The sequence below is a fragment of the Desulfotomaculum copahuensis genome (assembly GCF_001655685.1).
Classification (GTDB): domain Bacteria; phylum Bacillota; class Desulfotomaculia; order Desulfotomaculales; family Desulfovirgulaceae; genus Desulfotomaculum_G; species Desulfotomaculum_G copahuensis.
The window spans coordinates 1-47922 of sequence record NZ_LYVF01000198.1 but is presented as its reverse complement, the minus strand read 5'-3'; the positions used below and the strand labels follow the sequence as shown (position 1 = coordinate 47922).

The following is a 47922-nucleotide window of genomic DNA, read 5'->3' as shown; positions in this document are numbered from 1 at the left end:
CAAATGGGTCCACCCCACGGACTGCCGCTCTTGATTTTTGTCCGTCCCTTCCGCTGGTACGGGAAGGCCGTTCGTTTTCCGGCCGGCGTCCGCTTTGGCAAATGGTTTTCTACGCATTTTTGACCACCTTGTTTTTTTGACATCACTCATTAAAACATATTCGATGTGCCATAAAATGGTTACAAAACGCACTCAATGCCGTATTATGGCCCGTGCCGCATCATCCGGCGGCCGGGCCGTGTTTTTGCGCCTTGAAACAACCGGCGCTCTTGTAACCATTTTTTACAATCCGAATATGATAAAAAAGCAAGCAAAATAAAAAGTGAGGGGGGTTAAAATGCCTCAGCAGGATGGCGTCCGGAAAACAAGGGATGATGTGCAAACCGAAGGGGGAAAGAAAGTGCAGGGTGGATTTGCATTTGACGGCGGGTTTTTCTTCATCTTCATCATCCTGATTCTTTTCTTCTTCATGATGCCCTGCGGATTCAACGCGGCCAAGTAAAGCACGGCATTACAATAATTAGAAGGAGGAATAATCATGCAAGCTGACGGTTTCTTTGATGGTCCGTTCATTCTTTTCCTGGTGCTTATCCTGCTCGTCTTCGGCATGGGTTTCTGGAACTAAATAACACAGGCCGGGCGGCGCCGCGCGAGTTCTTTGCGCGGCGCCGTTTTGCGCGCCCTTTTACACCGGATTGCGGCGGCCGGCCGCCTCCTCCGGCCGTGCGGCCTCATTGATAAACAGGCGTCCGTCGGTGCCCAGTACGGCCAGGAAGACGGATCCGGTATCCAGTCCGGATTCCGCCAGGCGTTCCCGCAGCCATTTTTCGTCCAGGCCGGCCAGGCGCAGGTTGTCCTTGAGCACCTGTCCGTCCATCACCAGCACGGTGGGCAGTCCTTCATAGCCGGTGGACAGCCCGAGATCTTCCGGGGTGACCGGCCTTTTTTGTGATTTCGGAATAATGCTCAGCCGGCCGGAAGTTTCCAGTACGCCGAATTCCACGTCGCCGATGTTCACCACGCCCTTTTCCCGCAGCTGGGCGAGCAGATCATTTAAATTGTAGCGGGCGTGGCGCAGTTCACGCTTGATAATGTGACCGTTGCGGATCACCACCTGGGGCTGGCCGTCCAGTATCCGCCGCAGGCAGGGGCTGTAAAGGGCGGCGTAGCTGAGCAGCACCTCCAGCACGGCCAGGGTGAGCAGGGGAATGACGCCTTCCCAGATCGGCATGGCGGTGGACTCCATCGGGATGGCGGCCAGTTCGGCAATGATGATGGCCACCACAAAATCAAAAGGGGACAGCTGGCCGATTTCCCGCTTGCCCATCAGGCGCACGACGATTAATACAATCAGGTAAATCAAGACGGTACGATAAATAACGGCAAACATGGACAACACGCTCCTGAACAGGTAGTTTCACCGGGAAAAAGGCCGGCTTATGCAGTCAAGACGAAGGAAATTTTTTGTTTGCCGCGGCCGGCGACGGCAGGACAGGTTTGTTCCGGGGGAGAATAAACTTTATTGATCCGTCCGGACCGGTGCGGGCCGGCTTCGCGCCCGGCCGGGCGGCAAAGCGGAAACTGAAGCGGGAAGAATAACCGGGGGTGTATTATGTCTGAACAGTACATTGTGCCGGAGCAGCGGGCGGGCCGGGAGAATCAATCCGGAGGCGGGCGGTTTTACCGGACCATGCTCTTTGTGCCCGGGGACGATATACACAAGTGCAACAAAGCCTTTAATGCCGGGGCGGATGCGGTGATCCTGGATCTGGAGGATGCAGTGGCGCCGGAGCGCAAGGCCGCGGCGAGGGAAACGGTGCGGGAGTTGTTGCAAAATCCGCCGCCCCTGCCGGTCTTTGTCCGGATCAATGCGGCCGGCACGCCTTATATTCTGGCCGACATGCGGGCGGTGGCGGGATTGCCGGTGCGCGGCCTGATGCTGGCCAAGGCCGAATCAGCTGAGGAGGTGCGCCGGGTGGACTGGCTGGCAGCATTGTTTGAAGCGGAGGCCGGCCGCCCGAACGGCGCACTGAAGCTGATCCCGTTCGTGGAAAGCGCCGCGGGCATCCTGCGGGCCGGGGAAATTGCCGCCGCCTGTCCGCGGGTGGCCTGTCTGGCCTTTGGCGGCAACGACTATACCATGGATACCGGCGTGGATTATTCCCGTACGGGGGAAGAGCTGTATTTCGCCCGCAGCAAACTGGCGGCCGCTTCGGCGGCGGCCGGCATCCTGCCGCCTCTGGACACGGTCAATCCGGATTTCCGGGACGTTCCGGCTTTGGTGGAGGACGCGCAGCGGGCCAGGAGGCTGGGATTTCAGGGTAAAATGGTCATTCATCCGGCCCAGGTGGCGCCGGTAAATGAAGTATTTTCTCCTTCCGCGGAGGAACTGGCCCGGGCCGGGAGGATAGTAGCGGCATTTGACGCCGCCCGGGAGCAGGGCCGCGGGGTGATCCAGGTGGACGGACGGATGGTGGAACTGCCCATTGTGCGGCGGGCCCGGCGGATTATTTCCCTGGCCGGCGGCGGGGGGGAAGAATAATCAGCATCCCAATCCCGGTTTTTCCCCGGGCAGGATTTTTTGTGTGGGCGTCGAAATGTCTTGAGGTCCCGGTTAATGTTTTATCAAGCGCCGTCCCGGCGACGGTAGCCTGCGAAACGGGAATACGGGAGGTGGTGCGTAAGAGTTGACAGGCGCCTTTAATCTTTAGATAATTGAAGGAGGTAGACAGTTTTGCGTAAATGGCCCGTTCTGATCGTGGCTCTGGTATTTGGTTTGATGGTTGCCGGCTGCGGCAACTCCGGCGGCGGCAAGACGGCCGGCAACACCGCCGGCGGCGGAGCCGGCACGGCACAAGAAATTAAAGTGGCTGCCGACACCACTTTCCCTCCCTTTGAGATGGAAGAGAACGGCAAAGTGACGGGATTTGACATCGAGCTGATCAATGCCATTGCAGCCAAGGAAAATCTCAAGGTGAACATGCAGACCATGGATTTTCAGGGTTTGATACCCGCCCTGCAGACCGGCACCATTGATGTGGCGGTGGCCGGGATTACCATCACCCCCAAGCGGGCGGAAATGGTCAATTTTTCCAAGCCTTACTATCATTCCGGCCTGTCCATCCTGGTCAAGAAGGACAGCACCATTAAAGGCCTGGCGGATTTGAAAGGCAAGACCGTGGCCGTCAAACTGGGCACGACCGCCGATTTGATGATGTCCAAGGATAAGAGCGTGAAGGTGAAGCGGTTCAACAACATTGATGACGCCTACAACGAACTGCAAAACGGCGGTGCGCAGGCGGTCATCTTTGACAATCCGGTCAACCAGAATTACATCAACACCGGGCATAACAACGTGAAAGTGGTGGGCGGCCTGCTCACCGGCGAGGATTACGGCATTGCGGTAAGCAAAAAGGATCCGGAGTTGCTCAAAAAGATCAATGATGGCCTGGACAAGCTGATCGCCAGCGGCGAGTACAAGCAACTGTACACAAAATATTTTAAATCGGACGAAAGCGGGTTAATTAAAAAATAACTTTCTTTCGAGCGCAGCCACGGCTGCGCTCGTTTGAGGATAGCAACGGCACGCGGGAAATGAGGCGAAAAGATGAGCTTTTATGCTATTGTGTCGGCGGCCATGCCCCAGTTGTTATACGGGGCCAGGTTGACCATTTTGTTTTCCATTGCCGCCATTATTATGGCCACCATACTGGGGCTGATTTTTGCCCTGTTCAAATTGTCCCCGTTCAGTGTTCTGCGGAAAATTGGCGAGGTTTATGTGCATATATTCCGCGGACTGCCCCTTTTGGTGGAAATCTTTTATATTTATTTTGCCCTGCCCATGGTTTTGCCCATGCACAAATGGTTCGATCCCTATTTTGCACCGGTGGCCGGCGCCATTGCCCTGGCCTTGAACGAAGGTGCCTACATCACGGAAATCGTCCGGGCCGGCATTTTATCCGTCGACCGGGGCCAGACCGAAGCCGCGCTCAGCATCGGCATGAACGGTTTTCAAACCATGCGTTTTATTGTTTTGCCCCAGGCCTTCAAACGCATGATTCCCCCCCTGGTCAACCAGTTTATTCAAACGATCAAGGACACCTCTTTGTTGTCGGCCATTTCTTTGAGCGAATTGACCCGGCAGGGACAGATTGTTATATCCACCACCTTCGCTTCCCTGCAGATTTGGACGGCGGTGGCCGTGATTTATCTGGCCGTCATTCTCAGCCTGACCGCCCTTTCGAGCTATATGGAAAGAAGGTTTCAGATTGATCAGCGTTAAAAACATATCCAAACATTTTGGCCGCCATCAAGTCTTGAAAGATATCTCGCTGGAGATAGCCCCCCGGGAAGTGGTGGTAATCATCGGCCCGTCCGGCTCGGGGAAAAGCACCTTTTTGCGCTGTCTCAACGGGTTGGAAGTTGTTACGGAGGGCCGGATTGTGATTAACGGGGTTGAAATCACTCACAGCAAAACCAACCTGAGCTTGGTGCGCAAGGAAGTGGGCATGGTTTTTCAGCGCTTCAACCTTTTTCAACACCTGTCGGTTATGGAGAATATCACCATTGGTCCGCGCCAGGTGCTCAAAATGAGCAAGGTGGAAGCGGAGCAGCGGGCGCAGGCCCTCCTGGAGAAGGTCGGTTTGAAGGAAAAGGCGTACTCCTATCCCGACCAGCTTTCCGGCGGGCAGCAGCAACGGGTGGCCATCGCCCGGGCACTGGCCATGAATCCGATTGTAATGTTGTTTGACGAACCAACCTCGGCGCTGGATCCGGAGATGGTGGGGGAAGTGCTGGCGGTGATGAAGGATCTGGCCCGGGAAGGCATGACCATGGCCGTGGTCACTCATGAGATGGGCTTTGCGCGGGAAGTGGGCGACCGGGTGCTGTTTATGGACGAGGGCTGCATCCTGGAAGAGGGGGCACCCGGCCAGTTGTTCAACAACCCGCGGGAGGAAAGGACCCGTTTGTTCCTGAGTAAAATCCTGTAGTCTTTCTTTTGCAAACAAAGCGCCTTTCTCCCGGCGCCGGCGTCCGGTCGCCGGTATGGTGCGGTGCGGTGCCGGAACGGTCCGTGAAAAGAAAGAGCAGGAAAGTTAATGTTGCCGGTCGAACAAAACAGAAAGGCCATTTATTCCTTTCAATCACCGGATGCAGATAGGGGGAAAATTATGTCCGTTGTTGATCTGGGAGCGGGGATCCAGCAAATTGATGTTTATTACCAGGGCTTGCCGGAACGCATGGCTTTATATCTGGTCCGGGGTGAAAAGACAGCGCTGGTGGAAACCGGACCGGCGCCCGGTACCAGTCATATATTAAAGGCACTGCCGGAGTTGGGGCTGGCCCCGGAACAGGTGGATTACATTATTTTAACGCACATTCACCTGGATCATGCCGGCGGCGCCGGGGTGCTGACCGAACACCTGCCGCGGGCCAAAGTGCTCGTCCACCCCCGGGGCTTGCGTCATCTGGCCGACCCCGTCCGCCTGGTGTCCGGGGCCAGGGCAGTTTACGGCGAACGTTTCGATGCCCTGCTCGGTGAGGTGCGGCCGGTGCCCGCCGATCGCCTTTATGCGTTGTCCGACGGGGAAACCCTGGATCTGGGCGGCGGGCGGGTTTTCACCTTTTATCACACGCCCGGTCACGCCCGCCATCACATGATCGTTCATGATCCGTTCAGCGGCGGCATTTTTGCCGGTGACGCCCTGGGATTGCGCCTGCCGGACTTGAGCCGGGCCACCGGTTATGATTTTGTCCTGCCGTCCACCACGCCGTCGGAATTCGATCCCCTGGCGGCGGAAGCAACCTTTGACCGGGCCAGCCGTTTAAACGCCCGCTACATCTTCTTCGCCCATTTCGGCCGGGCCGGCAACGTGCCGGCGATTCTGGCCCGCAACCGGGATCTGGTGACGGCGCAAACGATCATCGGCCGGCGTGTGCTTGCTTCCGGCGGCTCGGTGCGCAATTTGGAGGAAAGTTTGTCCGAGCTGTTTTTGCCCGAACTGCTGCTTCACGGCATTGACCGGGAACATCCCCTGTTCCGGGGTTTGGCCGCTGAGCTGAAGTTAAATGCGCTTGGGATTGTTCACTACCTGCAGCGGGAGGGCAAGAATTGAACGCCTGAAATTTGAACAGTGGAAAACGTTATTGACAGTCTGGTTGCACAGGGATAAAATAAAAAAGGTTGTATGAATATTAGCTTGTTTCACCGTCCGGCGGTGCTGCCGGCCGGTTGAAACGGGTCGGGGAAGATCCGGGAAGCCGTTTGAAATACGGCTGTAGCGGGTCTTTTATTTGTTTGTGTGCAAGATATTGGACAAAAAAATTTTCGTTGTCCGGTTGGCGGAAAAAGGTTTTTGACAATTGGACAGCGAATAATTAAACACATGTTTCAGGCAATTTTCAGAAAACGGAGGGGGTGGAAATGAATAAGAGGTACATATTTTTTAGTTGAACAAGCAATCAAAAGAAGATCGAAGGAGGAGGAAGGCTTGAAAAAGTTCCGTGTAGCAATAATCTTGATCAGCGTACTGCTGGTCGCCGCTCTGGCGGCCGGGTGCGGCAGCAAGCCGTCCGGCCAGTCCGGTGCCGGCGGTAACGCCGCCTCCGGCGGGGACACCATCAAGATCGGCTTTATGGGCGCGCTGACCGGCAGCGAGGCCAGTTACGGCATTGAAACATTGAAGGGCATGAATATGGCGGCCGGTGATCTGAACAAGGCTGGCGGCGTGCTGGGCAAAAAGATTGAGATTGTACAGTCCGATCACGGCAGCCAGCTCAGTCAGGCGGCGGCCGTGGTACAGAAGATGATCAGCCAGAACCACGTGGTGGCCATTGTCGGCGACCCCACCACCGGCAAGACCAAACTGGCCGCCCCCATCTGCCAGCAGAATAAAGTGGTCATGCTGTCCGCCGGCGCCGTCGGTCCGGGCGTGGTGGAAATCGGCGACTACATTTTCCGGGACACCCTGCTGGACTCGGTGGCCGCCCCGGCGGTAACCAAATATCTGGTTAACGATCTGGGCTGGAAGAAGGTGGCGTTGGTCACCTCCACCAACAACGACTACAGTGTCGGTCTGACCAAGATCTTTGAAAAGGCGCTGGCTGACAACAAGGCCACAATTGTGGACCGTGAAAGCATCCAGGATGGCGACAAGGACTTCAGCGCCCAGGTGACTAAAATCAAACAGTCTAATCCGGACGGGATTATTTTTACCGGTTATTACACCGAAGGCGGTCTGTTTATGAAAGAAGTGCGCCGGCAGGGCATGAATTTAAAAATGGCCGGCGGTGACGGCATGCTTTCCCCCGTACTTTGGAAACTGGGCGGTCAGGCGGTGGAAGGCAGCATGGTTTACACCGGTTTTGCCGCCGACCCGGCCAACGCGGCGCCGCAAACCAAGGAATTCATCAAGAAATACCAGGCGGCCAATGACAACAAACTGCCCGACATGTTCTCGGCCCAGGGATACGATGCGGTGATGCTGCTGGCCAGGGCCATGAAGGATGCCAACAGTATCGATCCCTCCAAATTCAAGGATACTCTGGCCCAGACCAAGGACTACAAGGGCGTTTCCGGCAACATCACTTTCCTGCCCAACCGTGAGCCGGTGAAGAGTCCGGTTTACCTGCTGGAAGTGAAGAACCAGCAGTTTGCGATCAAGAAAGTGATTCCGACCGCGGCGCCCACCGAGTAAAGCGGATAACAGACCGGCCGGCGTTGACGGCCGGCCGGTCCGGTCCCAATATTTCCGGACGGAGGAAGACAATGTGTTAATTCAGCAAATCATTAACGGCCTGACCCTGGGAGCTACATACGCCCTGATCGCCCTCGGCTACACCATGGTTTACGGTATCATTCAGCTGATCAACTTCGCCCACGGCGACATTTTTATGATCGGTGCCTTTATCGGAGTGGCCGCGGCTTCTATTTTCTTCCACAACTTTTTTCTCATCCTGATAGCGGCCATGCTGGCCTGCACCGTGCTCGGGGTGACCATCGAACGGGTGGCCTACCGCCCGCTGCGCCGGGCCAACCGCTTGAACGCCTTGATTTCCACCATCGGCGTATCCATTTTTCTGGAAACATTTATGACTGTTTTCAAGGGTCCCCAGCCGATCGGATTTCCGCACGTATTGAATAACGCCACCTATAGATTGGGGCATACGGAGTTTTCCAGCATTCAGATCATTATTTTGCTGGTTTCCATATTATTGATGGTCGGCCTGCAGGGGATTGTCAGGTACACCAAAACTGGCAAGGCCATGCGTGCCGCGTCGGAAGATTACGATACGGCCAGTTTGATGGGTATCAACATCAACCGGGTGATTTCCTTTACGTTTGCCATCGGTTCCGCGCTGGCGGCCGCCGGCGGCGTGCTGGTGGGTATTTATTTCAATTCCGTGGATCCCTATATGGGCGTGATGGTCGGCCTGAAGGCGTTTGTCGCCGCCGTGCTGGGCGGCATCGGCAATATTCCCGGGGCCATGCTGGGCGGAATGATCCTCGGTTTGGCCGAGGTGTTCGGGGTGGCGGCCGGTTTTTCATCCTATAAGGACGCCATTGCTTTTACGCTTTTAATTGTCATTTTACTGGTCAGGCCGACCGGCTTGCTGGGACGACCGCTGCAGAGGAAGGTGTAACAGACTATGGAAAACTGGCTGGCCGGGCTGATCAATCCTTATTACGAGCAAGTGCTCATGATGGTCGGTATTTATATCATTGCCGCCCTGGGGTTGAACCTGATCACCGGGATGTGCGGGCAACTCTCTTTCGGACACGCGGCGTTTTTAAGCATCGGCGCCTATACGGCGGCAATCATGACCAGGAACCTGCACCTGCCGTTCATCCCCTGCGTTTTCGCCGGCGGTCTGATGGCCGCGCTGTTCGGCGCCCTGCTGGGTCTGCCGGTGCTCAAGTTGACCGGGGATTATTTGGGTATTGCAACGCTTGGTTTTGGTGAAATAGTGCGCGTGGTTTTCACAAACCTGAAAATTACCGGGGGCGCCATCGGTCTGGCGGCCATCCCCCGCGATACAAATCTGATAAATGTGCTTGTATTCGTAGTGTTAACCGTCTGGGCCATGTCCTACCTGCATAATTCCCGCTTCGGACGGGCACTCGCGGCTATCCGGGAGGATGAGATTGCGGCGGAGAGCATGGGCATCAACGCCATGTTCTACAAGGTGCAGGCTTTTGCCCTGGGCTGTTTCTTCGCCGGGATGAGCGGCGCTTTTTACGCCCACCTGTTGCAGTACCTGAATCCCAGTGATTTTGGCTTCGCCCGTTCTTTTGACATTTTGAATTTTGTGGTGCTGGGCGGCCTGGGCAGCATTCCCGGCGCCATCGTCGGCACGGCGGTGCTTACCCTGGCCCCGGAATTTCTACGTTTCGTGGCCCAGTACCGGATGATGATTTACGGCGCCCTGCTGGTGCTGATGATGATCTTCCGGCCCAACGGTCTGCTGGGTGGGGTCGATTTTCGCCGCTTGCTACGCCGGCGCAGGCAAAAAGCGGCCGTTGCCGGCAACTAGGAGGTCATTATGGCTAATATACTGGAATTGAAGGGGATTACCATCCGGTTCGGCGGTTTGATGGCGGTGGACGATGTAGACCTGGTCATTGAGGAAGGGGAGATCCGGGCGCTGATTGGTCCCAACGGGGCCGGCAAGAGCACCATTTTCAACCTGGTCACCGGCATCTACCGGGCCACTGCCGGAGAAATCCTTTTCCAGGGACGGAAAATAAATGGTTTCAAGCCGTACCGGATCACCGCCCTGGGCATTGCCCGCACTTTCCAGAACATCCGCCTGTTCGCCAATCTGAGCGTTTTGGACAACGTCAAAATCGGCCGGCACTGCCGTACCAGAGCGGGGGTTTTCGGTGCCCTGACCTCGCCTCTGCCGGCGGTGCGGGCTGAAGAAAGGGCGATTACGGAGCGCGGGCTGGAACTGCTGAATCTGATGGAGTTGGCTGCCAAAAGGGATGAACTGGCCCGCAACCTTTCCTACGGTGAACAAAGGCGCCTGGAAATCGCCCGCGCCCTGGCCAGCGAACCCGGCCTGCTCCTGCTGGACGAACCGGCCGCCGGAATGAACCCGCAGGAAAAACAGACCCTGTTGAAAATGATTCAACGCATTCAGGAAATGGGGATTACCATCTTTTTGGTTGAACATGACATGAAGTTTGTGATGAATTTGTCCCACCGGGTGGCAGTGCTCGATTACGGCAAAAAAATCGCCGACGGCACGCCGGCCGAAGTGCAGCAGGACCCGGCGGTAATTGAGGCCTACCTGGGGAAGGACGTGGATTGACCGTGCTGGAAGTACATGACCTGTCCGTGGCTTACGGAGTGATCGAGGCTTTAAAGGGCATCTCGTTTGCAGTTGAGGAAGGGGAAATCGTTTCCCTGATCGGGGCCAACGGCGCCGGTAAAAGCACCACCCTGCGCACCATTTCCGGCCTTTTGCGTGCCAAAGGCGGCCGGGTCGCATATAAAGGGAAAGAAATCGGCAAGCTGCCGCCGTACAAGATAGTTGAACTGGGTGTGACCCAGGTGCCGGAAGGGCGGCGGGTGTTCACCCGCATGAGTGTGCTGGAGAACCTGGAAATGGGCGCTTATACCTGCCGGGAACGGGGCGGGGTGAAAGCCGGATTAAAGCGTGTATTCGCACGTTTCCCGCGTCTAGCCGAACGCAAAAACCAGCTGGCCGGCACCTTGAGCGGCGGTGAGCAGCAAATGCTGGCCATGGGCCGGGCATTGATGTCCCGGCCGGAAATCCTGCTGCTGGACGAACCTTCCATGGGCCTGGCCCCCCTGTTGGTAAAGGAAGTATTCTCCATCATCAAGGAAATCAACGCCGACGGTACCACCATTCTGCTGGTGGAGCAGAACGCGCACATGGCCCTGTCCATTTCCGGACGTGCCTACGTATTGCAGACCGGGGAGATCATTTTGTCCGGTTCGGCATCTGAATTGATGCAGCATCCGGAAGTGAAAAAAGCCTATCTGGGAGATTAGCGGGAGATGCCTATGTATCTGGAGAAAAAATTGCTGGTGCGGGATTTTCTGGCCCCCCCGCCGCCGGGGGAGGAATTGAATACATATGCACGCCGGGGGGCGGAGATCCTGGATCAGCACATCCTGGGCCTGATTCCATTTCTGCGCGAGCACAACGTGGCGGTTGCCGGTGACGACGGCCGGGTAACCGGCGTGCTGGTGCTGGAAAAAGTGGTGGAAAAGCTGGTCGAGTTCATCCGGGACAGCGAAGCTGTGCTTTCCAGCGTACTGGGCGCCACCGACGATGTGATTTGCGCGATCGATCACGAGGATACGGTGATCGGATGGAACCGCAAGGCGGAGTTGCTTTACGGCATCAAACCGACGGATATAATCGGCAAAAGCATTCACAATTTTTTCACCAACCTGGTGGTTACCCGGGTGAGCCGGGAGGATTGCGAGGTCTATGCCGAATACCACCAGCCCTGCCAGGACACCCACGTGCTGATCAACGCCGTGCCCATCCGCCGGGGCGGCCGCATTATCGGCGGCATATCGGCGGAGAAGGATGTCACCGAGGTCATTCAGCTCAACCGCGCCCTGTCCCGGGCCAGCTACCAGGTCAAAGCGCTCAAGGAGGCCATTCAAAAGAACGAACTCAAGAATGTGGATCCCTTCAGCAAGATGTACGGGCACCACAGCCGCTTGAAAGACGTGGTTGATCTGGCCCGCCGTGCCGCCCCCACCGACGCCACAGTGTTGATCCGGGGTGAAAGCGGTACGGGCAAGGAAATCCTGGCCCGGGCCATTCACGAGGCCAGCGACCGGGCGGGCAAGCCGTTTGTGGTGGTCAACTGCGGAGCTATCCCGGCCGATTTGTTTGAAAGTGAAATCTTTGGTTATGAACACGGCGCTTTTACCGGGGCGGGACTGAAGGGCAAGCCGGGCCTGCTGGAGATGGCCAGCGAAGGGACCATTTTTCTGGATGAGATTGGTGAACTGCCGCCCAACCTGCAGGTGAAGCTGCTGCGGGTGTTGCAGGAACGCGTCTTTTACCGGGTGGGCGGCTCCCGTCCGGTAAGCGTAGACATCCGGGTGCTTTCCGCCACCAACCGGCAACTGGAGGAGATGGTGGCCTCCGGCGAATTCCGGGAGGATCTCTATTACCGGTTGAATGTGATCAATATCGAAATGCCGCCCCTGCGGGAGCGGCGGGCGGATATTCCAGAGCTGATCTATCACTTCCTGCAGGGCTACTGCCAGCTTTACGGCAAGGAAATCAGCAAAGTGGAACCGGGGGTGATTGCCGCCCTGATTTCCTACGCCTGGCCGGGTAACGTGCGGGAGTTGAAAAATACGGTGGAGCGCATGGTGGTGCTGGCGGAAGGTCACATGATCACGGAAAAGGATCTGCCCAAGTATTTGCAGGAGCACGCGGTAAACTTCAAACCGCGGGAAGAAAACCAGCCCCACCTGGCCGCAGCTGCCGAGCAGACGGAACGGGAGGTTATTTTAAAGGCGCTGCAGGAAGCGGGCGGCAACCGGACTATGACCGCCCGGCTGCTCGGTGTGCCGCGCAGCACTTTATACTACAAAATGAACCGCCTCGGTCTGATGAAAGGTAAAAAACGCTGGCAGCGGGGTTAGCCCGCACTCCCCTGCCATTTCCCGCCGCTTTGCCGTCACCGGGACGGACTTAATAGCAAGGCGCTTTTGGGGGGACCGGATATATGCAAAAAACGTCCGCACTGACAGAACCGTCCAGGCAATTTTGCGGTGTTTTTTGCTTTATCCGGCTTTTTTCTTCATCTGATCATAATCGTGCCCCGCGTCTGGCGGGGAGTCAAATTGTACCGGGAAATCTTGCGGTAAATGGTGGCCCGGCTGATGCCCAGCACGCGGGCGGCCTCCGACTTGCCCTGTTCCGTCCAGCCGAACTGTTCCAGCGCCTGGGCGATGGCTTCCTTTTCCATTTGCTCAATGGTCTGCCACCGGTTTTGATTGTGCGCAATTTCCGCCGGCCGGCGGCCGGCTTCCCGGATGTGGACGGGCAGGCTGGCCGGTGCGATGAATTCGCCTTCTTCCAGGTTGACGGCGTATTCCACGGCATTGATCAGTTCGCGCACATTGCCCGGCCAGCTGTAATCAAGGCAGGCCCGCCGCGCCGGAGCGGCAAAGCCTTTGATTCCCTTGTTCAGCAACGTGCTGTAATGGCGGCGGTAGTGTTCCAGCAACAAACCGGTGTCCCCGGGGCGCTCTCGCAACGGCGGGATGGTCAGGGGGATTACGCTCAACCGGTAATAAAGATCGTCCCGGAAATGCCCGCCGGCAATCATTTCCGACAGATTGCCGTTGGTGGCGGCGATGACCCGGATATCCACCGGGATCAGCCGGCTGCCCCCGACGCGCTCGATCTGCCGCTCTTGCAGCACGCGCAGCAGCTTGGCCTGCAGGTACAGGGACATGTTGCCAATTTCATCCAAAAAGATGGTGCCGTGGTTGGCCAGTTCAAACTTGCCCGGCTTGCCGCCCCGGCGGGCGCCGGTAAAGGCCCCTTCCTCGTAGCCGAACAGCTCGCTTTCCAGCAGGGTTTCCGGGATGGCCCCGCAGTTGATGGCCACAAAGGGTTTGTTATGCCGCGGGCTGGCGGCGTGGATGGCCCGGGCGAAAATTTCCTTGCCCGTGCCGCTTTCCCCGGTGATCAGCACGGTGGAGTCGCTGCCGGCGATTTTGGCCGCCCGTGCTTTCAGTTCCAGCATGGCCGGGCTTTCCCCGACAATATCGGCCAGGGTAAGCGCTTTCTGGGCGGACATGATTTCATAGGCCAGCTTCTGGGTTTCCCGGAAGTCCCGGGCGGAAGCGACCACGCCGGCCGGCCGGCCGCTGCTGTCCAGAACCGGTTTGACTGTCACGAGCAGGTGCAGTTTCCGCCCCCGGGCGTGGACGAAGCATTCCCGGGCGGCCGTACCGTTTACGCCGTGCATTGCCTTGAGCAGGGGCAGGCCGGTTAAATGCTCCTCCAGCGGCCGGTTCAGGATTTCATCTTTCGGGATGTGAAACATGCGTTCGGCGGAAAGGTTGAAGTGGGTGACCAGGCCGTTGCCGTCCACCGCGATTACCCCTTCGTCAACCGCATTCATAACCGCGTTCACCTGACCGGCCATGATTATTTTTTCCGTCATGGCCTCCTGCTCCTGCACCTTGCTTCCGATCAAATCGGCCATGCGGCCGATGAATTCCATCAGTGAATCAATGCGGCTGCACAGGGTGGATTTTTGTTCCCCGTTAAAGGCAATCAGGCTGATAGTGCCGGCGATGGTTTCCCCGGCCATCACCGGATAGACGATGCAGGACTTGTAAAAGCAACTGCCGGTCAAGGGACAGGACCGGCAGATGGCATGGTATCCCGCTTCCTGGATGAAGATGGGCCGGCCGTGTTCCAGTACATGTTTGTTCACCAGCCCGCGCTGCAGACGGGAACCAACGTCGTTGCGCACCTTGCCCGTGCCGGCCACCCGCACCAGGTCGAGGTCGATCACTTCGACCTCGACCCCCAGGGCGGCGGCAATGGCCCCGGCCACCCGCTGGCAGTCTGTCTTGACCTGTGCCAGTCTGGACATCTGATCACGCCCGCTTGTGATATTTTTTAAAACCGTTCGGCAATCGATTTGGCCTGCATGAACAGCTTCAGATAGTCGCGGCCGCCGGCCTTGGAGTTGGTGCCCGAAAGGTTGAAGCCGCCGAAGGGCTGCACGCCGACCAGGGCGCCGGTGCACTTGCGGTTCAAATACAGATTGCCGACATGGAATTCACGCCGGGCCTGTTCCAGATGGTTACGGTTGCGGGAGTAAACGCCCCCGGTGAGTCCGTAGTCGGTGTTGTTGGCGATGGCGATTGCTTCGTCGAAGTCTTTGGCCTGGATTACGGCCAGCACCGGGCCGAAAATTTCCTCTTGCGCGATGCGCGCGGCGGGGGAGACGCCGGCAATCACCGTGGGCTGTACGAAATAGCCCCGGCTGTCGTCGCCCGTGCCGCCGGTGAGCACTTCCCCCTCCCGACGGCCGGTCTCAATATAACCGGTAATTTTTTTGTATGAGGCGGCGTCGATCACCGGTCCCACACTGGTGCCCCACTCCTCCGCCGGTCCCACTTTGAGCTGTTTCACCCTTTCCACCAGTTTTGTCAGCACCGGTGCATAAGCCTCCCCGGTTACAATCAGCCGGGAGCAGGCCGAGCACTTCTGGCCGGAAAAACCGTAGGCGGAAGTGACCGCGCCGGCCACCGCTTCATCCAGGTCGCAGTCCGCGTCGATGATGATCGCATCCTTGCCGCCCATTTCGGCGGCCACCCGTTTGATCCAGCGCTGGCCGGGGGCGGTCTGCGCCGCCAGGCGGTTGATGTGCAGGCCGGTATCTTTTGAGCCGGTGAAGTTGATGAAGTGCACCAGCGGGTGACCGGTCAGGAAGTCGCCGATGTCGGCGCTGTTGCCGGGCAGGTAATTGATCACCCCGTCCGGCAGGCCCGCTTCCCGCATCACTTCCATGAACATGGCCGCAATCACCGGCGTGTTGCTGGACGGCTTCAGGATCACTGTGTTTCCGGCCACCACCGGTCCCACGGCTGTGCCGGTCAAAATGGCCAGAGGGAAGTTCCAGGGGGGGATGACCACACCCACGCCCAGGGGGATGTACTCCAGGGTGTTTTCTTCACCCGGGTAGGCGGTGACCGGTTGGGGGGCGCCCAGACGGATCATTTCGCGGCCGTAGAATTCCAGGAAATCAATGGCCTCGGCGGTGTCCGCATCGGCCTCCGCCCAGGGCTTGCCGGCTTCCAGCACCATCCAGGCGGACAGCTCGAATTTGCGCCGGCGCATGATCGCCGCCGCCTTGAACAGATAGCGCGCCCGGGCTTCCGGCGGCACCAGCCGCCAGCTCGTGAAGGTTTGGGCGGCCGTTTGCAGCGCTTTTTCGGCCAGCGCCCGGTCCGCCCGGGAGACCTGTCCGATCACTTCGTCGTGCTGTGAAGGGTTGTACGAAACAATTTTTTCTCCTGTATGGATTTCCTCGCCGCCGATGAGCAGGGGGTAGGTACGGCCCGTGCGCTCACGTACCGCGGCCAGGGCGGCGTTCATCCGCCGCCGGTTTTCCTCCCGGGTGAAGTCGGTCAACGGCTCATTGACGAAAGGGATAAACATGGTACACAGCTCCTTTCCTTGGGATTATGGAAATGATTGCTCTTGAAGGCGGCGGCCGTACCAGAGAAGCGGGTTTCCACGCTCCGTTAAAAAACACGGTCACCGGCCTTTTTCTTCCAGCGGTTGCGTTTAAAAAAACATGGCCGTTGTTTAAACTACCGATGGCTCGATGAACAGTTCGCCGGTGGAGAAGCGGGACAGGCTGAACATGTCGATGGGCAGGCTGGTAGGCTTGCCCAGAATGCATTCGGCCATCAACTGGCCGGTCATCGGCGCGATCATGAAGCCGTGCCCGGAGAAACCGGCGGCCACATAAAAACCGGGCAATTCCGGTACTTCACCGAGCACCGGCTGGCGATCCGGGCTCATGTCGTAAACGCCGGCCCACTGCCGGACCACGCGGGCGTTTTTGAGCACCGGCAAAAGGCGTACGGCTTTTTCGGCCATCTGCATCAGAAACTGCCAACTGGATCCGGTATTGTAGCCCCGCGGTTCATTGGGGTCCCCCAGGCCCATGATGAAGCTGCCGTGGGGGGACTGCTGGCAGTAGATGTTGTGGTAGAAGCACATCACCATCGGTCCGAGCGCGGGCTCCACCGGTTCGGTGACCAGAATCTGGTGCCTTTCCGCCTGCACGGGCAGATCCAGGCCAACCAGGCGCCCGATGCCGGCCGCATGCCCGCCGGCCGCATCGACCAGCACCGGCGCCCGGAAATCGCCCGCCGGGGTGACTACGGTTTTAATGCCGCCATCCAGACGGATGTCCTGCACCGGTGTATAGGTGTGAATCTCGACCCCCAAACGCCGCGCCGCCCTGGCATAGGCGTCCGTCACCTTGAACGGATTGGCGTGGCCGTCCTTTTCGTAAAAGGTGGCTCCCAGCAGCCCGCCGGTATTCAAGAAGGGGACGATTTCCCGCGCTTCCCGGGGAGTGACCCAGCGGGCGCCGATGCCCAGGCTTTTTTGCAGGGCCAGGTTTTTCTTGAACTGGGCTTCCATCTTGGGCGTGTAGGCCAGGATTAAATAGCCTTCCTGTTTGATTTCCACCCCGCCCGGGTAGTCCAGTTCTTCGGCCAGCTGTTCCAGTTTGGCCACGGCATGCTTGGCTAAAAGGCAGTTGGTCCTGGTGCCCCACTGCTGACGAAATCCGGCGCCGCAGCGGCCGGTGGCCCCGGAGGTGAGATAGCCCTTTTCCAGCAGGGCCACTCTGGTGCAGCCGGATTTGGCCAGATGGTAGGCGATGGAGCAGCCGGTGACCCCGCCGCCGATGATGAGCACGTCAAAATTAAGCATCCTTTTCCCCTCCTCCGGCCAGCGCGCCCAATTTCAAGGGAATTACCGGCGGACGGAAAGTGGGCAGCTTTATTTCCGCCATTTTTTGCCCGGTGGCCGCGGCCACCTCCCGGGCGATCAGCGGCTGGCAGGTGCGCCCCTGGCAGGGGCCCATACCGCAGCGTGTCAACCGTTTGATTTCATCCAGGGTGTGCGCCCCGTCAGCAATCAACTTTTGAATCTCCTCTTTGGTCACGTCCTCGCACCGGCAGATAATGATTTGATCAGCCAATTGACTCACCTCTTTCGGGTATCCGGCAGTGGCGCACTTCCATGGCCATTGTCCTAGGTACGGCCAGCCAGATCACGGCCGTGTGATCCATTTTTTCCCCGGCGGTTACTTTGACCACCCGGGCCGTGCAGACCGCCTCTCCGGACCGGTTCACGCCGGCCACCGTCTGTCCCGGCGCGGGCAGGGGAAGAAACTCATAAGGTATTTTCACCAGCGCTTCCGTATCGCTGTAGGTATAGTCCAGCACGAACAGGGCCAGGCCGGGGCAGCGGGCGATACACAGGCCGCAGCCGTTGCACCGGTCGTGGTTCACCACCGGGGTGTCGTTGATATCTTGAAAGGGCAGGATGGCCCCCTGTTTGCAGGTATGCATGCAGGGATCGCAGGGGATGCGTTGAAAACACTCGGCCATCACCACCGGCCCTTTGGCCAGCCGCTCCGGGGAAGGCATTTTGGCGGCCAGGTCCGCCGCCGTGGGAATTCCGTCTGTTGCCAGCATTTTGATCACCTCCGCCAATCAGCCGGCCAGCACTTGCGCCAGTCCGGCACGGATTTTTTCACCCGCCGGGCCGGAACGCAGGGAATGGAGCTGTTGTTGCAAAGCGGCGCGCCTGCTTTCAAAATCGGGCTGTACATAGCCCAGGCCACGGGCGGCATGCAGGCCGGCCAGCGCGCCCTCCACCATGGCCGCCGAGGCCTCTTCCACCCCGGCCGCGTCCCCGGCCACGTACACGCCCGGCATGCTTGTTTCCAGTTCAGCGTTGCGCACGGGCACATGGCCGCCCAACTGGGGCGCATAAACCAGGCGGCAGCCGGCCTGGGCCAGCAGTTCGACCAGCGGGGACAGGCCCACGGACAGGCAGATGGTGTCCACGGCGAAATCCTTTTCCGTACCCGGCACCGGTTGTCCGTTTTCGTCCAGTTGCCAGATTATTGCGCCGGCCAGTTCCCGTTCGCCGTAAGCGCGCTTGACGGTATGACCGGTATAGATGGGCACTCCCGCCCGGCGCACTTTGGCCGCATGCACCCAGTAGGCGCCGATGCGCGGGGCGGCTTCCACAATGGCCGCCACCGCCACCCCGGCCTGGAGCAGCTGATAGCTGACGATCACGCCGATATTGCCGGCGCCGACCATGAGCACCCGCCGGCAGGGCAAGACGCCGTAGACGTTGACCATCGTCTGCACCGCACCGGCGCCGTAGATGCCGGGCAGGTCGTTGTTGGGGAAGGCCAGGCTTTTTTCCGCCGCCCCGGTGGCCACGATGACCCGGGATGGTTTCAGGTAAAAAATCCGGCCGGCCTGTTCCACGCCCAGTACGCCGTCTTCATAGAAGCCGAAAACGGTGGCCGCGGACATTACCTCGATATTCGGATGGGCGGCGGCGGCGCCGGCAATTTCCCGGGCGATATTGACGCCCCGCTCGGAAGCGTGATGGGCGCGGGAACCAAAGAAGCGGTGGGTCTGCTTGACCAGTTGCCCGCCCGGCTTTTCGTTGCGGTCGATGAGCACCACCCGGGCGCCGGCCGCGGCCGCTTCCAACGCCGCGCACAGGCCAGCCGGGCCGCCGCCCGCCACGGCGATTTCCACAAACCTAATGTTCTGCGGCATAAAGAACTCCCTTTCCTTTCTGGCTCTCCACCACCATGCCCGGACGCAGCTTTTCCACGCAAATACGCACGTTGGGCTCGCCGTTTACCGTCATCAGGCAGGAAGAACAGTTCCCGATGGCACAGAAAAGACCGCGCGGCCGGTGCAGCACGGGGCTTTCCCGCATTACCCGCACGCCGGCGGCGGTCAGGGCGGCGGCGATGGTTTCGTTGGCGAAGCCCTCGTACTCTTTGCCGTCAAAGGTGAACTTAACTTTTTCCCCGCGCTGGAATTCAAGCACGGGGTGTTGCTGGATGCGCATGAGCAAGGCCTCCTGTATCAGGTTGTGCATGCAGCTCTAATAATGAAACAAGCGGACCGCCGGATGAAGAAACCGGTGCGGTGAACGTATTTCATTACGGGCCGGAGCATGAACGAACCGGGCGGACGCCGGGAATATTCCACCGCGTCCCGGCCCCGGACGGCATGCGGATACGTGACTGTTCATCTGGCTAATGAAGGTGCAAAAAACATACCAGGACACCGGGCCGGGTATGGTCTGAAAACGGCGGTGCGAAAAGCTTTCTGTGTGCAATCTGTTGTACAGACTGTTTGGACACTTAGACAGATATTTTTGATTGGGAAAGGATATTCACCCGGCACTGTTCGCAAAACAGGCAGGGAATCAACGATCAATCCCGAAGAATATAATATATGGTACATCTTTTTACCGGAGGGATTGCAGCATGGAAACAGCCGCACTGGAAAAAAACATTCCCGACAGCATAGCTGTAGACCTGGCCGGTGTGGGGAAAATATTGTTGCCCGGGGGAACACCGGCTTTAAACGTCTTGTCATATGACCGGCAGCGGAAATTACCCGCCCTGGGCGTTAAAGTAAACAATGCTTTAAAGGACCTGCGCTTTAAGCTGGAAAGCGACTGCCGGCTTGAGTTTGTGGATTACGGCAGTGAAGACGGCCGGCGTATTTACGTGCGCAGCCTGATCATGTTGCTGGTGCGCGCCGCCAGTGAAGTTTTCCCCGGCTCCGCGGTCTCGGTGAAACATTCCCTGGGCAACGGCATTTACGGCGTGATCAAGCTCGGCCGGGCGTTGCGGGAACAGGATATTCGCCAGATTGAAGAGCGCATGCGGGAAATCATTGCCGCCTCCGAACCCATTGTCCGGCGTCGCCTGCATAAGGACGAAGTGATTAAATTGCTCATGGCCTCGGGCCAGGCGGAAAAGATCGATTTATTGAAATACCGTCATTCCCATGAGGTGGACATCTACACCTGCGGCTGGTTTCACGATTATTCCTATGGGCCGATGGTGCCCGATGCCGGGTTGCTGAAGACATTCCGCCTGCGCTTTTACTTGCCCGGATTTATCCTGGAATTGCCCCGGGAAGACAATCCGGATGTGATTCCGGAATACGTGGAGCAGGGCAAGCTGGCCAACGTTTATTTCGAGGCGGACAAATGGGGCAAGGTGCTGGATGTGCGCAGTGTGATCTCCTTGAACAAGGTGTTGCAAAGCAGGGGGGCGCCGGAGTTAATCCGGGTGGCGGAAGCTTTCCACGAGAAAAAGATCAGCCAGATTGCCGATTTGATTGCGGCCAATATCGATCGTATCCGCATCGTACTCATTGCCGGCCCGTCTTCTTCCGGCAAGACCACCTTCGCCCAGCGCCTGGCCACACAACTGCGGGTGAACGGCATTCATCCGGTGCCCATCTCCCTGGACAACTACTTTGTGGACCGGGATAAAACCCCCCTTGACGAGAAGGGGCATTACGATTTTGAAAGCCTGGACGCCATTGACCGGGTTCTGTTCAACGATCACCTGATTAAGCTGATCCAGGGCGAAGAGATCGAGCAGCCTTATTTCAATTTCAAAACCGGCCGGCGGGAATTCCGCGGTGAGTTGCTCAAATTGCAGGAAACCGACCTGATTGTAGTGGAGGGCATTCACGGGTTGAATGACAAGTTGACCAGTTCCATTCCCCTGGGCCGTAAATTCAAAATTTACATCAGCGCTTTAACCCAGCTCAACCTTGACGTCCACAACCGCATACCGACCACCGACCTGCGCATCATCCGCCGTATTGTGCGGGACTACCGGTGCCGCGCCCATTCGGCCCGCGATACCATTAAAATGTGGCCGTCGGTGCGGCGGGGGGAGGAGAGGAACATTTTCCCCTTCCAGGAAAGCGCCGATGTGATGTTCAATTCGGCACTGGTTTACGAACTGGCCGTCTTAAAGGAAGTGGCCGACCCTTTGCTGGCGGAAATTGCGCCCGGTTTTCCCGAACACTCGGAAGCACGCCGGTTGCGTGAATTTTTGAGCTACTTTGTTTCCATCAACGCCGATGATGTGCCGGCAAACTCAATCATCCGGGAATTCATCGGTAACAGCTGTTTTCTGGATTGATCCGGAAGCGACGGGTCCGGCCGGAATATATAACCGGTTGGACCCCGTTTTTTGAGCATAACAAACAGCCAACCCGGTTGCCTTATTGGCAAGCCGGGTTTTTTGCCGGCGTGAAAATGAAAGAAAAATATGTTTTAACCAGGCTGGGCGGTTAAAAATGAAAAAATTCCGTTTTTTAAGGCGTTATGGAAATAAATTGCTATTTGCTATTAGCAACCCCTGGTGATATAATAAGTTGTCTGGAGAGACAACTTAATTATTATTATTAAGTTGACTGTTATGAATTGACATGGTATTTCGAGGAGGGATGTTATGAGAACGGAACTGCGTAAATTATGGCCGGTTACGGAGCAGGAGTGGAACGACTGGCGCTGGCAGTTGAGCCACCGCATTACCGGCGTGGAGGAACTGTCCCGGATAATTGGTCTTACCGGCAGGGAAAAAGAGGGCATTGAAGCCTGTCTGAAAAGATTCCGCATGGCAATTACACCATATTATGCCTGCTTGATTGATCCTGATGACGTCAATTGTCCGGTAAGGATGCAGGCTGTGCCCCGTCCGGAGGAACTGCGGCGGACACGGGGGGATATGCGGGATCCGCTAGATGAGGAGGGCGACTCTCCCGTCCCGGGGCTGACCCATCGCTATCCGGACCGGGTGCTTTTCCTGGTCACCGGCTGCTGCTCCATGTATTGCCGGCACTGCACCCGCCGGCGGTTGGCCGGGCAGCGGGACGGCGCTATGCCCAAAAGCCGGGTGGACCGGGCCATTGCTTATATCAAGGGCAACCCGGCGGTACGTGATGTGCTCATTTCCGGGGGTGATCCCCTGACCTTGACTGATCAGCAGTTGGAATATATTTTACGTAAACTGCGTGCCATTGAACATGTGGAAATTATTCGCATCGGCACCCGGACTCCGGTTGTTCTGCCCCAGCGGATTACACCGGAGCTTTGCGCCATGCTGGAAAAATATCACCCCCTGTTCATCAATACCCATTTCAATCATCCGCGGGAAATCACGCCGCAGGCAAAAGAGGCCTGCGCCCGTCTGGCCGGGGCCGGTATTCCCCTGGGCAACCAGTCGGTGCTCTTGCGGGGGATCAACGACCGGCCGGAAGTGATGAAAAAACTGGTGCAACAGTTGTTAAAAATCAGGGTGCGTCCGTATTACCTGTATCAATGCGATCTGTCCGAAGGGATCGGACATTTCCGCACGCCGGTGAGCACGGGCATCGAAATCATTGAAAACCTGCGCGGCCACACCAGCGGCCTGGCCGTACCCAATTTTGTCATTGACGCCCCGGGTGGCGGCGGGAAGATCCCCCTCGGTCCCAATTATGTTTTGTCCTGGGGACGGGGGAAAATTGTTTTACGCAATTTCGAAGGGAACCTTTATCTTTACACCGAGCCCGGTCCTCATGAGGACGGCCTCATAGCCGCCGGCGGCGGGGTGGCCGGACTGCTGCGCGGCAAAACGGTTAAGATCAGCACCGGTGACGGGAGTGTGTCTTATGCCGGGGGAAAGGAGGCGCCGGCGCATGGATAAACAGTTAAAGCACCGGGCGCCCGGATTCCGGGTGTCCGCCTGTCTGGACCGGACCAGCGAACGCCTCTGGGTAACCGGTTATGAAGCCGGTGACCCGGCGGCACTGCGCGATTTTTTAAAACAGCTGGCGATAAGCGAAGGACTGGGTAAAATTATCCTGCCCGTCAGGCCGGAAGATTTAAACCGCTTGCAGGGGGACGGATTTAAACTGGAAGGAACAATTGACGGTTATTTCCAGTATGACGACGGGCATTTCCTGGCCGCCTTCCCCCGCGCGGAGCGGAGTTACTCCCCGGCTTTGAGCCGTCAGCGCAAAATGCTGGCCGAAATCCGCGGCCGCAAAAGTTTCCGGCCGGTCAAGTCACCCCCCGGTTTTACTCTGCGCCGGGCCGGCAGCCGGGATATTCCAGCCATGGCCGCTGTTTTCCGGCGCGTATTTGCCACCTATCCGGCCCCGGTTTACGATCCGGGCTACCTGGCCGGTGCGATGAACAAGGGCGATTTGTTCATGGTCTTTTACCATGGGCGGCGGTTGGTCAGTGTGGCGGCCGCCGAGATTGATTCCTGCCGGCAACGGGCTGAACTGACCAATTGCGCCACTGATCCCGCTTTCCGGGGCATGGGGCTGAGTACGCTGCTGCTGCGACAAATCGAAAGGGCGTGCCTGGACGCACGAATCGGCTGTCTGTACAGTCTGGCCCGCGCCTCATCGTTCGGGATGAATCTGGTCTTTCACCGCCTGGGTTACCGGTTCGGCGGTACATTGATTAACAACTGCCATATCGCCGGCGATTTTGAGGACATGAACATCTGGGTGCGGCCGGCGGCGGAAAATGTGTCCAGCGCCGCATTATAAAATTTTACACGGTTAAACAGGCAACTTTAACTCGATTTTAGGTTGTCTGGAAAGGGTTAATAGTTTAAAATGATTGTTAATCAAGACTGTCAGTGAGGGTAACTTATCTGCAGGAACATGCCGGAGGTAAGGAAGTATTTAATCATTCAGTTAAAAATTAAGGAGGGGGTTAAGTGGGTAAAAGAAAGTGGCTCCTTTTAATTTCAGGTATTTTCCTGGTGGCGGCGCTGGTGGCCGGGTGTGGTTCCGTTACCGGCAAGGCTGCCAACACGGCCGCCCAAGACACATTTACTTATGCCATGTCCGGACAGTACCGGCCCTTCAACTATTATGACAGCAACAAGCAGTTGACCGGCTTTGACGTGGAAATCGGCAAAGCGCTGGCCGAAAAAATGGGCATGAAGCCGGAACCCAGGGCCATGCCCTGGGAAGGTCTGATCAGTGCTTTAAAGGCCAAAAAATTTGATGCCATTCTGGGCAGTATGACCATCACCCCGGAACGGGAAAAGGAAGTGGCCTTCTCCGATCCGTATTATATTTCCGGCCCGGAGCTGTTTGTACGCAAGGATTCTTCGATCAAGAGCATCAAGGATATCAAAAAAAACACGCCGGTAGGCGTGCTTATCTCCAGTGTTTATGACAAGGAAGCCCGGCAATATTCAAATAATGTCAAGAATTATACCAGTGACATCACCGCGCTGCAGGATTTGTCCCACGGCCGGGTGGACGCAGTGATCACCGACCGGTTTGTGGGCCGGATGGCGGCCGGGGAACAGAAACTGGATATTAAGCCGGTAGGCGGTCTGATTTTTGTGGAAAGGGTTGGTATAGCCTTCCGCAAGGGAGATCCGCTGCGGGAAAAAGTGAACAAGGCACTGGCGGAAATCAAGGCCGACGGTAATTATCGCCAGATCAGTGAAAAATACTTTAACACCGATATCAGCAAACCCTAAATGACATCATTCCGGCGGGGTGCGCCGCCGGGCGCACCCCGGACGGGAGGAAGGCAAAAATGCGTTTTATTCATTATTTCACCGGTTCAATACACTTTTTTCTGCAGGCGGCTTTGTTGACGCTGGAACTGACTGCTGCGGCACTGGCCATGGGTACGGTGATCGGACTGATCTTCGCTCTGATGAAAATATCCGGGCGCAAACCGTTGCGCTATATCGCCGATATCTATATCACCGTCATTCGCGGCACGCCGCTCATTGTGCAACTTTTTGTCATTTACTTCGGGTTGGCCTCGGTTGTGGATTTCGGCAGTTTCTGGTCCGCCGCCATTGCCCTGGCCATCCATAACGGAGCCTATATAGCCGAAATTTTTCGCGCCGGTATCCAGTCCATCGACCGCGGGCAAGCGGAGGCGGCCCGTTCCCTGGGCATGAACTATAAACTGACCATGCGGCGCATCATCCTGCCGCAGGCTTTTAAACGGATCATTCCCCCGCTGGGCAACCAGTTCATTATCGGATTGAAGGATTCGTCCATGGCTGCTTTTGTCACCGTGCCGGAACTGTTTGGGGTTGCCATGCAGTTGGCTTCCAACCACTTTGCGGATTTGCAGTTTTATTCCATTGCCGGACTGTATTATCTGGCCCTGGTGCTTATGTTCACCCTGCTGGTCAACTGGCTGGAAAGGCGGCTGCAGGTTGAAAAAATACAGTAAGTCAAGGGGGAAAACAAGTCATGATTAAAGTGCATGGTTTAAATAAATGGTTTGGAAAAATGCAGGTTTTGAAGGACGTCAACCTGGCAGTGCGGGAAAAAGAAGTTGTGGTATTGATCGGGGCCAGCGGTTCGGGTAAAAGCACACTGCTGCGCTGCCTGAATTTCTTGGAGCATCCGGAAAAAGGGCGCATAGAATTTGACGGCCGGGCGGTCAATCCGGCGCAGGATGATTTGAATCTATTGCGCCGGGACATGGGCATGGTCTTTCAGCACTTCAATCTTTTTCCCCATATGACCGTATTGGGCAATGTCATCGAGGCGCCGGTGATGGTGAAAAGGATGCGCCGGGAGGAAGCGGTGGCGGAAGCCAAACTGCTTTTGGCAAAGGTGGGACTGGCTGATAAAGTGGACGCTTACCCCTGTCACCTCTCCGGCGGTCAGCAGCAGCGGGTGGCCATCGCCCGTTCCCTGGCCATGCACCCGCGGGTGATGCTTTTCGACGAGCCTACATCCGCCCTGGACCCGGAACTGGTCGGGGAGGTGCTGGCAGTGATGAAACAACTGGCCAAAGAAGGAATGACCATGATCGTGGTCACTCACGAAATGGGCTTCGCCCGCGAAGTGGCCGACCGGGTGCTCTTTATGGATGAGGGGCAGATTATCGAAACAGGAACCCCGGAGCAAATATTTGAGCGTCCCGTCCACCCGCGGACCAGGGACTTTTTGAGCAAGGTGCTCTGGGGACCCTTTCCGCAACCCGCCGCGGGCATTCTTCAAAACAACGTGTTTGCCGGTTATTCAACCGCAGCGGTATAGTTGATCGCTGAATAAACAGGCCGCCTGCCGGAGGGCCTGTTTTTTATTTGACCAGGTGTTACATTACTCCGCGGAGGGAGGAGGTATTAATAAAGTTATCATTATTCCTCATCCGCCCGGGATATAATAAGGCCGGAAAGAAGTTTCAATAAAGAGGGGAATGGCGGGATGATCTCATCAAGGGTGAAACTGGATGCGGATATCAGCAATACGGAAGAAATTCTTTCGCCTACCTATAGTTTAAGGTATTTCACAGAAGGCATACCAAAATATAAAATACCGGATGATGGAATGCCCGCAAATGCAACTTATCAGCTGGTGCGTGATGAATTAAATCTTGATGGCAATGCCGCTTTTGATTTAGGCAGCTTTACCACCACGTGGATGGAACCGGAAGTTGAAAAGCTTATTCTGGAGAATCTCGGTAAAAATTTCGTCGATCGTTTTGAGTACCCACAAACAACCGAGATTCACCAGAGAATTGTAAACATGCTCGGCCATCTGTTTAACGCGCCGGAACAGGCCGAATTTTGCGGAACCGCCACCATCGGTTCTTCCGAGGCCATCCATTTGGGGTTGTTGGCGCATAAATGGACGTGGAAAAAAAGGCGCATCAAGGAAGACAAAAGCTTAAGCACTCCCAATATTATATTCGGTGCAGACGCACATGTATGCTGGGATAAATTCGCCAAGTATTTTGAAGTCGAACCGCGAATAATCCCTATAGAAAAAAACCGGTTTTTTATTGATGCGGAATCTGTGAGACAGAGAATCGATGAAAATACCATTTGCGTTGGTGTCATTATGGGAACCACATTTACAGGGGCCTGTGAACCCGTAAAAGAGATTAATGATTTACTTGTTCAGGTTGCGCAGGAAAAAGGTTGGTATATTCCTATTCATGTTGATGCCGCCAGTGCCGGCTTTGTACTTCCCTTCGTAAATCCGGAACTGGAATGGGATTTTCGATTGTCACATGTAAGATCAATCAACGTGTCCGGACATAAATTCGGTCTTGTTTATCCCGGCCTGGGGTGGCTGATTTTTAAGGATAAAAGTGATTTACCCGGTGATTTGATATTTTACGTGAATTATCTCGGGGATACTATGCCGACGTTTACTTTAAATTTTTCGCGCAGTTCGGATATGATATTGGCTCAGTACTACAACCTGTTACGTCTTGGTCATTCGGGTTACCGGCGAATCATTAATAATTGTTTGGAAAATGCAAAGTATTTATCAAACAGGTTGGTCGAGTCTGGTAGGTTTGAGCTGCTCAGCAATCTTGAACTCCCGATAGTAACATTCAAATTCAAAGAGGCTAAGGATTTTACCCCTTTCCAGCTTGCCCGGAAACTCCGGGAAAGAGGGTGGATGCTTCCCGCTTATAACCTCCCCAATAATGCCAGTGATTTAACAGTCATGCGGGTGGTAATCAGAGAAACATTCAGCAGGGATATGGCTGAAAGCCTCTGTTCGGATATAATAAACGCCTATGATACACTTGACAATACAAAAAAGAAACAACTGCAACCAACTATCTCGCCGCGCAGGGGACATTATGCCACTTAAGGCAGTGAACATTTCCGTACGGCCATGTCGCGGCTTCACTTTCAGGACCGTCAAGAAAGATTTGACAAATAGATACTTTACCGGCCCCACCTGTTTACCAGTAAAACTCCCAGGATGGTTATGGCCCCGCCCCCCAGGGTGGGCATGGTGGGCACTTCTCCCAGCCAAACCAGGGCAATAAAGATGGCCAGCACAGGTGAGACGAACAAAAAGCTGGAAACGATAGAAGCCGGCGCCCGGCTCAAGGCGTAGGCCCAAAGCACGTAGGCCAGTGCAGCAGGGAAAACCCCCAGGTAGACCACGGCTGAAGTGGCCGCGGGCAAAGCGGTATGTACCTGCCCGGCCAGACCGGGCAGGTAGACCAGCATAAAGAGCGTCCCTGCCCAGATGGTGTAGGCGGTCAACTGCAGGGCGCTGTATTTTTTCAGGTAAGGCTTCTGGAAAACGAAATACAGGCTGGTACTCAAAGCCGCCAGCAGGACCAGCAAGGCGTCCGGGTTGAACTGCATCCCCTTATCTTCTCCCAGGGTGATCAGGGCCACCCCGCCAAAGCTTACGGCAATTCCCGCCCAACCCCAAAACTTGAGCCGCTCGCCCAAAAAAACCACCGCCAAAAGGGCGGTAAAAACCGGCCCGGCGGCAATCAACAGGCTGGCCGCTCCCGCGCTCACAGTGACCTCGCCATAAGAAAGAGCTACATGGTAAACACTGATCCCCACAAAGCCCAACAAAAATATAGCTGGCAGATCCTGCTTTTCAGGCAGGCGCATGCGGGTCAGCGCCGCATAGCCTACCAGCACCAACGAAGCCACCAGAAAACGCAACAGGGCCAGATGTCCCGGAGAATAAGACGTTAAACCGGCACGGATCCCGGCAAAGGCCGAAGCCCAGAAAAATATGCACACCCCGAGAGCAGTCAGTGTACGGACATCCAACGAAGACCTGGCGGCCTCATGGATTACGACATTACTTTGTGGCTCACCTCCCGCCGCGCCGGTTTGTTTTTCCATGTCCGTATGCAGCCCGGTATTTACTTGAGCCATAACCAGTCTCCTATTCACAGGGTTTTCGTACGAAAACGTTCTTCATAACGTTCGCCGGATACTGTTGCTTATCCTTTTGGAGGGAAAAATTTACTGAGACAATAAAAATTGTTCCTTTCGTGTTCCAGGGGTAGGGCATAATGCATAACCGGTCAAGGCAATCTGGATTTCAAACGGAAACAATATTGCGGTTGTCTTACTGCCGGCGCAAAGCGTTGCTATGTTTGCCGGTGGATTTTCCTCTTGACATCCTGTATGTCGATGTGTATTATACTATTAATACACCAGGACATAAATACAGAGGGGGTGTGGATGTGTGGTTTCGCGTCGAGCCGGGACGGGGCGTGCCTATTTACGTGCAGGTGATGGAGCAGATCCGCCGGGCCGCGGCCAGCGGCCTGCTGGCGCCGGGAGAGCAGTTGCCTCCGGTGCGGGAATTGGCCCTGCAGTTGTCCATCAATCCGAACACCATCTCCCGGGCCTATCAGGAACTGGAGCATGAAGGAGTGGTCTATACCCTGCGCGGCCGGGGTACTTTCGTGGCCGCACCCGCATCCACTCTGACCAAGCGGGAACGCCTGCACCGGTTGGACGAAGCGGTGGAAAAACTGTTTGTGGAAGCCTACCAGTTGCGCTGCACACCGGGCGAAGTGCTGTCCGCCGTGGAGAAAAAAGTGCGGGAGAAAAATGGACCGGGCGGGTAAGCTTCAACCTGTTTCCCCAAATGTGCAATATCCTGGAGGGAAATGAGGGGAAAATGAATGGAATGAATGGATGGATTCAAAAGACTATAACGATGTCCGGTGTTGAGAATGGTTCGCCGGCGGGGAGCAATCCAGGGGCGGGCCCGGGGTGCCATGAAAAGAGTTCGCCCGGCAGGTACGGCCAGGCACTTGTTTTTGCTTTACCGGTTGGGTTATGCACCCGGCGTGGATGTGAAGTAAGAAAAGCAATTCGGGAAAGACGGGCAAGGGGGAAATGAAGATGGCAATCAGCGAACCGGCCGTATTGACCCGCGGCCTGACGAAAACATTCCGCGGGCGGCCGGCTGTGCACGGGCTGGACCTGGAGGTGCCGCGGGGCGGTGTTTTTGCCCTGTTGGGGCCGAACGGGGCCGGCAAGACCACCACCATAAAACTGCTCTTGAACCTGCTGCAGCCCTCCGCCGGGGAGATGCGCGTACTGGGCCTGGACGCAGTGGCCGATTCGGTGGCCGTGCGCCGGCGGGTGGGTTACCAGGCTGAAAGCCAGCATTTTTACCGCAATACCGGGGTGGGGGAGTTGCTCAGCTTTTGCCGCTCCCTCTATCCCCGCTGGAATCAGGAACGGGTGGACCGTTACTGCCGGCTTTTTGAACTGCCGGCCCGCGCCCGGGTGGGGGGGTTGTCCAAGGGGAAACAGACCCTGCTCGCCCTGGTGCTGGCCGTTGGCCCCGAGCCGGAACTGCTGTTGCTGGATGAGCCGGCCACCGGTCTGGATCCGCTGCGCCGGCGCCAGGTGCTGAAATTGCTGGTGGAGGAAATGTCCAAAGAGGGGCGGACGATTATTTTTTCTTCCCACCAGCTGCAGGATGTGGAGCGCATTGCCGACCGGGTGGCTTTCCTGCTCCGGGGCGGGCTGATCCTTTCCCGGCCGCTGGAGCAACTGTTGGCGGAGGAAAAGAAAGTGCGTGTACTCTTTCCCGGCCCGCCGCCGGCGGAACTGGAAAAATGGCCGGGGGTGCGGCGGGTTGCCCGGGAAGGGTCGCGCCTGCTGATTTCCCTGTCCGGCCGTCTGGACGAGGTGCTGGTCCGGTTGCAACGTTATGAAGGTGCAGCCTTCGATGTGCTGGACCAAACCCTGGAGGATATATTCGTAGAATACGCGGGCGGGGAAGAAAGTGTTTGGGAGGTGGGTGAAGATGATTAACTGGCCGCTTTTGCGCTGGGAAATGCGCAATATCCGCTGGTGGTATGCGGGATTATTTATATTTCTGTTCATAGGTGCATTCTCATTATTACTATTCGCCACTACTGGCGGCCCGGTAAACTGGGGGAAGATGGATTTCTTTCTGTTCGGGGCGTATTGGGCGCTTTTTGGCGGGATGGCCAATGTTTCTTCAAAACTGAAAAAGGGAACGATGGCCTTTTTACTGGCCCGGCCGGTTTCCCGCCGGGAAATGTATCATGCCATGGCTCTGGCCGGGGGGCTGCCCATCATAATATTGATCATGTCTCCGGTTTTGTTTGCGCTGATACTCTCTCCCTGGCTTGCATCTTCCATGTCCCTGGGGCAGCTATTGTTACTTGATGTATTAAGGGCGGTCTGGTTAACCGCGTTATTCCTGCTCGCAATCCTGACCAGTCTGTATACCGGTGATTATAGAAACAAATTTTATTCCATTTTAACCGGATCATTTATTATTGCTGTCACGATAGCCTGGACTACCACTATTGGCATAATTAACAAACGGGCTTTAGTGCAATGGTTGTTCCAACATCACCCCGGGCTCTCCCTGCTGCTCAGCCTGGCCCTGTGCTGCCTGTTTTACTACCTGGGCCGCCGGCGGCTGGAAAGGATGGATATCCAAGCTTGACCAAAGAGGGGGATCGGCATGAGCAAGACGTCTAGAATTTTGGTACGGGTTCTGATGACCACTTGTTTTGCGGTACTGGCTGTGATTCACCGGAACCGGCCTGAACTTTGGTTTTGGCTTGGAGCAACAGCAGTTACCGCCTTGTCCTTTGCTTCATACCGGGGACATTGAACATATGGTATCCTGAAACGGCATTGGAGGAAAATTTATGCCTGATTTTGTTATTCAAACGGAAAATCTGACACGGGATTTCAGTACGGTGCGGGCGGTGAACGAAGTTTCACTGGCCGTGCCGCCCGGTATTGTCTTCGGGTTTCTGGGGCCGAACGGCGCCGGCAAGACGACGATGATCCGCCTGCTGCTGGGCCTGCTGGAGCCGACCGGCGGGCGGGCCGCGGTGCTGGGTTTTGACACCCGGGCGCAGGCGGCGGAAATCCGCCGCCGGACCGGGGCGCTGCTTGAACACCCGGGACTGTACGAACGGTTGAGCGCCGAGGACAACCTGGAATTTTACGGGCGCATCTGGCGCCTGCCGGCTGCCGAAAGACGGGCGCGGATCAAGGAAATACTGTCCCACATGGGGTTGTGGGAGCGGCGCAAGGAGACCGCCGGCAAATGGAGCCGGGGGATGAAGCAGAAGCTGGCTGTGGCCCGGGTGCTGCTTCACCGTCCGTCCTTGATTTTTCTGGACGAGCCGACCGCCGGGCTGGATCCGGTGGCGGCCGCGGCACTGCGTGATGACCTGGCTGCTCTGACCGCCCGGGAAGGGGTGACGGTGTTCCTGACCACCCACAATCTGGCCGAGGCGGAAAAGCTGTGTGCCCTGGTCGGGGTGATCAGTCACGGCAAACTGCTGGTATCCGGCAACCCGGATGAATTGCGGGCGCGGTCCGGCGGGCCGCGGGCGGAGGTGACCGGGCGGGGATTCAGCAACGAAGTAATCAAGCAGTTGCAGGCCCGGCCGGAAGTGCGTGCGGCCGGTCTGCAAAACGGCCGCCTCTATCTGGATCTGCGCCGTGATGCGAGCATGGCGCCGCTGGTCAAACTGCTCGTCAATGCGGGCGTGGAGGTGGAAGAGGTGCACCGGGGCAAGGCCAGTCTGGAAGAAGTGTTTCTGACGCTTATGGAGGAGGACAATGAGAATGATTAGTGACATCTATACAGTGATCTGGAAGGAATGGAAGGAATCCCTGCTCAGGCGCGGCAGCCGGCGCGGGGGAGTGTTCGGTATAATAATCATTTTGGCCGTCTTTGGCGCCTTTTTACCCTGGCAGATGGGTCGCTTCTGGCTGCAGTCGCCGGTTACACTGTTTTATTGGGTCTGGGTGCCGCTCTTCCTGGTGATCAATGTGATTGCCGACGCCTTTGCCGGGGAGCGCGAGCGGCATACCCTGGAAACGCTGCTGGCCAGTCCGCTTTCGGACCGGGCAATCCTGCTCGGCAAGGCGGGCGCTGCCATAGGCTACGGGTGGGGAGTGGCGCTGATTGGCCTTCTTTTGGGGTTGGTGACGGTGAACCTGGCCGCCGGGCACGGCCGGCTGTTGTTTTATTCGCCGCTGACCGGCCTGGGCAGTGCGGGTTTGAGCCTGCTGGGGTCCGGGTTGGCGGCCGGCGCCGGAGTATTGCTCTCCCTGCGGGCGGCCACCGTGCGCCAGGTTCAGCAGACATTGAGCATCGGCCTGATGGTGCTGGTGTTTGTACCGATCTTTGTTGTTAATGCCCTGCCTGCCGGCTGGAAGGCACATCTGTTCAAGACAATGACGGCCGCCGGGGTGACCCGTATTGTGCTTTATGCCGCAGTGGTCCTGCTCGTCCTTGATCTTGTCCTGCTTGCGGCTGGAATAGCCCGGTTTAAACGGGCACGGTTGATTCTTGATTGAGCGAACCGGTGCACACCGCGCCCGGTCATTTTGACCGTGTCCGGGACGGACGCGGTTGCTATCAGACGGTCCTTCAGCCGCGGCCCGGGCTTTTAAAGCAGCAACTTGTGTTCTGCCCCTTCGCCCGACGCAGGGTTTCCGCCTCGATGAATATGCGTCCCACTTCGGGTACGGCCCGGCGGATTCTTTTTTCCACCTCGTCGATCACCTGTTCAAGCCGGTCGGTGTCCAGGCCGTCTTTGAAGTTTATGTTCAGATTGACCAGGATTTCGTCCGGGCCGATGTGCATGGTGAGCAGGTCCATCAACGCGCTTACTTCCGGCACCTGCCGCACGGCGGCGGCGATGCGTTCCCGGTCGTACCGGGAGGCGCTTTCGCCGATGAGCAGCGCCTTGGTTTCCCGGGCCAGGAAAAAGGCCACCACTGCCAGCATCAGGCCGATAATCACCGAGGCCAGGGCGTCGTAAAGGGTGTTGCCCGTCATTTGGCTAAGGAAGATGCCCAGTGCGGCCACGGCAATGCCTGTTAGCGCGGCACTGTCCTCGAACATCACGGTCAGGGTGGAGGGGTCCTTGGCTTCGTGCAGATCGCGCAGCAAACCCGCCCGCCGGTGTTGCTTGAACTCGCGGTAGGCCGTGCGCAGGGCGAATCCTTCAAAGAACACGGACATGGCCAGCACGCTGTAATTCACCAGCGGGTTTTCCAGGGAGTGGGGACGGAGAATGCCTTCCACTCCTTTATAGACGGACATCACCGCACCGACGAAGAACATGGTCACGGCCACCAGAAAGGCCCAGAAAAAGCGTTCCTTGCCGTAGCCGAAGGGATGCTCGGTGTCCGCCGGGCGCCGGCTGCGGCTGATGCCCACCAGCAGGAGCACCTGGTTGCCCGTGTCGGCCAGGGAATGCAGTGACTCGGCCAGCATGGCCGCACTGCCGGTGATTAGGGCTGCGGTGAACTTGGCTGCCGCCACCAGGCAGTTGCCGGTCAGAGCGGCCGTAACGGCCGCGTTTTTTCTTTTTGGCATGGCTTCCCTCGCTGCATTGGCTTCAGTGGGTTGACGACCTTCACAGCCGTTTGTAAGTTATTGTTTCAATAAGATGACCAGGTATGCCTCCCGGTAGTTGTGTCAAAATGTAACATCTGAGAATAATATTACCATAAAAATAAGGAGGCAGGTCAATCATGTCAGTCCATGAGCTGGTCAGAAAATTGCTTGTGATTGATGAAAAGGAAACGGTGCTCTGGTCGGAGATCGCCACCATGGTACCCACCCCCGCCTTGCGGGAAGTGATCACCCGGATGATTCAAATGGAAACACGTGGCGTGGCATTCTGGCGCCGGGTGCTGGGCGGTATGGACGGAATAAGCGCCGCCACCTTCCAAATTGACATGGGTATAAGTACGGGTATAACTGCACCGGAATGTCATACGCTGGTAGATAAAATTAAATTTGCCATGGTTATCAACGCCGAGCAACTGTGCATCCTGGCCGATATATTGGTAGAGGTAAAATCAAATGTGGTCCGTCATGAAATACTGCGCAAAATACGTGAGGAATATCATGAAGAACTGTTTTGGAATACGCTGTTGTTATGCCTGGATCCGATTGTTGTTTTATTTGATGCCAAAACTGTCGATCCGGCCTGATTAATTTGTTGCCCGAATACCGTTTTTTCCTTTAAACTGCGGCCGGGTTTGCGCCCTTCCATAGCGGAGCGGTGGTAAACCCTGTCCTGGCCCTGACGGGTGGTTACTTGGCGGGAAGGTTTGATCCGGGGCACAGCATGGCACTGCTGCACTGCTGTGCCTTGTTTGTATAGTTACCGGTTTTCCATCACTCTTTCCCACTGTCCCAGGCGTTTAAACGCCTCCATCTTTTCCCCGCGGTCCAGGCGGCTTTCAGACAGTGCCCGGTGCAGGAAGGCGATCGAGTGGTCGTAAGTGGCCCGGTCTACCGGGAAGGGATGGCCGTCCTTGCCCCCGTGGGCGAAACTGTAGCGGGCCGGGTCCCGGTAACTGGGCGGCGTGCCGTAAGCCAGTTCCGAAAGCAGGCTTAAAGCGCGCAACGCTTTCGGTCCCACTCCCGGGGTGGCCAGCAGGGCGGCGAAGTTTTCCGGCTGCCGCTCGTAGCTCTTCAGCAGCACCCGGTGCAGGTTGCGGGGGTGGATGTCGGTCAACTCCACACGGTGCCGCGCGGGCAGGCGGAGCAGGTCCTTTTCCTGCAGCAGGGTGAGATCCCGCACCAGGCGTTCCGGTTTTTCCCGCGCCAGTTCGCCGATTACCCGGCGGGCTGGATCGCTTTCCCGCGCCACCAGATTCAGCGTTTCCCCGCGCTGATCACAGCATACCGCCTGGTGCGGCTCGCAGACGAAATCCTTCACCGTGTCGCCCAGCCAGTGATAGCGGCGGGCCTGGCGGTTGCCTTCATTCATCCCCTGCTGGATCACCGCCCACCGGCCGGCGGCGGTGAAGACAAAGGTGTGGTGGTAGAGCTGGTAGCCGTCCTGTACGGCGGAGTTGTCCACCTTGGCGGACATGCGGCTGGCATAGACCAGCTCTTCGGCGTTCCGGGCGACGGGGAAACGTTCGGCATAAATCAGGATTTCATCCGGAGTGCGGCGGGAAGTGCGGCCCTTGCCGCCGGCCACAAAAAGGCCCAACTGGCCGGCGCAGTCTTTTAAAGCTTCCTTCAGCGCGCCGCAAACGGTGGTGGTCAGGCCGGAAGAATGCCAGTCAAAGCCCAGAGCGCAGCCCAGAGCCTGAAACCAGTAAGGATCGGACAGACGCCGCAACACGCCGTCCGGTCCGGTGTCGCAGACCATCGCTTCAATTAACGCCCGGGTCATCCCGGTCATGCGGCCGAACAGCCAGGCCGGACATTTGCCGCCGTGCAGGGGCAGGTTGGCCACACCGGTGCGCATGCCATCGCCTCCCGTTAAAATATAATTTGACATTTATCTTTTTCCTGCGCCGCCGGTATGGCGCCGGAAATATTGTTTTGCCGGGGGACTTTCAATCAATTGCTCCGCCCCGGCCTGAAGCATCCTGCAACGCGCGGACGGTATCACGGATTAGGCAGGAAGAAGACCAGACGGGTGATTTACTTTTAAGATGGATCTTTAATCGGCCGCCGGCATACTGGCCGGAAAAGAATGCGCCGATCAGCACCGGGAATGAAACGGGCGCCCATCCGATGCCGGAAAAGACACGCAAAAGAATAATGAAGGGCACGGGCACGTGCACGGCGAGAAACCACTGGGTGGAAAACTTGACCACGTTGGAGCGCCAGTAACCAAAGGGAATATTGCCGAGGCAGACGATCAACGCCAGTAAACCCAAATGCATGATACCACCCCTTGGCCATTCAATGGAGTGTATGAAAGACAGGCCCCGGGTCTGCCGGCCGGCAGACCCGGGGCCTGTTGTCTGCTCTTACTCTTCCCAGTGGATGCACTGGGCCGGGCACATGTCGATGGCCTCCTGGATTTCGTCCTCCGAAGCCCCTTCCGGGTTATACACCTCGGCGTAACCCAGTTCATCGTTCATTCTGAACACACCGGGGCAGGCCTCGGCGCAGGATCCGCAGGCCATGCATTCGCCGGAATCGATATAAGGTACCTTGGCCATAGAAATAATCCTCCCCTGGCTGGATTGGGGATGGTTCCCCCACCGGGTATTATATAACAGGGTGACAGGTTTGCCCAGAGGGAATTTTTAAATAATTTTTTTGTATCTTGTATCCAGGATGCAGGAATTATGATATTCTATATTGAATATTAACATAACATAAAACCAGGAGAGGGTGGGTATCATGCATGCTTTTCGCCGGCCGGTCCGGGCCAGGGAGGAAATCAACAACCCGTCGCCGGAAATATTGCGTGAACTGGCGGCCCACGAAACAAAAACAACCGTTTACGGCAGCGCCGGTTTTATCTCCAAAGTGCGCAACCGCAGCGCCAAGTTTACCTGTATTGTGGAAGACGGCGCGCCACTTGGCGCCGACCAGAAGGGCATGCCGCTGGAAAAGTCAAAGATCCTGGCGGAAGAGGTACATAGCTACCTGGCGGAAAAACAGGTCATCCGCATCGACAGGCAGATGGGGCAACATCCGCAGTTCAGCCTGCACTGCCGCCTGTACATCACCAGCGAATATGCCCGGATTCCGCTGCAATGGCAGATGATGCTCTTTGCGCCCGCCGATCCGGAAAATGAGCCGGATCTGGTGAGCATTTACGTGCCGGAATGGCCGGAGCGGGTTATTTTCTGCCACCCGGAGGCCGGGGTGACCTATATTCTGGGCACCGACTATTTTGGCGAGGCCAAGAAGTCCTTTCTGCGCATGGCTATGTATATGGTGAAAAAGCGGGGCTGGCTGGGCCTGCATGCCGGCAGCAAGGTGCTGCGGGTGCATGATGCGGCCGGCAGGCTGCGGGAAACGGGTTTCATTATGTTCGGCCTGTCCGGTACGGGCAAGACCACTCTCACCATGCACGACCACGGACTGCGGGGTGAGGAAGGAGTGGCCATCCGCCAGGACGATGTGGTGATCATGGACGGCCGGGGCTACTGCTACGGCACTGAAAACGGTTTTTACATTAAAACCGAAGGTCTGGACGAATCCCAGGCAGTGCTTTACCGCGCCGCCACCTCGCCACATGCGGTGTTTGAAAACGTTATGGTGCTGAATGACGGCCGGGTGCTCTTTGACAACGCCGAACTCACTTCCAACGGCCGGGGTGTGATCCGGCGCCGGGATGTTGCCGGCACGGACGACCGCATCGACCTGGACAAGGCCCACCGCATCATTTTCATCACCCGGCGCAACAACATCATTCCGCCGGTGGCCCGTCTGACTGCGGAACAGGCGGCGGCCTATTTTATGCTGGGCGAATCGATCGAAACCTCCGCCGGGGATCCGTCCCGGGCCGGCCAGTCCAAGCGGGAAGTGGGCACCAATCCCTTCATCGTCGGCCCGGAAGAACTGGAGGGCAACCGCCTGCTGGAAATTCTGCGGGCCAACCCGGATATGGAATGCTATTTGCTGAATACCGGCAGTGTGGGTGCCGGGCCGGATTTTGCCGGAGAAAAAATCACTATTGCCGTGTCCACCAGTATTTTGAAAGAAATCGCCCGGGGCGGCATTACCTGGCAGACAGATTCCGACTGGGGTTATCAGGTGCCGGTGCGCGTACCCGGGTTGGACTTGAGCCGGTTTGTCCCGGCAAACTACTATTCTCCGGCAATCTACCGGGAGCTGGTGGAAAAACTGCGTGCCGAACGCCGGCAGTGGCTGGCCAAGTACCCGGGCTTGCAGCCGGAGATCGTGCGGGCAATCGAGCCCCCGGCCGGGAGTTGCCACAAGGCCAGTTGATTAACTGCACCATTTGGCAAAAACCACTATTCTACCGGCTAAAAGTCCGGATCAGCAATGCATCCGGCATGGGTTTCAAATAATAATTCGATTGTTAATAATCTTACTTTTTCTCCGGTGCAGTTGCGGGGACGGCGCTTAAGCCTTGCAGCAAAGCGGGCGGCTGCCGGATGTTGTCAGAAATACTTGCTGAAAAGGCCTTCAAAATATTTGGGATGAAGTTCGTAATCCTCCGTTTCCATAACGGGGATTTTTTCTTTGCCGGGCTTGCGGAACCCGCTTATGGCATACATTTGAAGTTGTTATTGTAAAATTTTAAAAAGCGTTAATTCTTCTCCGGCGGTTATGCTATAATGGGCCTTGAAAAATTAACCACGGAGGTGTTCATGATGGCTGACGGCGCGTCTTTCACCCTTTTCCGTCCCATGCCCGCCATCACCCGCCGGGCCGGCTATCCCTGGTGGGTGGTGGGAACGGTTTGCGTGGGCGCCTTCATGGCCGCCCTTGACGCCAGTGTGATCAACGTGGCCATGCCCACTTTCAAGGCTGCGTTCAAGGAAAACCTGGGTACGGTGGAATGGGTTTCCATTGCCTATTTGCTTACGCTGACTTCCATGCTTACCGTCTTCGGCCATCTGGCCGACATTGTCGGCCGGCGCACCCTGTATACCCTTGGTTTTCTGGTTTTCATCGCTGGTTCGGCTTTATGCGGTGCTTCCCCGGCCATCCAGTGGCTGATTGTTTTCCGGGTCTTGCAGGCCGTGGGGGCGGGCATGTTGCAGGCCAATTCCATCGCCATCGTCACCGCCGCCGCACCGGGCAAAAGCCGCGGCAAGGCCATCGGCATCCAGGGGTCGGCGCAGGCGGTGGGACTGTCCGTTGGTCCAGCCCTGGGCGGTTGGCTGATCGGTCATTTCGGCTGGCGGTCCATTTTTTACATCAATGTGCCGGTGGGGGTTATCGGCACGCTGCTGGCGGTCATGGTGCTGCCCCGGGACAGACTGGTTCACCACCGGGAAAAATTCGACTACCTGGGCGGATTTTTGCTCACCCCGGCCCTGGTGGCGCTGATCATAGCGTTTCAAAAGGGATACAAGCTTGGCTGGTTTTCCGGGATTATTTTATCCCTTATTTTGACCTGGCTGACTTTCTCAGCCGCCTTTATTTGGTGGGAAGGGCGGGTAAAACACCCGATGGTGGATTTGGGCATGTTTCATAACCGCATCTTTACCCTGGGCAATATCACCGGCCTGCTTTCCTATGCCGCCATGTTCGGCGTGCTGTTCCTGATGCCCTTTTACCTGGAGGGTGTGCACGGCTATCCGGCCACGCTGACCGGCATTTTCCTTACTCCGGTGCCCCTGGCTATGATGGTGGTGGCCCCGGTGGCCGGCCACCTTTATGACCGTTACGGCGCGCGGTTGCTCACTGTTTCCGGTATGACGATTACAGCTGCGGGCGCCGGGTTGCTGGCCACCCTGGGTATGCGCACGCCGTTTTGGCTGGTGGTTGTTTATCTAGCCCTGGTAGGGGCCGGGCTGGGATTGTTTACGCCCCCCAATAACACTTCCGTGATGAGCAGCGTCCATCATGGACGCTTCGGTGTGGCCGGCGGCATTTTGAATATGGCCCGCTCCCTGGGCATGGTGCTGGGGGTTGCTTTTACCGGCACTATTTTCAGTATTTTACAAAACGTGTTTGTTCATCTGGGGTTGTCAAAACAGGTGGCCGTTTTGCACGCCTTCCGTTACACGTTCTGGGGCGTGCTGATCCTGGCGCTGCTGGCGGCAGTGCTCTCCCTGGGCGGTAAGCGGGATGAGAAAAATTCCGGTGACCGCAGGGAATATGAACCTACTTTTGAGTTTTAATTCTGTCCGCTGGTGCGGCGCTAACTGAGACGTCGACTTGCACTGCGGCTTTCAAGGCGGTGCCGTGCTTATTTAGATTAACCTGTAATTTTATACCTTATCAAATCATGGATAAATTTTTTGTCCGTCAATAATCCGGCGTGCTATAATGGTGTGGTGGGGGGGTTTATTATGATTATCGCCAATCGCTGGAAGGGCTTTTTTTGTGTGGTGCTGGCGGCCTGCCTGTGGGGGCTGTCGGGTACGGTGGCCAAGTACTTGTTCAACCGGCAAGTCAATCCCTTCGACCTGGTTCAGGTGCGCCTGACTTTTTCCTTCCTTTTGCTTCTCTTTTACCTGGCGATGACCAATCGCCGCCTGTTGTACATAGACCGCCGGGATTTTTCCTACATGCTCGTTTTTGGCCTGTTTGGAGTGGCGGCGGTGCAATTTACTTATCTTTACACGATCAGCAAGACCAATGTGGCCACGGCCATTTTCCTGCAGTACCTGGCGCCGGCGCTGGTAATGCTTTATGATCTGTTCTTCAAAAAAGAAAAGCTGGCCTTGACCGGCGCCCTTGCCCTGCTTTGGGCGGTGGGAGGCGGGTTTATGATCGCCAAAGGAAGCCTGGGAGGCGGTTTTGCTGTTAGCGGCGTTGGCCTGGTTTCCGGCCTGGCTTCGGCCGCAGCCTTCGCCTTTTATACCGTTTACGGCAAGCGCGGTCTGGCTGTTTACAGCCCCTGGACACTTTTATTGTACGGTTTCGGGGTGGGCGCCGCCACCTGGTTGTTTTACCGGATGCCCTGGCTGACTGTGATGCACTACGGCTGGCAGGACTGGCTTTTCTTTTTGTACATTGCTGTTTTCGCCACCATTATTCCCTTCGGCTTTTATTTCAAAGGTCTGCGTTACCTGACGCCGGTGAAAACGGGGTTGACCAGCACTTTGGAGCCGGTGGTGGCGGCCGTGCTGGCCTACCTGATGCTGGGGGAAAAACTGACCGTCATACAGATAGGCGGTTGCGTTATGATTCTGGGTGCAGTGATCTTGATCCAGCTTTCCGCCGCTGCGGAAAAAGCCGGTGCCATAAGCGAACCGCCCGCACCGGCGGTAACGCGCCTCGGGGCACGGGAACTGGGTGCGTCACCGCATAACTAGACACCTGTTTGCGACCTCATTTATGGGTTGTGTTTAAAAATCATGGCTGTTAGGAAAGCTGCCGGGTCAGGTTAATCCAAGAATTCAATTGATAAAAGAGAAACGGGCGGGCCGGGTTGTTTGATCATTTCCTTCCGGGCCGGGTGGCCGGCCGGGATACGGCCGCTTTCTTTTGGCGTTTTTCTTTTAGCTGCAGGATTACTCCCAGGGCGGTGATTCCCAGGAGCAGCGAATAAAACGTTAAGGCTGTGGTGAGGTTCCACCTTCCGGCAATCAAAGCGCCGATTAGCGGGCCGGCCACCAATCCCAGGGAGTAGGCGGTGTTAAAGATGCCGTAGGCCGTGCCGTACATGCCGCTGTTGGGATGGGCGGCTTTCATTTTCAAGCTCCCGGTATTGGCACCGGCCAAACAGACGGCTTCTGTGGAGTCGGCCAGCAGGGGCAGTGCCGTTGCGGAGGAAGCGCCGGAGACGGTACCGTAAAGAGCCAGTAACAAAGCTTCAGCTTCCAGGGTGGGTGCCCGTCCGAGCCAGGGGGCCGTAAGGGCCGTGGCCAGCAGGCCGCCGGTCACCAGCGGTTTGCGTCCCAGACGATCGGATAAATAGCCGAAAACCGGCTGGCACAGGGTAAAGGCCATGCTCAGCGCACCGAACAACAGGCCGGTTCCGGCGCTGGTCAGACCGAAGCGGTGATTGAGGTCCAGGGGCAGCAGTGGTTCCAGCATGCCAAAACCAAAACTGCCGGCCACGGTAACGGCCACGCTCCAAAAAATGTTGCGGTTGCGCAACATTTTTAATTCCGTCTGTTGTCCCTTCCCCGTGGCGGTATTGTTTTCGGGCAGCGGGCAGCGCCACAATAAAACGCTCAGGACGGCGCCGGCCACGGCGGTAAGCAAAAAAGGGAAAAGGTAGCCGGCATACTGGTAGAGCATGCCGCCCAATACCGGACCGCTGATCGTGCCCAATCCGGTGCTGGTCATCACCAGGCCCATCTTTTGGCCGCGCATTTGCGCGGGGTAAAGGGACGCCACCAGGGCCAAACCGGCGGACCAGGTGGCTGCAGATGATATTCCCTGCAGCAGGCGACTGACGGAAAGCATGAAAACGCCACCTGAAAAGGCAAACAGCACGGTGGACAGGGTTAGTCCGATCATGCCCGGCAGCAGCACCGGTTTATAACCGTAGCGGTCACAGGCCATACCCGCCGGTACGCCGGCCAGCAGCAAACCGGCTGCATAGGCGGCGAAAATCACCCCCAGTTCGCCCGGGGAAGCCCCCAGTCGCCCGGCGTAGTAAGGCACCACCGGTACGATGATCCCGTATAGCAACGTATCCAGGTAGATGGCCAGGTTGATGAGCAGGAAGATGTAATTTATAGAAAAAGCTTTATTGTTGAACATCTTTAAAATGATACTCCGTTTATCTCTGCAGCACGCCCTGCCGGGCGTAATTCCTCCGGATATACCGCATATGGTTTGAAGGGCATATTGTAATATGATAACCCATAAAAAGGAAAAAGTCCACTCTTTTTAGGATTTTCGCTCTTCGGGAGATATGGTTCAAAGAGTGAATTATTGAGGTATGGCATCAGGAATGAGTGCAGACAAATCAATTGTATTTGCTTTGCTTTATCAAGCTCTATTACATACCAATCCCTGCCTGTAATTATTATTCACCCCCCGGGAAATATTACTGGGCAGAATATTTTCAACCGGGGGGATGCTCATTGTCAGGGTCGGAAAAGCAGGAAAAAATCGCCGGAAGCAAGGGCGGTAAAAAAGAAGGAAAAAAAGTCGGCGCCCTGGGTTTGGTTTTCCTCGGCCTGGGTTCGGCCATCGGAGGCAGCTTTTTCCTCGCTTCCGGCATTGCCGTGCGCCTGGCCGGTCCGTCCGTGGTGCTGGGTTACCTGTTCGGGGGGGTTACCGTTTATTTGATTATGGTTTCCCTGGGGCATCTGGCGCTGAAATACAAGGAGCGGGAATCCTTCCGGGGCTATGTGCAGGAGGCCGTCGGGCCAACTACCGGTTTCATGGTGGGGTGGTCCACCTGGCTGACCAACTTGATCAGTATGGTGGCCGAGTCTATTGCCATGGCCATTTACACCCGCATCTGGCTGCCGCAGATCCCGGTGTGGATGCTGCCTCTGGCCTACGGCGTGCTGGCCACCGGGATAAATTTTTTGGGCATTAAAATTGTAGACAAGTCGGAAGGTTTTTTAACGGTGATCAAAACGGGCGCCCTGGTGGCCTTTATGGGCGTGGTCGCCTACATTTTCCTTGTGCCGCACCGGGTGGCTGCCGCCGCCGGCACGGCCAACCTGGCTCCCTTTTTCCCGCACGGGGCGGGCGGCCTGGGTCAGGCCATGGTCATCTGCACCTTTGCCTACGCCACCGGCGCTCTGGCTTCGGCGATGGGGGATACAAAGAATCCCCGGCGGGACATTCCCCGGGCCACCATCGGCATGGCTTTGGGGCAGGCCTTCTTTTTCACCCTGCCCACTTTGGCCCTGGTGCTGGCGGTACCCTGGACAATGGTATCCACCAAAGCCAGCCCCTTTGTCACCGCTCTCAATCACGTCGGCATTCACGCAGGCGGTACCATCCTGAACGCCATAGTGCTGATCTCCTCTTTTTCAGTACTGGTCGCCTCCATGTTCAGCGCCGAAATCATGCTTTCGTCCCTGGCCAAGGATAAAGAGGCGCCCGCCTTTTTGGCCCGGGAGTGGAAAAAACTATCCATCTGGGCGCTGCTGGTGTCTTCCGGCGCCCTGCTGCTCGTTTCCCAGTTGGCCCTGCTGTTGCCGAAGCACGTTTACAACTACGCCGTTACGACCACGGGCTATTTGAGCTTCGTGGGATGGGCGGGTATATTGATCGCCCGGCTGGCGCTTTGTTTGCCGCAAAAAAACAACGGGCGCATGGAGTGGAGCGGATTTTTGGTCGCGGCCGCCGGCCTGGCGGCACTTGTATTAATCTCCATTCTTGGCTTGAAGGTGCCGGAGCAAAGATTTTCTTTCGTCTTTACCGTGGTGAGTGTGGTTGTACTTCTGGGCATTGGAAAGCTGGTCAAAAAGGAAAGGGAAACAAAGGGCGGGCCGGACGGGGGCGACCCTCAATACGCCTTTACCGGCAAAACGGCCGGTCCTTCCCTGCCGGAAAGGATCACCGGGAAGCTGCGGCAAAAGTAAAAAATCGTCCGGGAGACCCGGTTTACTGCTAAATGGCCCACTCTTGAAGGTGGCGGTCGTACCGGAGGAGAGACTGGCGCAGATCCGGCAACGAAATAGGCCGGTTTTTTACTTGCAGGTTATGTTCAAAAAATCGTGCTCATTAGCTTAAACGTTTATGCGTGTGACGTATTGAAGGACAATTTGTTACCAGTCATGATTCCGTTGGCCGGCCAATTTTTCAAAAAGGCACCTGAATATTATGGCAATCACCTTGCTTCAAAAACAGATGAGGGGGATCTGCATCCCACTTCATATCCATCCATGGCGATAAACTTTTTACTTGCCCTTGACCAGATCATCCAGTGTCTTAAAGCTATACCCCTGTGCTCTGATGTCTTTGATCATCCGGTCCAGGGCTTCCGTATCGTCTTTGGATACGGCGTGCAGCAGGATCAGCGCGCCGGGATGCAGGTTGTCCATTACCGAGCGGTAGGCTTCCTCCGGGCCGCCGGGCATGGGCACCCAGTCCACCAGGGCCAGGCTCCAGAAGATGTTGTGGTAACCCAGTTCCCGGGTCAGGGCCAGTGTGCGTTCGCTGTATTCGCCCTTGGGCGGCCGCAGGTAATGCATTTGCTGTCCGGTAAGTTTGTTAAACATGGTTTCCACTGATTGCAATTCGGTTTTGATCTGCCCGTCGCCGATTTCAGGCAAACTGGGGTGGTTCATGGTATGGTTGCCCACGGTGTGTCCTTCGGCCACCATACGCTTGACCAGTTCCGGCTGGCTTTTGATGTAGTGGCCGGTAACAAAAAAGGCCGCCCGCACATTGTCGGCTTTCAAAATGTCCAGGATTTTCGGTGTATAGCCGTTTTCATAGCCCTCGTCAAAGGTCAGGTAGACCGTTTTTTCATCCGGTTTGCCAATCCACCAGGCGCCGTACCGGGCCAGGGTGCTGCTGATGCCGGAGGGCATTTCCGGTTGTTGATGGTTGTCATTGCGCTTGATTCCCCAGCCGTGTTTGACGTTGGACAGTCCGGTGGTGGTTTTGACGGCGGCCGGAGGTTGCCCGTTCTTCTTCAGTGGCCGTCCGGCGCTTTGCATGTTGGCATCCGGGGTTGAGGCCTGCTTTTGTGTGTCCAGGCCCGGGCTATGCCCGGCGGGGGCTTGATATACGCTCCCGGCGGTGGTCCGTTCCGGCACCCGGTGCATCTTGCCGGCATAAACGGCGCTTGCCGCAACAATAACCAGTAAGCCAAGGATGATCAGCCAGGTGTATTTTTTCAAACCGCTCACTCCATTTCATCTCTATATCCTTTATTTGAGTATGGTGGACAAAGAGACGGCAAATTATTCCCCGGTTGGGTGCCTTTATATTAAACGAGTTTTCGACAAAAAAATCTTTATACCTCTATATTATTAACCGGGTGCTTGCGGATTTCAGGCAGCGCCGCAGGATAGCCTTGACCGCCGGGGATCCCCGCACATGGTAAAATTGCATACACGACGGGATGTGCCACGCTTTCATATCATGTCCTCCGGGCGGTTCCCGCCGGTGGATTTGCTTAACCACGTGCCGGGTGCTGTCAAGGTCGCCGCCCGGTCCGGAGGTTGACATTTCCCCTGTCCGGATAAACGAGTTGCCGGGGTGACATTTTCATTGACTGTTGACACAAACATAGTTTATAGGTATTGACAGCGGGACGGTTTTCTGCTAACATAAGTTTTGCGCCTGTGACGGATGCGCGCGCCGGCGTAGCTCAACTGGTAGAGCATACGACTTGTAATCGTAAGGTTGCGGGTTCGAGTCCCACCGCCGGCTCCAAATTCAAGCATTACAATTTTTGAGGGACGGATGTAAGATGCTACCGGACCGCGCTGGTTGGTGAATAAAATATTATTTTTTTCTGACATCTGACATCCGACTTCTGACATCTGTTCCGGAGGGGTTCCCGAGTGGCTAAAGGGAGCAGACTGTAAATCTGCCGGCTGTCGCCTTCGTAGGTTCGAATCCTACCCCCTCCACCACTTACCCGGTTCAGCCGGGAATAAATAAGGTTTGAACAGAAATCAATTTTGTGTTATAATAACACGGTCAAGCAAATAAATTTTATCGCGGGGTAGAGCAGCCGGTAGCTCGTCGGGCTCATAACCCGAAGGTCGTAGGTTCAAATCCTACCCCCGCAACCATGCCACTATAGCTCAGCAGGTAGAGCGCGTCCTTGGTAAGGACGAGGTCACCGGTTCAAGCCCGGTTAGTGGCTCCAACTATTTGTAAGCGGTAGCCGGTCGTCAGTCGCCGGGTAAAACAACAAGAGCCCGTATCTTTGTATATTTATTTCTGATGACTGCTTACTGACGACTGACAACTAAATACGGCGGCGTAGCTCAGCTGGTTAGAGCATGCGGTTCATACCCGCAGTGTCCGGGGTTCGAGTCCCTGCGCCGCTACCACCCAGACACCGGGGGGATCTGTGGATTCCCGGTGTTTTTATTTTTGTCCGGGAAGGAATTTTAATTTTGATATCGAATTTTACTTAACGAATTTTGACCGGTGCATTTTTTATTGGAAACTGGCAATAATTTAGAAGTAATGTTAAAAAGTGGACCTGGAAGAGGAGGAGAAAAAAGACATG

General features: G+C 56.6%; 44 protein-coding genes and 5 tRNA genes. 34 read left to right on the top strand and 15 right to left on the bottom strand.

All coding sequences use genetic code 11. The features are described 5' to 3' along the window. Positions 1-337 precede the first annotated feature (337 nt). Positions 338-502: a hypothetical protein gene (locus A6M21_RS18860; RefSeq protein WP_161486109.1), complete on the top strand. Its 165-nt coding sequence runs from the start codon at positions 338-340 to the stop codon at positions 500-502. A 183-nt stretch (positions 503-685) separates the two neighbouring features. Here the strand turns inward: A6M21_RS18860 and A6M21_RS17290 are convergent, their stop codons facing one another. Further along, the gene (locus tag A6M21_RS17290; protein ID WP_066671796.1) at positions 686-1390 is read right to left on the bottom strand and encodes a DUF421 domain-containing protein; all 705 of its coding nucleotides are present in this window, start codon (positions 1388-1390) and stop codon (positions 686-688) included. A gap of 222 nt (positions 1391-1612) precedes the next feature. Here A6M21_RS17290 and A6M21_RS17285 point away from each other — a divergent pair, with 222 nt between their 5' ends. The 11 genes from A6M21_RS17285 to A6M21_RS17235 all read left to right on the top strand — a co-directional run bounded on the left by A6M21_RS17285 (position 1613) and on the right by A6M21_RS17235 (position 12647). Then, positions 1613-2542, top strand: a complete 930-nt coding sequence (locus A6M21_RS17285; RefSeq protein WP_078060855.1) for an HpcH/HpaI aldolase/citrate lyase family protein — start codon at positions 1613-1615, stop codon at positions 2540-2542. 192 nt (positions 2543-2734) lie between these two features. Next, positions 2735-3535, top strand: coding sequence for a basic amino acid ABC transporter substrate-binding protein (locus tag A6M21_RS17280; RefSeq protein ID WP_151192001.1), 801 nt, complete (start codon positions 2735-2737; stop codon positions 3533-3535). A 72-nt stretch (positions 3536-3607) separates the two neighbouring features. Beyond that, on the top strand, positions 3608-4282 hold the full coding sequence (locus A6M21_RS17275; RefSeq protein WP_066671793.1) for an amino acid ABC transporter permease: 675 nt from the start codon (positions 3608-3610) through the stop codon (positions 4280-4282). Further along, on the top strand, positions 4269-4991 hold the full coding sequence (locus tag A6M21_RS17270; RefSeq protein WP_066671790.1) for an amino acid ABC transporter ATP-binding protein: 723 nt from the start codon (positions 4269-4271) through the stop codon (positions 4989-4991). The genes A6M21_RS17275 and A6M21_RS17270 overlap by 14 nt, the downstream gene beginning before the upstream one ends. Positions 4992-5171: 180 nt before the next feature. Next, positions 5172-6116 carry an MBL fold metallo-hydrolase gene (locus A6M21_RS17265; RefSeq protein WP_066671823.1) on the top strand — a complete coding sequence of 315 codons (945 nt, stop codon included), beginning with the start codon at positions 5172-5174 and terminating at the stop codon, positions 6114-6116. A gap of 375 nt (positions 6117-6491) precedes the next feature. Further along, complete coding sequence (locus A6M21_RS17260) at positions 6492-7697, top strand: ABC transporter substrate-binding protein (protein WP_066671787.1); 1206 nt, start codon at positions 6492-6494, stop codon at positions 7695-7697. 73 nt (positions 7698-7770) lie between these two features. Then, positions 7771-8643 carry a branched-chain amino acid ABC transporter permease gene (locus A6M21_RS17255; protein WP_066671785.1) on the top strand — a complete coding sequence of 291 codons (873 nt, stop codon included), beginning with the start codon at positions 7771-7773 and terminating at the stop codon, positions 8641-8643. Between the two features lie 6 nt (positions 8644-8649). Then, entirely contained in the window at positions 8650-9534 is an 885-nt protein-coding gene (locus A6M21_RS17250) for a branched-chain amino acid ABC transporter permease (protein ID WP_066671778.1), read from the top strand. Positions 9535-9543: 9 nt separating this feature from the next. Then, complete coding sequence (locus A6M21_RS17245) at positions 9544-10314, top strand: ABC transporter ATP-binding protein (RefSeq protein WP_066671776.1); 771 nt, start codon at positions 9544-9546, stop codon at positions 10312-10314. After that, positions 10311-11021: an ABC transporter ATP-binding protein gene (locus A6M21_RS17240; protein ID WP_201721925.1), complete on the top strand. Its 711-nt coding sequence runs from the start codon at positions 10311-10313 to the stop codon at positions 11019-11021. Before A6M21_RS17245 ends, A6M21_RS17240 begins: the two co-directional genes overlap by 4 nt. A gap of 12 nt (positions 11022-11033) precedes the next feature. Next, positions 11034-12647 (top strand): sigma-54 interaction domain-containing protein, encoded by a 1614-nt coding sequence (locus A6M21_RS17235; RefSeq protein WP_066671773.1) that lies wholly within the window; start codon positions 11034-11036, stop codon positions 12645-12647. A 158-nt stretch (positions 12648-12805) separates the two neighbouring features. Here the strand turns inward: A6M21_RS17235 and A6M21_RS17230 are convergent, their stop codons facing one another. The 7 genes from A6M21_RS17230 to A6M21_RS17200 form a co-directional block, all read right to left on the bottom strand. After that, complete coding sequence (locus tag A6M21_RS17230; RefSeq protein WP_066671765.1) at positions 12806-14620, bottom strand: sigma-54 interaction domain-containing protein; 1815 nt, start codon at positions 14618-14620, stop codon at positions 12806-12808. 26 nt (positions 14621-14646) lie between these two features. Continuing rightward, positions 14647-16194, bottom strand: coding sequence for an L-glutamate gamma-semialdehyde dehydrogenase (gene pruA, locus A6M21_RS17225; RefSeq protein ID WP_066671763.1), 1548 nt, complete (start codon positions 16192-16194; stop codon positions 14647-14649). Positions 16195-16344: 150 nt separating this feature from the next. Then, positions 16345-17487 (bottom strand): NAD(P)/FAD-dependent oxidoreductase, encoded by a 1143-nt coding sequence (locus A6M21_RS17220; protein WP_066671761.1) that lies wholly within the window; start codon positions 17485-17487, stop codon positions 16345-16347. After that, positions 17480-17758 carry a (2Fe-2S)-binding protein gene (locus A6M21_RS17215; RefSeq protein WP_066671759.1) on the bottom strand — a complete coding sequence of 93 codons (279 nt, stop codon included), beginning with the start codon at positions 17756-17758 and terminating at the stop codon, positions 17480-17482. The genes A6M21_RS17220 and A6M21_RS17215 overlap by 8 nt, the downstream gene beginning before the upstream one ends. Next, on the bottom strand, positions 17751-18257 hold the full coding sequence (locus tag A6M21_RS17210; protein ID WP_066671818.1) for a 4Fe-4S dicluster domain-containing protein: 507 nt from the start codon (positions 18255-18257) through the stop codon (positions 17751-17753). Before A6M21_RS17210 ends, A6M21_RS17215 begins: the two co-directional genes overlap by 8 nt. 18 nt (positions 18258-18275) lie before the next feature. Beyond that, complete coding sequence (locus A6M21_RS17205; protein ID WP_066671757.1) at positions 18276-19367, bottom strand: NAD(P)/FAD-dependent oxidoreductase; 1092 nt, start codon at positions 19365-19367, stop codon at positions 18276-18278. Then, entirely contained in the window at positions 19351-19668 is a 318-nt protein-coding gene (locus A6M21_RS17200; protein ID WP_066671755.1) for a (2Fe-2S)-binding protein, read from the bottom strand. The genes A6M21_RS17205 and A6M21_RS17200 overlap by 17 nt, the downstream gene beginning before the upstream one ends. Before the next feature lie 424 nt (positions 19669-20092). On the opposite strand from A6M21_RS17200, the gene A6M21_RS17195 reads away from it, so the two are divergent. The 7 genes from A6M21_RS17195 to gad all read left to right on the top strand — a co-directional run bounded on the left by A6M21_RS17195 (position 20093) and on the right by gad (position 28241). Beyond that, a complete protein-coding gene (locus A6M21_RS17195) occupies positions 20093-21778 on the top strand; it encodes a nucleoside kinase (protein ID WP_078060853.1) in 1686 nt (561 codons plus the stop codon). 312 nt (positions 21779-22090) lie between these two features. Then, positions 22091-23326 carry a lysine 2,3-aminomutase gene (kamA, locus tag A6M21_RS17190; RefSeq protein ID WP_066671752.1) on the top strand — a complete coding sequence of 412 codons (1236 nt, stop codon included), beginning with the start codon at positions 22091-22093 and terminating at the stop codon, positions 23324-23326. Continuing rightward, the gene (gene ablB / locus A6M21_RS17185; RefSeq protein ID WP_066671750.1) at positions 23319-24182 is read left to right on the top strand and encodes a putative beta-lysine N-acetyltransferase; all 864 of its coding nucleotides are present in this window, start codon (positions 23319-23321) and stop codon (positions 24180-24182) included. The genes kamA and ablB overlap by 8 nt, the downstream gene beginning before the upstream one ends. Positions 24183-24355: 173 nt before the next feature. Continuing rightward, positions 24356-25135 (top strand): ABC transporter substrate-binding protein, encoded by a 780-nt coding sequence (locus A6M21_RS17180; RefSeq protein ID WP_066671749.1) that lies wholly within the window; start codon positions 24356-24358, stop codon positions 25133-25135. Positions 25136-25194: 59 nt separating this feature from the next. Beyond that, positions 25195-25851, top strand: a complete 657-nt coding sequence (locus tag A6M21_RS17175) for an amino acid ABC transporter permease (protein WP_066671747.1) — start codon at positions 25195-25197, stop codon at positions 25849-25851. 20 nt (positions 25852-25871) lie between these two features. After that, a complete protein-coding gene (locus tag A6M21_RS17170; protein WP_078060852.1) occupies positions 25872-26669 on the top strand; it encodes an amino acid ABC transporter ATP-binding protein in 798 nt (265 codons plus the stop codon). 183 nt (positions 26670-26852) lie between these two features. Beyond that, positions 26853-28241, top strand: coding sequence for a glutamate decarboxylase (gene gad / locus A6M21_RS17165; protein WP_201721924.1), 1389 nt, complete (start codon positions 26853-26855; stop codon positions 28239-28241). Positions 28242-28318: 77 nt separating this feature from the next. Here gad and A6M21_RS17160 read toward each other — a convergent pair whose 3' ends face one another. Continuing rightward, the gene (locus A6M21_RS17160; RefSeq protein WP_201721923.1) at positions 28319-29284 is read right to left on the bottom strand and encodes a DMT family transporter; all 966 of its coding nucleotides are present in this window, start codon (positions 29282-29284) and stop codon (positions 28319-28321) included. Positions 29285-29598: 314 nt separating this feature from the next. Between A6M21_RS17160 and A6M21_RS18150 the strand changes: the two genes are divergently transcribed. From A6M21_RS18150 to A6M21_RS17135, 5 genes are all read left to right on the top strand, one after another. Further along, positions 29599-29988 carry a GntR family transcriptional regulator gene (locus tag A6M21_RS18150; protein ID WP_161486108.1) on the top strand — a complete coding sequence of 130 codons (390 nt, stop codon included), beginning with the start codon at positions 29599-29601 and terminating at the stop codon, positions 29986-29988. Positions 29989-30268: 280 nt separating this feature from the next. Then, positions 30269-31192, top strand: coding sequence for an ABC transporter ATP-binding protein (locus A6M21_RS17150; protein ID WP_066671735.1), 924 nt, complete (start codon positions 30269-30271; stop codon positions 31190-31192). Further along, a complete protein-coding gene (locus A6M21_RS17145) occupies positions 31185-31859 on the top strand; it encodes a hypothetical protein (protein ID WP_066671727.1) in 675 nt (224 codons plus the stop codon). The genes A6M21_RS17150 and A6M21_RS17145 overlap by 8 nt, the downstream gene beginning before the upstream one ends. Before the next feature lie 208 nt (positions 31860-32067). Next, positions 32068-33009 carry an ABC transporter ATP-binding protein gene (locus A6M21_RS17140; RefSeq protein ID WP_066671725.1) on the top strand — a complete coding sequence of 314 codons (942 nt, stop codon included), beginning with the start codon at positions 32068-32070 and terminating at the stop codon, positions 33007-33009. Then, positions 33002-33739, top strand: coding sequence for an ABC transporter permease (locus A6M21_RS17135; protein ID WP_066671722.1), 738 nt, complete (start codon positions 33002-33004; stop codon positions 33737-33739). Before A6M21_RS17140 ends, A6M21_RS17135 begins: the two co-directional genes overlap by 8 nt. A gap of 73 nt (positions 33740-33812) precedes the next feature. On the opposite strand, the gene A6M21_RS17130 is transcribed toward A6M21_RS17135, so the two are convergent. Continuing rightward, positions 33813-34766, bottom strand: coding sequence for a cation diffusion facilitator family transporter (locus A6M21_RS17130; RefSeq protein ID WP_066671721.1), 954 nt, complete (start codon positions 34764-34766; stop codon positions 33813-33815). A gap of 158 nt (positions 34767-34924) precedes the next feature. Here A6M21_RS17130 and A6M21_RS17125 point away from each other — a divergent pair, with 158 nt between their 5' ends. Beyond that, complete coding sequence (locus A6M21_RS17125) at positions 34925-35389, top strand: hypothetical protein (protein WP_066671718.1); 465 nt, start codon at positions 34925-34927, stop codon at positions 35387-35389. Between the two features lie 173 nt (positions 35390-35562). On the opposite strand, the gene A6M21_RS17120 is transcribed toward A6M21_RS17125, so the two are convergent. From A6M21_RS17120 to A6M21_RS17110, 3 genes are all read right to left on the bottom strand, one after another. Beyond that, positions 35563-36651, bottom strand: a complete 1089-nt coding sequence (locus A6M21_RS17120) for a DUF763 domain-containing protein (RefSeq protein WP_427854646.1) — start codon at positions 36649-36651, stop codon at positions 35563-35565. Between the two features lie 103 nt (positions 36652-36754). Beyond that, complete coding sequence (locus A6M21_RS17115) at positions 36755-37087, bottom strand: hypothetical protein (RefSeq protein WP_066671713.1); 333 nt, start codon at positions 37085-37087, stop codon at positions 36755-36757. A gap of 87 nt (positions 37088-37174) precedes the next feature. Continuing rightward, the gene (locus A6M21_RS17110) at positions 37175-37369 is read right to left on the bottom strand and encodes a ferredoxin (RefSeq protein WP_066671710.1); all 195 of its coding nucleotides are present in this window, start codon (positions 37367-37369) and stop codon (positions 37175-37177) included. Positions 37370-37553: 184 nt separating this feature from the next. On the opposite strand from A6M21_RS17110, the gene A6M21_RS17105 reads away from it, so the two are divergent. From A6M21_RS17105 to A6M21_RS17095, 3 genes are all read left to right on the top strand, one after another. Then, complete coding sequence (locus tag A6M21_RS17105) at positions 37554-39113, top strand: phosphoenolpyruvate carboxykinase (ATP) (protein WP_066671707.1); 1560 nt, start codon at positions 37554-37556, stop codon at positions 39111-39113. 353 nt (positions 39114-39466) lie between these two features. After that, entirely contained in the window at positions 39467-40981 is a 1515-nt protein-coding gene (locus A6M21_RS17100) for an MFS transporter (RefSeq protein ID WP_151192000.1), read from the top strand. A gap of 171 nt (positions 40982-41152) precedes the next feature. Beyond that, on the top strand, positions 41153-42121 hold the full coding sequence (locus tag A6M21_RS17095) for a DMT family transporter (RefSeq protein ID WP_066671704.1): 969 nt from the start codon (positions 41153-41155) through the stop codon (positions 42119-42121). A 124-nt stretch (positions 42122-42245) separates the two neighbouring features. On the opposite strand, the gene A6M21_RS17090 is transcribed toward A6M21_RS17095, so the two are convergent. Beyond that, entirely contained in the window at positions 42246-43520 is a 1275-nt protein-coding gene (locus tag A6M21_RS17090; RefSeq protein ID WP_066671701.1) for an MFS transporter, read from the bottom strand. Positions 43521-43846: 326 nt separating this feature from the next. On the opposite strand from A6M21_RS17090, the gene A6M21_RS17085 reads away from it, so the two are divergent. After that, the gene (locus tag A6M21_RS17085; protein ID WP_066671699.1) at positions 43847-45307 is read left to right on the top strand and encodes an amino acid permease; all 1461 of its coding nucleotides are present in this window, start codon (positions 43847-43849) and stop codon (positions 45305-45307) included. Between the two features lie 318 nt (positions 45308-45625). On the opposite strand, the gene pdaA is transcribed toward A6M21_RS17085, so the two are convergent. Next, positions 45626-46573 carry a delta-lactam-biosynthetic de-N-acetylase gene (gene pdaA, locus A6M21_RS17080; protein WP_066671697.1) on the bottom strand — a complete coding sequence of 316 codons (948 nt, stop codon included), beginning with the start codon at positions 46571-46573 and terminating at the stop codon, positions 45626-45628. Between the two features lie 462 nt (positions 46574-47035). On the opposite strand from pdaA, the gene A6M21_RS17070 reads away from it, so the two are divergent. The 5 genes from A6M21_RS17070 to A6M21_RS17050 all read left to right on the top strand — a co-directional run bounded on the left by A6M21_RS17070 (position 47036) and on the right by A6M21_RS17050 (position 47740). Then, positions 47036-47111: transfer RNA gene (locus A6M21_RS17070), tRNA-Thr, on the top strand. A 117-nt stretch (positions 47112-47228) separates the two neighbouring features. Further along, positions 47229-47314, top strand: a tRNA-Tyr gene (locus A6M21_RS17065). Between the two features lie 86 nt (positions 47315-47400). Further along, positions 47401-47476, top strand: a tRNA-Met gene (locus A6M21_RS17060). A gap of 1 nt (position 47477) precedes the next feature. Continuing rightward, a tRNA-Thr gene (locus A6M21_RS17055) sits at positions 47478-47553 on the top strand. A 110-nt stretch (positions 47554-47663) separates the two neighbouring features. After that, a tRNA-Met gene (locus A6M21_RS17050) sits at positions 47664-47740 on the top strand. Positions 47741-47922: the final 182 nt, after the last annotated feature.

What these genes read in the sequence shown, in the direction of transcription:
- A6M21_RS18860 (WP_161486109.1), top strand. Translation starts at nt 338, where the DNA reads ATGCCTCAGCAGGATGGCGTCCGGAAAACAAGGGATGATGTGCAAACC.
- A6M21_RS17290 (WP_066671796.1), bottom strand. Translation starts at nt 1,390, where the DNA reads ATGTTTGCCGTTATTTATCGTACCGTCTTGATTTACCTGATTGTATTA.
- A6M21_RS17285 (WP_078060855.1), top strand. Translation starts at nt 1,613, where the DNA reads ATGTCTGAACAGTACATTGTGCCGGAGCAGCGGGCGGGCCGGGAGAAT.
- A6M21_RS17275 (WP_066671793.1), top strand. Translation starts at nt 3,608, where the DNA reads ATGAGCTTTTATGCTATTGTGTCGGCGGCCATGCCCCAGTTGTTATAC.
- A6M21_RS17265 (WP_066671823.1), top strand. Translation starts at nt 5,172, where the DNA reads ATGTCCGTTGTTGATCTGGGAGCGGGGATCCAGCAAATTGATGTTTAT.
- A6M21_RS17250 (WP_066671778.1), top strand. Translation starts at nt 8,650, where the DNA reads ATGGAAAACTGGCTGGCCGGGCTGATCAATCCTTATTACGAGCAAGTG.
- A6M21_RS17245 (WP_066671776.1), top strand. Translation starts at nt 9,544, where the DNA reads ATGGCTAATATACTGGAATTGAAGGGGATTACCATCCGGTTCGGCGGT.
- A6M21_RS17235 (WP_066671773.1), top strand. Translation starts at nt 11,034, where the DNA reads ATGTATCTGGAGAAAAAATTGCTGGTGCGGGATTTTCTGGCCCCCCCG.
- A6M21_RS17230 (WP_066671765.1), bottom strand. Translation starts at nt 14,620, where the DNA reads ATGTCCAGACTGGCACAGGTCAAGACAGACTGCCAGCGGGTGGCCGGG.
- pruA (WP_066671763.1), bottom strand. Translation starts at nt 16,194, where the DNA reads ATGTTTATCCCTTTCGTCAATGAGCCGTTGACCGACTTCACCCGGGAG.
- A6M21_RS17220 (WP_066671761.1), bottom strand. Translation starts at nt 17,487, where the DNA reads ATGCTTAATTTTGACGTGCTCATCATCGGCGGCGGGGTCACCGGCTGC.
- A6M21_RS17210 (WP_066671818.1), bottom strand. Translation starts at nt 18,257, where the DNA reads ATGCTGGCAACAGACGGAATTCCCACGGCGGCGGACCTGGCCGCCAAA.
- A6M21_RS17205 (WP_066671757.1), bottom strand. Translation starts at nt 19,367, where the DNA reads ATGCCGCAGAACATTAGGTTTGTGGAAATCGCCGTGGCGGGCGGCGGC.
- A6M21_RS17200 (WP_066671755.1), bottom strand. Translation starts at nt 19,668, where the DNA reads ATGCGCATCCAGCAACACCCCGTGCTTGAATTCCAGCGCGGGGAAAAA.
- A6M21_RS17195 (WP_078060853.1), top strand. Translation starts at nt 20,093, where the DNA reads ATGGAAACAGCCGCACTGGAAAAAAACATTCCCGACAGCATAGCTGTA.
- kamA (WP_066671752.1), top strand. Translation starts at nt 22,091, where the DNA reads ATGAGAACGGAACTGCGTAAATTATGGCCGGTTACGGAGCAGGAGTGG.
- ablB (WP_066671750.1), top strand. Translation starts at nt 23,319, where the DNA reads ATGGATAAACAGTTAAAGCACCGGGCGCCCGGATTCCGGGTGTCCGCC.
- A6M21_RS17175 (WP_066671747.1), top strand. Translation starts at nt 25,195, where the DNA reads ATGCGTTTTATTCATTATTTCACCGGTTCAATACACTTTTTTCTGCAG.
- A6M21_RS17170 (WP_078060852.1), top strand. Translation starts at nt 25,872, where the DNA reads ATGATTAAAGTGCATGGTTTAAATAAATGGTTTGGAAAAATGCAGGTT.
- A6M21_RS17160 (WP_201721923.1), bottom strand. Translation starts at nt 29,284, where the DNA reads ATGGCTCAAGTAAATACCGGGCTGCATACGGACATGGAAAAACAAACC.
- A6M21_RS17150 (WP_066671735.1), top strand. Translation starts at nt 30,269, where the DNA reads ATGGCAATCAGCGAACCGGCCGTATTGACCCGCGGCCTGACGAAAACA.
- A6M21_RS17145 (WP_066671727.1), top strand. Translation starts at nt 31,185, where the DNA reads ATGATTAACTGGCCGCTTTTGCGCTGGGAAATGCGCAATATCCGCTGG.
- A6M21_RS17140 (WP_066671725.1), top strand. Translation starts at nt 32,068, where the DNA reads ATGCCTGATTTTGTTATTCAAACGGAAAATCTGACACGGGATTTCAGT.
- A6M21_RS17135 (WP_066671722.1), top strand. Translation starts at nt 33,002, where the DNA reads ATGATTAGTGACATCTATACAGTGATCTGGAAGGAATGGAAGGAATCC.
- A6M21_RS17130 (WP_066671721.1), bottom strand. Translation starts at nt 34,766, where the DNA reads ATGCCAAAAAGAAAAAACGCGGCCGTTACGGCCGCTCTGACCGGCAAC.
- A6M21_RS17125 (WP_066671718.1), top strand. Translation starts at nt 34,925, where the DNA reads ATGTCAGTCCATGAGCTGGTCAGAAAATTGCTTGTGATTGATGAAAAG.
- A6M21_RS17115 (WP_066671713.1), bottom strand. Translation starts at nt 37,087, where the DNA reads ATGCATTTGGGTTTACTGGCGTTGATCGTCTGCCTCGGCAATATTCCC.
- A6M21_RS17110 (WP_066671710.1), bottom strand. Translation starts at nt 37,369, where the DNA reads ATGGCCAAGGTACCTTATATCGATTCCGGCGAATGCATGGCCTGCGGA.
- A6M21_RS17105 (WP_066671707.1), top strand. Translation starts at nt 37,554, where the DNA reads ATGCATGCTTTTCGCCGGCCGGTCCGGGCCAGGGAGGAAATCAACAAC.
- A6M21_RS17100 (WP_151192000.1), top strand. Translation starts at nt 39,467, where the DNA reads ATGGGCCTTGAAAAATTAACCACGGAGGTGTTCATGATGGCTGACGGC.
- A6M21_RS17095 (WP_066671704.1), top strand. Translation starts at nt 41,153, where the DNA reads ATGATTATCGCCAATCGCTGGAAGGGCTTTTTTTGTGTGGTGCTGGCG.
- A6M21_RS17090 (WP_066671701.1), bottom strand. Translation starts at nt 43,520, where the DNA reads ATGTTCAACAATAAAGCTTTTTCTATAAATTACATCTTCCTGCTCATC.